The organism is Dankookia sp. P2, assembly GCF_050632255.1.
Classification (GTDB): domain Bacteria; phylum Pseudomonadota; class Alphaproteobacteria; order Acetobacterales; family Acetobacteraceae; genus Paracraurococcus.
Genome location: NZ_CP192581.1, coordinates 1,141,475 through 1,193,516, shown reverse-complemented (window position 1 = coordinate 1,193,516; position 52,042 = coordinate 1,141,475). Strand labels below are relative to the sequence as shown.

General features: G+C 70.0%; 60 protein-coding genes and 19 pseudogenes (2 of these 79 cut by a window edge). 54 read left to right on the top strand and 25 right to left on the bottom strand.

Going from position 1 to position 52,042, the window contains the following annotated elements; genetic code table 11:
- The 3 genes in view from ACQ86J_RS07205 to ACQ86J_RS07195 are tightly spaced (at most 58 nt apart) and all read left to right on the top strand, a layout consistent with a single transcriptional unit that may run on beyond the window.
- On the top strand, positions 1-60 hold the final stretch of the coding sequence (locus ACQ86J_RS07205; RefSeq protein WP_431270584.1) for a hypothetical protein. 396 nt of this gene lie to the left of the window's left edge; only the last 60 of its 456 coding nucleotides appear in the window; the start codon falls outside the window, past its left edge; it ends in the stop codon at positions 58-60.
- A 58-nt stretch (positions 61-118) separates the two neighbouring features.
- On the top strand, positions 119-751 hold the full coding sequence (locus ACQ86J_RS07200) for a CoA transferase (RefSeq protein ID WP_431270583.1): 633 nt from the start codon (positions 119-121) through the stop codon (positions 749-751).
- Entirely contained in the window at positions 717-1,322 is a 606-nt protein-coding gene (locus ACQ86J_RS07195) for a CoA transferase (protein ID WP_431270582.1), read from the top strand. Before ACQ86J_RS07200 ends, ACQ86J_RS07195 begins: the two co-directional genes overlap by 35 nt.
- Positions 1,323-1,688: 366 nt before the next feature.
- On the opposite strand, the gene ACQ86J_RS07190 is transcribed toward ACQ86J_RS07195, so the two are convergent.
- Entirely contained in the window at positions 1,689-2,999 is a 1,311-nt protein-coding gene (locus ACQ86J_RS07190) for an NAD(P)/FAD-dependent oxidoreductase (protein ID WP_431270581.1), read from the bottom strand.
- Positions 3,000-3,121: 122 nt separating this feature from the next.
- On the opposite strand from ACQ86J_RS07190, the gene ACQ86J_RS07185 reads away from it, so the two are divergent.
- From ACQ86J_RS07185 to ACQ86J_RS07175, 3 genes and pseudogenes are all read left to right on the top strand, one after another.
- Positions 3,122-3,970: an FAS1-like dehydratase domain-containing protein gene (locus tag ACQ86J_RS07185; protein WP_431270580.1), complete on the top strand. Its 849-nt coding sequence runs from the start codon at positions 3,122-3,124 to the stop codon at positions 3,968-3,970.
- Positions 3,946-4,731, top strand: a pseudogene (locus tag ACQ86J_RS07180) (CaiB/BaiF CoA transferase family protein); the annotation flags it as partial. The gene ACQ86J_RS07185 and the pseudogene ACQ86J_RS07180, both read left to right, overlap by 25 nt.
- A 61-nt stretch (positions 4,732-4,792) precedes the next feature.
- Positions 4,793-5,185, top strand: coding sequence for a CoA transferase (locus tag ACQ86J_RS07175; RefSeq protein WP_431270579.1), 393 nt, complete (start codon positions 4,793-4,795; stop codon positions 5,183-5,185).
- Here ACQ86J_RS07175 and ACQ86J_RS07170 read toward each other — a convergent pair.
- Positions 5,172-6,122 (bottom strand): Bug family tripartite tricarboxylate transporter substrate binding protein, encoded by a 951-nt coding sequence (locus tag ACQ86J_RS07170; RefSeq protein WP_431270578.1) that lies wholly within the window; start codon positions 6,120-6,122, stop codon positions 5,172-5,174. The two genes, ACQ86J_RS07175 and ACQ86J_RS07170, sit on opposite strands and share 14 nt — an antisense overlap.
- Positions 6,123-6,194: 72 nt before the next feature.
- Here ACQ86J_RS07170 and tsaA point away from each other — a divergent pair, with 72 nt between their 5' ends.
- Together tsaA and ACQ86J_RS07160 are read left to right on the top strand one after the other, a co-directional pair.
- The gene (gene tsaA / locus ACQ86J_RS07165) at positions 6,195-6,659 is read left to right on the top strand and encodes a tRNA (N6-threonylcarbamoyladenosine(37)-N6)-methyltransferase TrmO (RefSeq protein ID WP_431270577.1); all 465 of its coding nucleotides are present in this window, start codon (positions 6,195-6,197) and stop codon (positions 6,657-6,659) included.
- Positions 6,660-6,700: 41 nt separating this feature from the next.
- Complete coding sequence (locus ACQ86J_RS07160; protein WP_431270576.1) at positions 6,701-7,009, top strand: hypothetical protein; 309 nt, start codon at positions 6,701-6,703, stop codon at positions 7,007-7,009.
- Positions 7,010-7,130: 121 nt separating this feature from the next.
- Here the strand turns inward: ACQ86J_RS07160 and ACQ86J_RS07155 are convergent, their stop codons facing one another.
- Positions 7,131-7,304, bottom strand: a complete 174-nt coding sequence (locus tag ACQ86J_RS07155; protein WP_431272324.1) for a hypothetical protein — start codon at positions 7,302-7,304, stop codon at positions 7,131-7,133.
- Positions 7,246-7,425, bottom strand: coding sequence for a hypothetical protein (locus tag ACQ86J_RS07150; protein ID WP_431272807.1), 180 nt, complete (start codon positions 7,423-7,425; stop codon positions 7,246-7,248). Before ACQ86J_RS07150 ends, ACQ86J_RS07155 begins: the two co-directional genes overlap by 59 nt.
- A 29-nt stretch (positions 7,426-7,454) precedes the next feature.
- Here ACQ86J_RS07150 and ACQ86J_RS07145 point away from each other — a divergent pair, with 29 nt between their 5' ends.
- The 3 genes from ACQ86J_RS07145 to ACQ86J_RS07135 all read left to right on the top strand — a co-directional run bounded on the left by ACQ86J_RS07145 (position 7,455) and on the right by ACQ86J_RS07135 (position 9,349).
- Positions 7,455-8,012: a GNAT family N-acetyltransferase gene (locus ACQ86J_RS07145; RefSeq protein ID WP_431270575.1), complete on the top strand. Its 558-nt coding sequence runs from the start codon at positions 7,455-7,457 to the stop codon at positions 8,010-8,012.
- 99 nt (positions 8,013-8,111) lie between these two features.
- Positions 8,112-8,393, top strand: a complete 282-nt coding sequence (locus ACQ86J_RS07140; RefSeq protein WP_431270574.1) for an MmcQ/YjbR family DNA-binding protein — start codon at positions 8,112-8,114, stop codon at positions 8,391-8,393.
- Positions 8,390-9,349: a Bug family tripartite tricarboxylate transporter substrate binding protein gene (locus ACQ86J_RS07135; protein ID WP_431270573.1), complete on the top strand. Its 960-nt coding sequence runs from the start codon at positions 8,390-8,392 to the stop codon at positions 9,347-9,349. The genes ACQ86J_RS07140 and ACQ86J_RS07135 overlap by 4 nt, the downstream gene beginning before the upstream one ends.
- Here the strand turns inward: ACQ86J_RS07135 and ACQ86J_RS07130 are convergent.
- Positions 9,283-10,479 carry an ATP-grasp domain-containing protein gene (locus tag ACQ86J_RS07130; RefSeq protein ID WP_431270572.1) on the bottom strand — a complete coding sequence of 399 codons (1,197 nt, stop codon included), beginning with the start codon at positions 10,477-10,479 and terminating at the stop codon, positions 9,283-9,285. The genes ACQ86J_RS07135 and ACQ86J_RS07130 overlap by 67 nt on opposite strands.
- Here ACQ86J_RS07130 and ACQ86J_RS07125 point away from each other — a divergent pair.
- The 5 genes and pseudogenes from ACQ86J_RS07125 (at position 10,462) to ACQ86J_RS07105 (ending at position 13,808) form a co-directional block, all read left to right on the top strand.
- Complete coding sequence (locus ACQ86J_RS07125; RefSeq protein ID WP_431270571.1) at positions 10,462-11,352, top strand: succinate--CoA ligase subunit alpha; 891 nt, start codon at positions 10,462-10,464, stop codon at positions 11,350-11,352. The genes ACQ86J_RS07130 and ACQ86J_RS07125 overlap by 18 nt on opposite strands.
- The gene (locus tag ACQ86J_RS07120; RefSeq protein ID WP_431270570.1) at positions 11,349-11,537 is read left to right on the top strand and encodes a hypothetical protein; all 189 of its coding nucleotides are present in this window, start codon (positions 11,349-11,351) and stop codon (positions 11,535-11,537) included. The genes ACQ86J_RS07125 and ACQ86J_RS07120 overlap by 4 nt, the downstream gene beginning before the upstream one ends.
- 56 nt (positions 11,538-11,593) lie before the next feature.
- Positions 11,594-12,232: a hypothetical protein gene (locus tag ACQ86J_RS07115; RefSeq protein ID WP_431270569.1), complete on the top strand. Its 639-nt coding sequence runs from the start codon at positions 11,594-11,596 to the stop codon at positions 12,230-12,232.
- A gap of 179 nt (positions 12,233-12,411) precedes the next feature.
- Positions 12,412-13,221: pseudogene (locus tag ACQ86J_RS07110) on the top strand (enoyl-CoA hydratase-related protein); the annotation flags it as partial.
- A 128-nt stretch (positions 13,222-13,349) separates the two neighbouring features.
- Positions 13,350-13,808, top strand: a complete 459-nt coding sequence (locus ACQ86J_RS07105) for an enoyl-CoA hydratase/isomerase family protein (protein ID WP_431270568.1) — start codon at positions 13,350-13,352, stop codon at positions 13,806-13,808.
- On the opposite strand, the gene ACQ86J_RS07100 is transcribed toward ACQ86J_RS07105, so the two are convergent.
- From ACQ86J_RS07100 to ACQ86J_RS07085, 4 genes and pseudogenes are all read right to left on the bottom strand, one after another.
- A complete protein-coding gene (locus ACQ86J_RS07100) occupies positions 13,805-14,218 on the bottom strand; it encodes a GMC oxidoreductase (protein ID WP_431270567.1) in 414 nt (137 codons plus the stop codon). The genes ACQ86J_RS07105 and ACQ86J_RS07100 overlap by 4 nt on opposite strands.
- On the bottom strand, positions 14,203-14,589 hold the full coding sequence (locus ACQ86J_RS07095) for a hypothetical protein (protein WP_431270566.1): 387 nt from the start codon (positions 14,587-14,589) through the stop codon (positions 14,203-14,205). Before ACQ86J_RS07095 ends, ACQ86J_RS07100 begins: the two co-directional genes overlap by 16 nt.
- A complete protein-coding gene (locus ACQ86J_RS07090; RefSeq protein WP_431270565.1) occupies positions 14,580-15,137 on the bottom strand; it encodes a GMC family oxidoreductase N-terminal domain-containing protein in 558 nt (185 codons plus the stop codon). The genes ACQ86J_RS07095 and ACQ86J_RS07090 overlap by 10 nt, the downstream gene beginning before the upstream one ends.
- Before the next feature lie 124 nt (positions 15,138-15,261).
- A pseudogene (locus ACQ86J_RS07085) lies at positions 15,262-15,408 on the bottom strand (hypothetical protein); the annotation flags it as partial.
- Positions 15,409-15,559: 151 nt separating this feature from the next.
- On the opposite strand from ACQ86J_RS07085, the pseudogene ACQ86J_RS07080 reads away from it, so the two are divergent.
- The 4 genes and pseudogenes from ACQ86J_RS07080 to ACQ86J_RS07065 all read left to right on the top strand — a co-directional run.
- Positions 15,560-16,032: pseudogene (locus ACQ86J_RS07080) on the top strand (FAD-binding oxidoreductase); the annotation flags it as partial.
- Positions 16,001-16,546, top strand: a complete 546-nt coding sequence (locus ACQ86J_RS07075; protein WP_431272323.1) for an FAD-linked oxidase C-terminal domain-containing protein — start codon at positions 16,001-16,003, stop codon at positions 16,544-16,546. The pseudogene ACQ86J_RS07080 and the gene ACQ86J_RS07075, both read left to right, overlap by 32 nt.
- Positions 16,500-16,598 (top strand): annotated as a pseudogene (locus tag ACQ86J_RS07070) (hypothetical protein); the annotation flags it as partial. The gene ACQ86J_RS07075 and the pseudogene ACQ86J_RS07070, both read left to right, overlap by 47 nt.
- 95 nt (positions 16,599-16,693) lie before the next feature.
- A complete protein-coding gene (locus tag ACQ86J_RS07065; RefSeq protein WP_431270564.1) occupies positions 16,694-16,909 on the top strand; it encodes an FAD-linked oxidase C-terminal domain-containing protein in 216 nt (71 codons plus the stop codon).
- Between the two features lie 188 nt (positions 16,910-17,097).
- Here the strand turns inward: ACQ86J_RS07065 and ACQ86J_RS07060 are convergent.
- Together ACQ86J_RS07060 and ACQ86J_RS07055 are read right to left on the bottom strand one after the other, a co-directional pair.
- Positions 17,098-17,469: pseudogene (locus ACQ86J_RS07060) on the bottom strand (peptidase dimerization domain-containing protein); the annotation flags it as partial.
- 113 nt (positions 17,470-17,582) lie between these two features.
- Positions 17,583-18,383: a M20/M25/M40 family metallo-hydrolase gene (locus tag ACQ86J_RS07055; RefSeq protein WP_431270563.1), complete on the bottom strand. Its 801-nt coding sequence runs from the start codon at positions 18,381-18,383 to the stop codon at positions 17,583-17,585.
- Between the two features lie 44 nt (positions 18,384-18,427).
- On the opposite strand from ACQ86J_RS07055, the pseudogene ACQ86J_RS07050 reads away from it, so the two are divergent.
- Both ACQ86J_RS07050 and ACQ86J_RS07045 read left to right on the top strand, forming a co-directional pair.
- Positions 18,428-18,946 (top strand): annotated as a pseudogene (locus tag ACQ86J_RS07050) (hypothetical protein); the annotation flags it as partial.
- A complete protein-coding gene (locus ACQ86J_RS07045; protein WP_431270562.1) occupies positions 18,909-19,475 on the top strand; it encodes an NAD(P)-dependent oxidoreductase in 567 nt (188 codons plus the stop codon). The pseudogene ACQ86J_RS07050 and the gene ACQ86J_RS07045, both read left to right, overlap by 38 nt.
- A gap of 124 nt (positions 19,476-19,599) precedes the next feature.
- Here the strand turns inward: ACQ86J_RS07045 and ACQ86J_RS07040 are convergent, their stop codons facing one another.
- From ACQ86J_RS07040 to ACQ86J_RS07030, 3 genes are read right to left on the bottom strand one after another with little or no spacing between them, the layout of a single operon-like run.
- Entirely contained in the window at positions 19,600-20,019 is a 420-nt protein-coding gene (locus ACQ86J_RS07040; protein WP_431270561.1) for a YciI family protein, read from the bottom strand.
- Positions 20,020-20,038: 19 nt separating this feature from the next.
- Positions 20,039-20,620, bottom strand: coding sequence for a VOC family protein (locus ACQ86J_RS07035; RefSeq protein WP_431270560.1), 582 nt, complete (start codon positions 20,618-20,620; stop codon positions 20,039-20,041).
- Positions 20,572-20,946, bottom strand: a complete 375-nt coding sequence (locus ACQ86J_RS07030; RefSeq protein ID WP_431270559.1) for a VOC family protein — start codon at positions 20,944-20,946, stop codon at positions 20,572-20,574. Before ACQ86J_RS07030 ends, ACQ86J_RS07035 begins: the two co-directional genes overlap by 49 nt.
- An 84-nt stretch (positions 20,947-21,030) precedes the next feature.
- Here ACQ86J_RS07030 and ACQ86J_RS07025 point away from each other — a divergent pair, with 84 nt between their 5' ends.
- The 5 genes and pseudogenes from ACQ86J_RS07025 to ACQ86J_RS07005 all read left to right on the top strand — a co-directional run.
- The gene (locus ACQ86J_RS07025; protein ID WP_431270558.1) at positions 21,031-21,771 is read left to right on the top strand and encodes a winged helix-turn-helix transcriptional regulator; all 741 of its coding nucleotides are present in this window, start codon (positions 21,031-21,033) and stop codon (positions 21,769-21,771) included.
- A 47-nt stretch (positions 21,772-21,818) separates the two neighbouring features.
- Positions 21,819-22,883: an amidohydrolase family protein gene (locus ACQ86J_RS07020; RefSeq protein WP_431270557.1), complete on the top strand. Its 1,065-nt coding sequence runs from the start codon at positions 21,819-21,821 to the stop codon at positions 22,881-22,883.
- A gap of 206 nt (positions 22,884-23,089) precedes the next feature.
- Positions 23,090-23,515, top strand: a complete 426-nt coding sequence (locus ACQ86J_RS07015) for an amidohydrolase family protein (RefSeq protein WP_431270556.1) — start codon at positions 23,090-23,092, stop codon at positions 23,513-23,515.
- Positions 23,409-23,990 carry an amidohydrolase family protein gene (locus ACQ86J_RS07010; RefSeq protein WP_431270555.1) on the top strand — a complete coding sequence of 194 codons (582 nt, stop codon included), beginning with the start codon at positions 23,409-23,411 and terminating at the stop codon, positions 23,988-23,990. The genes ACQ86J_RS07015 and ACQ86J_RS07010 overlap by 107 nt, the downstream gene beginning before the upstream one ends.
- A gap of 65 nt (positions 23,991-24,055) precedes the next feature.
- Positions 24,056-24,295: pseudogene (locus ACQ86J_RS07005) on the top strand (Rieske (2Fe-2S) protein); the annotation flags it as partial.
- A gap of 239 nt (positions 24,296-24,534) precedes the next feature.
- Here ACQ86J_RS07005 and ACQ86J_RS07000 read toward each other — a convergent pair.
- Complete coding sequence (locus ACQ86J_RS07000; protein ID WP_431270554.1) at positions 24,535-24,819, bottom strand: OmpA family protein; 285 nt, start codon at positions 24,817-24,819, stop codon at positions 24,535-24,537.
- A complete protein-coding gene (locus ACQ86J_RS06995; RefSeq protein WP_431270553.1) occupies positions 24,816-25,094 on the bottom strand; it encodes a hypothetical protein in 279 nt (92 codons plus the stop codon). Before ACQ86J_RS06995 ends, ACQ86J_RS07000 begins: the two co-directional genes overlap by 4 nt.
- A gap of 370 nt (positions 25,095-25,464) precedes the next feature.
- Here ACQ86J_RS06995 and secG point away from each other — a divergent pair.
- The 6 genes and pseudogenes from secG (at position 25,465) to ACQ86J_RS06965 (ending at position 30,871) form a co-directional block, all read left to right on the top strand.
- Positions 25,465-25,786: pseudogene (gene secG / locus ACQ86J_RS06990) on the top strand (preprotein translocase subunit SecG).
- Positions 25,787-25,924: 138 nt separating this feature from the next.
- Positions 25,925-27,559, top strand: a complete 1,635-nt coding sequence (locus tag ACQ86J_RS06985; RefSeq protein WP_431270552.1) for a CTP synthase — start codon at positions 25,925-25,927, stop codon at positions 27,557-27,559.
- Between the two features lie 227 nt (positions 27,560-27,786).
- On the top strand, positions 27,787-28,716 hold the full coding sequence (locus ACQ86J_RS06980) for a hypothetical protein (protein WP_431270551.1): 930 nt from the start codon (positions 27,787-27,789) through the stop codon (positions 28,714-28,716).
- Positions 28,716-28,988, top strand: coding sequence for a hypothetical protein (locus ACQ86J_RS06975; protein ID WP_431270550.1), 273 nt, complete (start codon positions 28,716-28,718; stop codon positions 28,986-28,988). The genes ACQ86J_RS06980 and ACQ86J_RS06975 overlap by 1 nt, the downstream gene beginning before the upstream one ends.
- A gap of 146 nt (positions 28,989-29,134) precedes the next feature.
- On the top strand, positions 29,135-30,412 hold the full coding sequence (gene eno / locus ACQ86J_RS06970; protein ID WP_431270549.1) for a phosphopyruvate hydratase: 1,278 nt from the start codon (positions 29,135-29,137) through the stop codon (positions 30,410-30,412).
- 156 nt (positions 30,413-30,568) lie between these two features.
- Positions 30,569-30,871, top strand: coding sequence for an FtsB family cell division protein (locus ACQ86J_RS06965; RefSeq protein WP_431270548.1), 303 nt, complete (start codon positions 30,569-30,571; stop codon positions 30,869-30,871).
- Here the strand turns inward: ACQ86J_RS06965 and ACQ86J_RS06960 are convergent.
- On the bottom strand, positions 30,834-31,472 hold the full coding sequence (locus ACQ86J_RS06960) for a hypothetical protein (protein WP_431270547.1): 639 nt from the start codon (positions 31,470-31,472) through the stop codon (positions 30,834-30,836). The two genes, ACQ86J_RS06965 and ACQ86J_RS06960, sit on opposite strands and share 38 nt — an antisense overlap.
- Positions 31,409-31,954 (bottom strand): hypothetical protein, encoded by a 546-nt coding sequence (locus tag ACQ86J_RS06955; protein WP_431270546.1) that lies wholly within the window; start codon positions 31,952-31,954, stop codon positions 31,409-31,411. The genes ACQ86J_RS06960 and ACQ86J_RS06955 overlap by 64 nt, the downstream gene beginning before the upstream one ends.
- 349 nt (positions 31,955-32,303) lie before the next feature.
- On the opposite strand from ACQ86J_RS06955, the gene pdhA reads away from it, so the two are divergent.
- The 9 genes and pseudogenes from pdhA (at position 32,304) to ACQ86J_RS06910 (ending at position 40,574) form a co-directional block, all read left to right on the top strand.
- Positions 32,304-33,269, top strand: coding sequence for a pyruvate dehydrogenase (acetyl-transferring) E1 component subunit alpha (gene pdhA, locus ACQ86J_RS06950; protein ID WP_431272322.1), 966 nt, complete (start codon positions 32,304-32,306; stop codon positions 33,267-33,269).
- Between the two features lies 1 nt (position 33,270).
- The gene (locus ACQ86J_RS06945) at positions 33,271-34,701 is read left to right on the top strand and encodes a pyruvate dehydrogenase complex E1 component subunit beta (RefSeq protein WP_431270545.1); all 1,431 of its coding nucleotides are present in this window, start codon (positions 33,271-33,273) and stop codon (positions 34,699-34,701) included.
- Positions 34,702-34,715: 14 nt separating this feature from the next.
- Positions 34,716-36,103: pseudogene (locus ACQ86J_RS06940) on the top strand (pyruvate dehydrogenase complex dihydrolipoamide acetyltransferase).
- A gap of 35 nt (positions 36,104-36,138) precedes the next feature.
- The gene (locus ACQ86J_RS06935) at positions 36,139-36,636 is read left to right on the top strand and encodes a GNAT family N-acetyltransferase (protein ID WP_431270544.1); all 498 of its coding nucleotides are present in this window, start codon (positions 36,139-36,141) and stop codon (positions 36,634-36,636) included.
- A gap of 1 nt (position 36,637) precedes the next feature.
- Complete coding sequence (lpdA, locus tag ACQ86J_RS06930; protein ID WP_431270543.1) at positions 36,638-38,035, top strand: dihydrolipoyl dehydrogenase; 1,398 nt, start codon at positions 36,638-36,640, stop codon at positions 38,033-38,035.
- A gap of 26 nt (positions 38,036-38,061) precedes the next feature.
- Positions 38,062-39,036, top strand: a pseudogene (gene lipA / locus ACQ86J_RS06925) (lipoyl synthase).
- Positions 39,036-39,510, top strand: a pseudogene (locus ACQ86J_RS06920) (type II toxin-antitoxin system RatA family toxin). The pseudogenes lipA and ACQ86J_RS06920 overlap by 1 nt, the downstream one beginning before the upstream one ends.
- A 186-nt stretch (positions 39,511-39,696) precedes the next feature.
- Positions 39,697-39,870 (top strand): hypothetical protein, encoded by a 174-nt coding sequence (locus ACQ86J_RS06915; RefSeq protein ID WP_431270542.1) that lies wholly within the window; start codon positions 39,697-39,699, stop codon positions 39,868-39,870.
- A 170-nt stretch (positions 39,871-40,040) separates the two neighbouring features.
- Entirely contained in the window at positions 40,041-40,574 is a 534-nt protein-coding gene (locus ACQ86J_RS06910) for a glutathione S-transferase family protein (RefSeq protein ID WP_431270541.1), read from the top strand.
- 92 nt (positions 40,575-40,666) lie between these two features.
- Here ACQ86J_RS06910 and ACQ86J_RS06905 read toward each other — a convergent pair.
- Positions 40,667-40,804: pseudogene (locus ACQ86J_RS06905) on the bottom strand (hypothetical protein); the annotation flags it as partial.
- On the opposite strand from ACQ86J_RS06905, the gene ACQ86J_RS06900 reads away from it, so the two are divergent.
- The 9 genes and pseudogenes from ACQ86J_RS06900 to ACQ86J_RS06860 form a co-directional block, all read left to right on the top strand.
- The gene (locus ACQ86J_RS06900) at positions 40,788-41,096 is read left to right on the top strand and encodes a hypothetical protein (RefSeq protein ID WP_431270540.1); all 309 of its coding nucleotides are present in this window, start codon (positions 40,788-40,790) and stop codon (positions 41,094-41,096) included. The pseudogene ACQ86J_RS06905 and the gene ACQ86J_RS06900 sit on opposite strands and share 17 nt — an antisense overlap.
- An 81-nt stretch (positions 41,097-41,177) precedes the next feature.
- Positions 41,178-42,349: pseudogene (locus ACQ86J_RS06895) on the top strand (threonine aldolase family protein).
- An 88-nt stretch (positions 42,350-42,437) separates the two neighbouring features.
- On the top strand, positions 42,438-42,830 hold the full coding sequence (locus ACQ86J_RS06890; protein WP_431270539.1) for a YraN family protein: 393 nt from the start codon (positions 42,438-42,440) through the stop codon (positions 42,828-42,830).
- A gap of 17 nt (positions 42,831-42,847) precedes the next feature.
- Positions 42,848-43,132, top strand: coding sequence for a hypothetical protein (locus ACQ86J_RS06885; RefSeq protein WP_431270538.1), 285 nt, complete (start codon positions 42,848-42,850; stop codon positions 43,130-43,132).
- On the top strand, positions 43,132-43,707 hold the full coding sequence (locus tag ACQ86J_RS06880) for a hypothetical protein (protein ID WP_431270537.1): 576 nt from the start codon (positions 43,132-43,134) through the stop codon (positions 43,705-43,707). Before ACQ86J_RS06885 ends, ACQ86J_RS06880 begins: the two co-directional genes overlap by 1 nt.
- Positions 43,708-43,782: 75 nt before the next feature.
- A pseudogene (locus ACQ86J_RS06875) lies at positions 43,783-44,747 on the top strand (tripartite tricarboxylate transporter substrate-binding protein).
- Positions 44,744-45,625 carry an alpha/beta hydrolase domain-containing protein gene (locus tag ACQ86J_RS06870; protein ID WP_431270536.1) on the top strand — a complete coding sequence of 294 codons (882 nt, stop codon included), beginning with the start codon at positions 44,744-44,746 and terminating at the stop codon, positions 45,623-45,625. The pseudogene ACQ86J_RS06875 and the gene ACQ86J_RS06870 overlap by 4 nt, the downstream one beginning before the upstream one ends.
- 53 nt (positions 45,626-45,678) lie before the next feature.
- Positions 45,679-46,017, top strand: a pseudogene (locus ACQ86J_RS06865) (alpha/beta hydrolase domain-containing protein); the annotation flags it as partial.
- A gap of 25 nt (positions 46,018-46,042) precedes the next feature.
- A pseudogene (locus tag ACQ86J_RS06860) lies at positions 46,043-46,177 on the top strand (hypothetical protein); the annotation flags it as partial.
- Between the two features lie 174 nt (positions 46,178-46,351).
- Here the strand turns inward: ACQ86J_RS06860 and ACQ86J_RS06855 are convergent.
- The 6 genes from ACQ86J_RS06855 to ACQ86J_RS06830 form a co-directional block, all read right to left on the bottom strand.
- Positions 46,352-46,894 carry a CinA family protein gene (locus ACQ86J_RS06855; protein ID WP_431270535.1) on the bottom strand — a complete coding sequence of 181 codons (543 nt, stop codon included), beginning with the start codon at positions 46,892-46,894 and terminating at the stop codon, positions 46,352-46,354.
- The gene (locus ACQ86J_RS06850) at positions 46,894-47,382 is read right to left on the bottom strand and encodes a phosphatidylglycerophosphatase A family protein (protein WP_431270534.1); all 489 of its coding nucleotides are present in this window, start codon (positions 47,380-47,382) and stop codon (positions 46,894-46,896) included. The genes ACQ86J_RS06855 and ACQ86J_RS06850 overlap by 1 nt, the downstream gene beginning before the upstream one ends.
- Positions 47,366-47,959 carry an alpha/beta fold hydrolase gene (locus ACQ86J_RS06845; RefSeq protein WP_431270533.1) on the bottom strand — a complete coding sequence of 198 codons (594 nt, stop codon included), beginning with the start codon at positions 47,957-47,959 and terminating at the stop codon, positions 47,366-47,368. Before ACQ86J_RS06845 ends, ACQ86J_RS06850 begins: the two co-directional genes overlap by 17 nt.
- 252 nt (positions 47,960-48,211) lie before the next feature.
- The gene (locus ACQ86J_RS06840; RefSeq protein WP_431270532.1) at positions 48,212-48,934 is read right to left on the bottom strand and encodes a lytic transglycosylase domain-containing protein; all 723 of its coding nucleotides are present in this window, start codon (positions 48,932-48,934) and stop codon (positions 48,212-48,214) included.
- A 450-nt stretch (positions 48,935-49,384) separates the two neighbouring features.
- Complete coding sequence (locus ACQ86J_RS06835; protein ID WP_431270531.1) at positions 49,385-49,864, bottom strand: hypothetical protein; 480 nt, start codon at positions 49,862-49,864, stop codon at positions 49,385-49,387.
- Entirely contained in the window at positions 49,800-50,216 is a 417-nt protein-coding gene (locus tag ACQ86J_RS06830; protein WP_431270530.1) for a hypothetical protein, read from the bottom strand. Before ACQ86J_RS06830 ends, ACQ86J_RS06835 begins: the two co-directional genes overlap by 65 nt.
- A 203-nt stretch (positions 50,217-50,419) precedes the next feature.
- Between ACQ86J_RS06830 and dapA the strand changes: the two are divergent.
- The 3 genes and pseudogenes from dapA to ACQ86J_RS06815 all read left to right on the top strand — a co-directional run.
- Positions 50,420-51,298 (top strand): annotated as a pseudogene (gene dapA / locus ACQ86J_RS06825) (4-hydroxy-tetrahydrodipicolinate synthase).
- A gap of 4 nt (positions 51,299-51,302) precedes the next feature.
- On the top strand, positions 51,303-51,788 hold the full coding sequence (smpB, locus tag ACQ86J_RS06820) for an SsrA-binding protein SmpB (protein ID WP_431270529.1): 486 nt from the start codon (positions 51,303-51,305) through the stop codon (positions 51,786-51,788).
- Between the two features lie 61 nt (positions 51,789-51,849).
- A pseudogene (locus ACQ86J_RS06815) lies at positions 51,850-52,042 on the top strand (sulfite oxidase-like oxidoreductase); it runs 496 nt beyond the window's last position.

Genomic DNA, 52,042 nt, shown 5'->3' with positions numbered 1-52,042 from the left:
CAGGGCCTCGGCAGCTATGTGCACCGGTTCGATCACCTGGCGGAAGCCCGGCACAAGTAGCGGCCTGGCGGGAGGCGTGTATCCTCCCGCCCAACGCTGCTTTCGGGGAAACGTGCCCATGCCAGGACCGCTCGCGGGGATCCGCGTGCTCGACCTTACCACCGTGCTGGTGGGACCCTATTGCACCCAGGTCCTGGCGGAGATGGGCGCCGCGGTGACCAAGGTGGAAGCACCGGAGGGCGATGTCGTCCGCCTCATCGGCCCCGGCCGCAGCCCGGGCATGGGCTGCATGTTCATCACCATCAACCGCGGCAAGCGCAGCGTCGCGCTCGACCTCAAGCAGCTCAAGGCGCGGGCGGTGCTGCTGCGTCTCGCGCAATCCGCCGACGTCCTAGTGACCAATATCCGCCCCGCCGCCATGGCACGTCTGGGCCTGGACTATGCCGCGGTGCGGACGGCCAATCCGCGCATCGTCTATGCCAGCGTGCTGGGCTATGCGCAGGACGGGCCCTACGGCCCGCGTCCGGCCTATGACGACCTTATGCAGGGTGCCGCGCTGATTGCAGGGCTGAACGCCCAGGTCAGCGGCGGCGAGCCGCGCTACGTGCCGCTGGCCATGGCCGACCGCATCACCGGGCTGATGGCAGCCAGCGCGATCAACGCCGCCCTGGTCCACCAGCTTGCGCAGCGAGGAAGGGCAGCTGGTCGAGGTGCCGATGTTCGAGACGATGCTGAACTTCGTCCTCGGTGACCATCTCGGCGGCAAGGTCTTCGACCCGCCGCTCGATGCCGGCGGCTATGGAAGGCTGCTCTCGCGCGACCGCAAGCCTTACCGGACCAAGGACGGCTTCGTCTGCACCATGATCTACAACGACCGGCAGTGGCGGAACTTCTGCACTGCGGTCGGCTGGCCCGACTTGGTCTCGACCGATCCGCGCTTCGCCAGCCATGCGACGCGCACGATCCATATCGATGCGGTGCTGGGGATGCTGGCGCAGGAATTCCTGACCCGGACCAGCGCCGAGTGGATGGCGCTGCTTGAGGCCGCCGACTTGCCGGTGACGCCGGTGCACACGCTGGAGACGATCCTCGACGACCCGCATCTGGTCGCCACGGGCTTCTTCGAGGCGGAGGAGCATCCGACCGAGGGGCGCATCACCCGCATGGCGGTGCCGGTGAAGTTCTCCGCAACGCCCACGGGGAAACGCGCGCCTTCGCCGCGGCTCGGTGCCGACAGCGCGGCGATCCTGGCCGAGGCGGGCTTCGCCGAGGTCGAGATCGCCGCGCTTATCGCCAGCGGCGCGGTGCGCGCCGCGTCCTGAAGCCGGCGGCACCGGCGCGTCGGCGAACCACCGCCCGCCCGTCGGCGTTGCCGCTCGGAAGCGGAGGCGAGGCATGCGACGACACTGGCGATGGATGGCGGCCCTGGTCCTGCTGCCCAGCCCTGTATTGGCGCAGCCGGTCCCTCCACGCGAGCCGCCCCGGCCCGCGGTACCGGCGCCGCCGGCGACCCCGCCCGCCGCTGCTCCTCCGGCCGGCGTGGTGCGGCCACCGACCGGCGTCGATCCCGGCATCCAGGCCCCAGTGCCGGTCCCGGCCCCCGGGACGACGCCGGTCATCCCACCCCCGGGGTCCCCTGGTGGCAACCCGCAGGTGCAGCCGCGCTGACCCGGCGGGTCAGTGCAGCTTCACTCCCGGCTCCATGCGGGAGGTGAGTGACCCGCCAGCGTCCGCCAGGCCACCGGCGCATGCCCATGCAGCGCCGACTGGTGCATCTTGTAGAGCGAGCGGTACATCAGCCGGGCGAAATACCCCTCGATGAACATGCTGCGGCCGACCAGGAAGCCCATCAGGCTGCCGACCGTGCTGTAGCGGCCGAGCGAGACCAGCGAGCCGAAGTCGCGGTAGACGAAGGGCGTCAGCGGCTGGCCCGCCAGCCGCCGCCCGATCTGCCCGACCATGTGCGAGGCCTGCTGGTGCGCCGCCTGGGCGCGCGGCGGTAGGAAGCCCTTGCCGTCCGGCCGCGGGCAGGCGGCGCAGTCGCCCATGGCGAAGATGTTGGGATCGCGCGTGGTCTGCAGCGTCGGCTCGACCAGCAGCTGGTTGGTCCGTGTGGTCTCGAGGCCGGCGATGTCCTTCAGCACCTCCGGCCCCTTCACCCCGGCGGCCCAGACCACCAGCTCGCCCGGCAGGAACGCGCCATCGGCGAGGCAGACGCCGTCCGCCCGTACCTCGCTGACCCGCCGCCCGGCCAGCACCTCGACGCCTAGTCCTTGCAGCAGCTCGGTCGTGGCGATCGAGATGCGCTCGGGCAAGGCCGGCAGGATGCGCGGCGCCGCCTCCACCAGGCGGATGCGGATGTCGCGTTCGGGGTCGATCCGGGTCAGGCCATAGGCGACCACGGCACGGACGGTGCGGTGCAGCTCGGCCGCCAGCTCGGTGCCGGTGGCGCCGGCGCCGATGATGGCGACGTGCAGCTGGCCCGGCCGCACCGGCTCCGCCTGGCTGTTGGCGCGGAGGCAGGCATTGACCAGCCGGCGGTGGAAGCGGCTGGCCTGTTCCGGGGTTTCGAGCGGCACCGCGAGGTGCGCCGCGCCCGGCGTGCCGAAGTCGTTGGTGACGCTGCCGATCGAGACCACCAGCGTGTCGTAGGGCACCGCCGAGGGCGGGGTGATCTGCCGGCCCTCGTCGTCCTGCGTCGCGCCCAGCAGGACTTCCCGCTTCTCGCGATCGAGGCCGATCATCTCGCCGAAGCGGTAGGTGAAATGGTGCCAGTGCGCCTGGGCCAGGTAGTGCAACTCGTGCTGCGCACGGTCGAGGCTGCCGGCGGCGACGGCGTGCAGCAGCGGCTTCCAGAGATGGGTGCGTGCCCGCTCGACCAGCGTGACCTGTGCGCGGCCGGACTTGCCGAGCGTGTTGCCGAGCCGGGTCACCAATTCCAGCCCCGCGGCGCCGCCGCCCACCACGACGATCCGGTGCGCGGTCGCGGCCCGATCCATTCCCGCCATCGATCCCGCTCCGACGTTCCGTTGCCACCCTAGCGGTGGCGATGCGAAAAAGCGAGCCCGGTTTGACAGCCCGGGCACGGGCCGGAAGACTCCGCGCAAACGGGAGGGCGGGCATGGACGAGGCTGCGTTGCAGGGCTGGATCGGCCGCGAGGAGGTGGCGGAGGACGAGGCGAGCCTGGTGCTGCTGCGCCGCCTCGCCGCGCTGCTCGACCAGGACCCGGCCGTCATTCGCCGCGGCGCGCCGATCCCGGAAGGCTGGCATGTCGCGCTGTTCGGCCCGCTGGCGCGGCAATCCGGGCTGGGACCCGACGGCCATGCCGCACTCGGCGAGTTCCTGCCGCCGGTGCCGCTGCCGCGCCGGATGTTCGCCGGGCGGCGGACCTGGTTCCAGGCGCCGGTCGCGATCGGCGCGGAGGTCCGCCGCATCTCCCGCATCACCGCCATCACGCCCAAATCGGGCCGAAGCGGGCGGATGATCTTCGTCACCATCCGCCATGGAATCGAGAGCGCGGGCCGAGAATGCGTGGTGGAGGAGCAGGACCTGGTCTACCGCGAGGCCACGACGCCGGGAGCGCCCGCGGCCGAGCCCGCGTCGCCGGCGTTGCCGGATGGCGCGACGCGCGAGACCTTCGTCCCCGACACCACGCTGCTCTTCCGCTACTCGGCAGTGACCTATAACGGGCACCGCATCCACTACGACGCCGACTACGCGCGCGGGACGGAGGGCTATCCGGCGCTAGTCGTCAACGGCGGCATCACCACGACGAAGCTGACCGAACTGGCGAAGCGGCACCTCCCGGGGCCGCTGCGGAAGGTGACGACGCGGGCGGGGCGGCCGTTGTTCGTCGGGCGGGAGGTGACGCTCGCCTGCCACCTGGAAGCGCCTGGCCGCGCGCGGCTCTGGGCCCTGGACGATGCGGGGCGACTGGCCTTCGAATGCGTGGCGGAGTACGCGGCATGACCAAGGGCCCGCTTTCCGGCGTGAAGGTGCTCGACCTCACCGCCGTCGTCGTCGGCCCCTCCTGCACCCTGACGCTCGCCGAACAGGGTGCCGAGGTCATCAAGCTGGAAAGCCCCGAGGGCGACCTGCTGCGCAAGCTGGGCGGCCCGGCGCCGTCGCCCGACATGTCGCCGAAATTCATTCACTTCAACCGTGGCAAGCGCAGCATCGCCGTGGACCTGAAGACCGCGGAAGGCATGGCCGTGCTGGCGCGCCTGGCCGAGCAGGCCGACGTGCTGGTGACCAACATGCGCAGCGGCGCGCTGAAGCGCCTCGGCATCACCTGGGAGGCGCTGCGGCCGCGCAACCCGCGCCTCGTTTTCTGCGTCATCGCCGGCTTCGGCAGCCGCGGCCGGCACCATGACAGCCCGGCCTACGACACCATCATCCAGGGCATGTCGGGCTTCGCCGCCGCGCTCGGCCGCGTTACCGGGGAGCCGCGCTACGCCCCCTTCGTGCTCTGCGACCACATCACCGGCATCGTCGCCAGCCAGGCGATCACCGCCGCGCTCTTCGCCCGCGAGCGCAGCGGCGAGGGGCAGGCGATCGAGGTGCCGATGTACGAGAGCATGGCGCATTTCGTGCTGACCGAGCACATGTTCAGACGCACCTTCGACCCGGAAGGTGCCACCGGCGACCCGCGGGTGATGAACCCGGACGCCAAGCCGATCCCGACGCAGGACGGCTACATCGCCGTCTCCGCCAACACGGACGCCCAGGCCTTCGCCTTCTTCGACGCGATCGGCCGGCCCGAGCTGCCGCGACGACCCGCGCTTCAACTCGGTGATCGCCCGCTTCCGGAATGTCGACGCTTATTTCACCCTGCGCGCCGAGGCACTGCGGCAGCGCCCGACCGCCGAATGGGCCGCCGAGTTCCGCCGACGGGAAATCCCCGCCATGCCCTATGCAACGATCGAGGGGCTGCTGGAGGACCCGCATCTCTGGGAAACCGGCCTGCTGCGGCGGGAGGTCCATCCGACCGAGGGCGCCATGACCGGCCTCGGCCGACCCGTCACCTTCTCCGCCGCCGGGCCGGACGAGATCCGGCTGGCGCCGCGGCTCTCCGCCGATGCGCGCGGCGTGCTGGCGGAGGCGGGCTATACCGAGGCGGAAATCGCGGCCCTGCTCGGTGGCGGCGCGGTGGTGGCGCCGCCGGTCCCCGTCATTCCGGAGTGATGCCGGCGGCCGCCGCGACTTGCTTCCACTGCGGGATTTCCTGCCGTAGCCGTGCGGTCAAGGCCTCCGGCCCGGTCAGCAGGACCGTGGCGCCCTGCGCCGTCATCCGGCGCACCAGCGCGCTGTCGGGTATGCGCAATGCCGCCATCTCCCGCATGAGGATCGCCACCGCCTCCGGCGGCGTCGTCCGGCTGCCGAGCATGGCGAACCAGAAGGGCACGGCGAAACCGGGGACGAATTCGCCGATCGCCGGGACGCCGGGTAGCGCCAGGCTGCGCGTCGCCGTGGTCACCGCCAGCGGGCGCACCTTGCCCTCCTGCAATTGGCTCGCGGGGATCGATGGATCGCCAATCCAGAGGTCGATGTCGCCCGACAGCAGCGCGGTCAAGGATTGGGTCACGCCCCGATAAGGCACGTGCAGCAACTCGATCCGCGCCAAGTTCTGCAGCAGCGCCATCGACAGGTGGGTGGAGGACCCGATGCCGGCCGAGCCGACGCTGATCCGCCCCGGGCGGGCGTGGGCCGCTGCCAGCAGCCCGGCGAAATCGGCGAAAGGTGCATCGGCCCGTGCTGCTAGCAGCAGCGAGCTTTCCGAGACCAGCGTCACCGGCACTAGGTCGGTGAAGGGTTCAAACCCCGGATCCTTCATAATTGCGGGCAAGGTCGCAAAGGAGGTGGTGGTGAACAGGAAGGTGTGGCCATCCGTCTCCCGCGCCACGAACTGCGTGCCGACCGCGCTTCCAGCGCCTGGCTTCGATTCGATCACCACCGGTTGGCCGAGCCGCTGGGACAGGTGCTCGGCGATCATCCGCGCTGGCACTTCCTGCGGCCCGCCCGGGGCGAAGGGGCTGACGAAGCGGATGGGACGATTGGGCCAGGCTTCCTGCGCCAGGGCCGGTACCGCCAGCATCGACCCCAGCAGGATCCGTCTTGTCATCCCCGACATGCGCTTTCCTCCGCGTCCCGGAAGGAATACAGCGGGACCGCCACCGCCCCAAGAGACCGCCCCATGGCCAACTTCGCCGTGACGCCGATCGGCCATCTCGAGACCCCTTGGGCGACCCCGGCGGATTGCCCGCGCAACGGTCGCCAGCCCGACCCGCTGCCGGAATGCCGCGCCGTGGTGGCGCCGGAGTACCAACCCGGGCTGCTGGGACTGGAGGGGTTCAGCCACCTCATCCTACTTTACTGGATGGACCGCGCCGCGCCGGTGCCGCTGGTGCTCTCCCCGCGCTTCGATGGCGACCAGCGCGGGATCTTTGCCACCCGCGCCCCGGTCCGGCCGAACCCGATCGCGCTCTCGGTCGTGCGGTTCGACGGCTTCGCGGCCCCCGGCGTGCTGCGGGTGCGCAACCTCGATTGCGCGAATGGCACGCCGCTGCTCGACATCAAGCCCTATCTGCCCACCACGGATGCGGAGCCGGATGCGGCCATGGGCTGGCTGGCGCCGCACGCGACACCGCGCGCCGGGTGAAGACCGAATGAACCTGGGCCCGGCTGCGGCGCTGATGCCGCATGCCGGTCCTTCGCTTCTTCGCGCTGCAAATAGCCATCGGCTTCGGCATCGCCGCGCTCTTCCTCGCGACGCTGCTGCTGGCCGATCCGGGCGGCATCGGCACCCTGCTGCGTGCCTCCGCCGCCGGTATCTGGCCGGCGTTGCTGTTCTGGCTTTTCACCGGGCTTACCTTTGGCGCCGTGCAATCTGCCGCGGCCCTGGGGCTGGCGGCCGAAGAGAAGCCGGACGACGACCACGGCAGCCTGCGGGCGGCCCCTGCCTATGCCATGACGCGTGCGGTCAGGCGCCCTCGCAGCCCTTTGCCCTAAGCGACCCGATCAGCCAACCGCGTTCCTCTGTCCCGGCAGCGATCGCCGCTTCCGCATCGGCCAGCGGCGGCACCACCACCCCGTCCTCATCAGCCATGATCAAGTCGCCCGGCGTCACCACTTAGCCGCCGCAGGCAACCGGGCAGCAGATCTCGCCCGGCCCGTCCTTGTAGGGAGCCGGAAGGGGCGCACCGTGCGCCCAGACACCGAGATCCATCTCGCCGGGCTGCGCAGCGTCACGGATGGCGCCGTCGATGACCACGGCGGTTATGCCGCGCTTGGCCACCCAGCCCATCATGAGCTCCCCGGTCGTTGGCGATGCCGAGCTCTCCGTCGGCATCGACCACGATGATGCCGACGGAGAGCGCGGCATCGACGCGGGTGGTGACGGCGCGGATGCGGAAGCCGAGGGTCATAGTGGTTCCTTGCGGCTGCAGGGCCGCGCATGATGCCGACCGCCAGCGCGCTGTCGAGGCTCCGCATGTCCGTCATGATCCGTGCCGTCACCATGGCCGATGCCGCGGCCTTCCGCGCGATCCGACTGGAGGCGCTGCGGCTGCACCCTGGCTCCTTCGGCGCGGCTTTCGAGGAGGAGTCGTCGCACGACGTCGCCTCCTTCGCCGCCGGCCTGCCACGCGACCCGCCGGATGCGGTCTTCGGCGCTTGGTTGCCGGACGACCCGGAGCCGCTCGGCATGGCTGGCCTTTACGCCGAGCGGCGGCGGAAGCTGGCGCATAAGGGGCATGTCTGGGGTGTCTATGTGCGGGAAGCGGCGCGCGGCCAGGGTATCGGACGGGCCATGTTGGAGGGCGCGATCGCGGCGGCACGGGGCGCCGGGTTGGAGACGCTGCTGCTGACCGTCAGCGTCGAGGCGCCGGCCGCGCAGGCGCTCTATCGCGGCCTCGGCTTCCGCGCCTATGGCACGGAGCCGCGCGGCCTCCGGCTTGGCCCTGGCCACTATGTGGACGAGGTACTGATGGCGCTCGACCTGTGCGGGGCCTGAGGCGCGAAGACGGCAAGCTCCCTCGCCCGCCTGCGCGCGCTCTGCCTTGCGCTGCCCGAGGCGGAGGAACGCGAGACCTGGGATCTGCCGACCTTCCGGGTGCGCGGCAGGATTTTCGCCATGGCACCGGGACAGGGGCGGGACCTGGCGGCCTGGTGCAAGGCGCCGTCCGGGGCGCAGCAAGTGCTGGTCGGCGCCGACCCGGACCGCTTCTTCGCGCCGCCCTATCTCGGTCCCAAAGGCTGGATCGGCGTGTGGCTGCACCCGCCGCCGGATTGGACGGAGGTAGCGGGTCTGGTCCGCCGCAGTTCGCGGCTGGTGGCGCTGAAGCGGCTGGCGATGCAAGCTGGTGGAGAAGAAGACCTGGAGGAAACGAGATGATCGGACGGCGCGGGATCCTGGCGCTTGGCGGCGCCGCGGCGTTTGCCGGGCAGGCGAGGGCGGCGGCTTGGCCGCTGCGGCCGGTGCGCATCGTCGTGCCCTTCGCGGCCGGCGGGTCCAGCGATATCTGCGCCCGGCTGGTCGGCCGGCAGATGCAGTCCGCCACCGGGCAGGGCTTCGTCGTCGAGAATATCGCCGGTGGCAATGGCGTGGTCGGCACGCTCGCGGTGCTGCAGGCGCCGGCCGATGGCCACACGCTGCTGCTGGGTGCGACCACGACCTTTTCGGTCAACCCGCATCTGATGCGCAACCCCGGCTACGATGCCGAGCGCGACTTCGCCCTGGTCGGCGTCTTCGGCCTGACCTCGAGCTACCTGATGGTGGCGGCCGACAGCCCGTGGCGGACGGCGCAGAAGCTGTTCGCCGCGATCCGGGCGCAACCGGGCAAGCTGAACTCGGCCTGGTTCAACGGCTCCTCCCGCATCCCGGCGGCGCTGCTGAAGCGCGTGGCGAAGCTGGAATTCGAGGAGGTCTCCTACAAGATCGTCGGCAATGCCATCACCGACCTGATGTCGGGGCAGGTGCAGTTCTGCTACATAGACATGGTGGCGGCCGATGCGCACCTGAACTCCGGCAAGTTCCGCGCCCTGGCGGTCACCGGCCCGCAGCGCTCCGCCCGCTTCCCCGACTTGCCGGCGATGCGCGAGCTGTACGAGGGTTTCGAGACCAGCGGGTATCTCGGCATGGGAATCCGCAGCGCGGTGGCGCCGGACATCCAGCGCGAGGTCAACCGGCAGATCACCGCCGCGGTGCAGGAGCCGGAGATCAGCCGGCGGTTGCGCGAGATGAGCATGGACCCGGTGTCGATGGACCTCGAATCCAGCATCGCCTATGGCCACAGCGAACGGGAGAAATACGGCCGCATCATGCGGATGGCGGGGATCGAGCCGGAATAGCTCAGCCACGCACCGCCGCCGCCACCGCCCGCACCAGCTCGTGCGGATCGTCGTGCAGCGCGGCGACGCCGACCGCGGCGAGGTCGGCGCGCGCCTGCTCCAGCGGGTAGCCGCGCAGCGCCGCACTGGCCGGCGGCGATGCCGGCCAGGAAGGGCTTCGTAGGTGGCCTGGCGCGCAGCGCCGCGGCTAGCGCATCGACCCGCGCCTTCAGCCCGCGCGAGGCCAGCGTGGTGAAGAACATGATCGCCTTCACCTCCGGCCTAGCAGCGATCTCGAACGCCGCGGCCAGCCGGTCCGGCATGGTCTCGGCCGGGCCGCCATTGGCATTGTCCATGAAGCAGGCGGCGGGGCAGCCGGCATCGGCCAGCAGGTCCAGCATCAACATGCCGAGCCCAGCGCCGGCGGTGATCATCGCCACCGTGCCGCCCTGCAGTTCCACGAGCTGGAAGCCCTGCTCGCGGGCGCGGCGCTCGAGTGGCGTCAGCGCCGCATCCTCAAGCGCGGCAGAGAGGGCCGGCGCCGCATGGCGGAATGTCGCGGCATCGTCGCGCACCAGCTTGGCGTCGCATGCGACCAGCCGCCCATCGGCCAGCACGCCAAGCGGGTTGATCTCCAGCAGCTCCAGATCCTCGTCGCGCAGGATGCGGGCGAGGCGCAGCGCCAGCCGCGCGAGGCGCGCGGCAAGATCGGGCGGGAAGCCGACGCGCAGCGCGGCATAGGTAGTCTCTAGCGCGCCGGGCGCCTCCGGTTCGATTCCGCAGCGCAGCAGCGATGCCGCATGCTCGACCTCGACGCCGCCCTCCGGTGCGCAGAGCAGCTCGATCGATTGCGCGGTGCCGTCGATGCGCAGCGCAAGGTAGATCTCGCGTGCCATCGGCACCGCTTCCTCCAGCAACAAAGGTGCGGCCTCGTCGCCGAGCGCGGCACGGATCGCGGCCGCGACCGCCGGCGCCTCGCCCGCCAGGCTGCGGCGCACGAGGCCGCGCTTGCCGCGGCCGCCCTCCAGCACCTGAGCCTTCAGGATCCCCTCTGCGTCCTTCGCAGGTGCAGCATGCAGCAGCATGCCATGCGGAATCGCCACGCCATGTTGGTGCAGCAGTCTCTTGCCATCATGCTCCGCGAGCCGCACCGTTCCCTCCGTGATGACCGCACCCTTCCTCAGCAGCTTCCCCGTCGCGTCGTGGTGTTCAACCCGACCGGCCGCTATGCCGCCGCCCAGGTCGCCTCGATGCGGGAAGCCGGAACCAACCTGGTTGCCGGCATCGCGCTGGGCCGCGGCGGCGAGGTGGTGGACGGCCTGCCGCTGTACGACGATGTCCGTGAACTGCCGGAGCCGGCCGACGCCGCGGTGGTCTATACCCCGCCCGAGGGCGTACTGGACGCGGTGCGCGCGGCGGCCGGCATACCGAGCATCGTCGTCGCGGCGGAGTATGTCCCGGTACACGACGGGCTGCGCGCGGCGCAGGCGGCGCGGGCGGCTGGGTCCTGGATGGTCGGGCCGAACACCCTCGGCCTCTGCGTGCCCGGAGTGGGGCTGCTGGGCTCGATCGCACCGTCCTTCTGCAGCCCCGGCTCTGTCGCGGTGCTGTGTCGCAGCGGGACCCTGACCCTGACCATGGCACGGCTGCTGACCGCGGCGGGGATCGGCCAGCGCGTCGTCGCGCATATCGGCGGCGACACGGTTTGCGGCCGCAACCCGCATGAATGGCTGGCGGCGCTGGCCGCAGACCCTGGCGTCTCCGCCATAGTCTATTGCGGCGAGATCGGCGGTGACAAGGAATATGCGCTGGCTGAGGCCATCCCATCCTGCCCGAAGCCGGTTGTCGCCATGCTGGTCGGGCGGCACGCGCCGCCCGGCAAGCGCATGGGTCATGCCGGCGCCTTAGCCGGGGCCGAGCGGGAGACCGCCGCGGCGAAGCTGGCCGCGCTGGCCGAAGGCGGCGCCCGTGTCGCCCGTGACCCGGACGCCGCCATCGCCATCCTCAAGGACCTGCATCGATGAGCGACCTGCCGACTGCTGCCGAGATGGAGGAGATTACCGCGCGCGCGGCGCCGGAAGGGCCGGGCATCGTGCTGTGCGAATGCTTCGCCCGGGACGGGCTGCAGCATGAAGCCGGCCATCCTGCCGCCCGAGGCGAAGGTCGCGATGATCGACCGGATCGCCGATTGCGGCTTCCACCGGATTGAGATCACCAGCTTCGCGCATCCGCAGCAGGTGCCGCTAGTTCGCCGACGCCGAGGCGGTGCTGCGCAGGGTGCGGCGCCGGCCCGGCGTGCTGTTCAAGGCGACCTGCCCGAACCCGCAGGCGGTACGACGGGCGCTGGCGGCGCGGGAGGCGGGCTGGGGACCGGAGGAGATCTCTCTCCTTGTTTCGGCCAGCGAGGGGCATTCCCGGCGCAACCTGAAGCGCTCGCGTGAGGAGCAATGGGCGAATGCCGCCGAGATGGCGGCGCTGGGGCGCGACGCCTTCACCATGGTTGGCACCATCAGCGTCGCCTTTGACTGTCCCTTCGATGGCCGGACGCCGCAGGAGCGGGTGCTGGAGGATGCGGAGCGCTTCGCCACGCTGGGCGTGACGCGGATCGCGATCGGCGACACGATTGGCAGCGCCACGCCGCCGCGGGTACGCGACCTGATCGGCTGGCTGCACGGCGCGCTGCCGACGGCGACCTTCATTGCGCATTTCCACGATAGCCGCGGGACTGGCATCGCCAATACGCTCGCGGCAATCGAGGCCGGAGCTGACCCATGCCGACTGCGCCCTCGGCGGCACAGGCGGCCATCCGACAAGGATCGCCTATGGCGAGGGGTATACGGGCAATACCTGTACCGAGGACCTGGCGACCGCGCTGGACGCCATGGGCTACGCGACGGGCCTTGATCTCGCCGCACTCCGTGCCGCCGGCCTAGCCGCGGAGCAGCTTCTCGCCCGTCGCCTGGACTCCAAGGTGATCCGCGCGGACTCAGAGAAGTAGAAAGGGGCCCGGGGAATGCCTTCCCCCGGCGCTTTCCTTCCCTGCCGCGTTGACAGGCCGGGTCCTGCCGGTAGCGTCCCCCCGCATGATACTGCTGAGCGAGATGCGCGGCTCCGTCCGCCTGTTGCGGCTGAACCGGCCGGAGAAGCGCAACGCGCTCAGCATGGCGCTCTGCGCCGCCTTGGTGGAAGCGTTGCTGGTGGCGGAGGCAGACGCGGCCGTCGCTGCCGTGGTGCTGGCCGGAGAGGGAGCCGGTTTCTGCGCCGGCGGCGATCTTGACGAGCGGCGCGCCCTGGCCGACGACCCGGTGGCCTGGGAGGCGCGGGCGGCACTGGCGGATACGGTGCTGGCCGCGCCGGGTGCCATGGCCAAGCCGGTGGTCGCGGCGGTGCATGGGCGCGTAGTCGGCATGGGCGCTTCGCTGATGCTGGGCTGCGACATGGTCGTGGCAGCGGAGGACGCGCTGTGCATCTGGCCGGAGGCGCGACACGGCATCTGGCCGCACCTCGTCGCGCCGCAACTGCTGCGGCATCTCGGGCCAAAGGATGCCTTCGAGGTGCTGGCGACCGGCCGGACGCTGGATGCGGCGGAGGCGCGGGGGCTGCGGCTGGTCAATCGCGTGGTGACGCGCGACGCCTTGCTGGACGAAGCCTGCGCACTGGCTGTCGCCGCGGCCGCCTATGGTCCGGAGAGCCTGCGCGGCATCAAGGCGATGATGAGACGCGGCGGGGAACCGGCGATGAACGACACGGTAGTCTATGCGGCGGATGCGCGCGGCGTGGTGACGCTGCGGCTGAACCGGCCGGCGGCGCGCAATGCCTTCAACTTGGCGATGGCGACGGCACTGGGCGATGCCTGCCGGCGCGCCCTGGCGGAGGCGGCGCGGCTGGTGCTGATCCGCGCCGAGGGACCGGTCTTCTGCGCCGGTGCCGACCTGAAGGAGCGCCAGGGGATGACCGACGACCAGGTGCGGGCGCGGCGGGTGAAGGGTTCGCTGCCTATGCGGCGATCGAGGCGTTGCCGATGCCGGTGGTCGCGGTGGTGGAGGGACCGGCGGTCGGCTCCGGCTGCGAGATCGCCGCGGCCTGTGACTTCGTCGTGGCGACGCCGGCCGCCAGCTTTCGCACGCCGGAGGCGCTATGGGGCACTGTGGGGGCGACGCAGCGCCTGCCGCGGGTGCTGGGCACGCGGCTGGCGAAGGACATGATGCTGACCGGGCGGGCGCTCTCGGCCGCCGACGCTCTCGCCCATGGGCTCGTGACGCGGCTGGTGCCGCCCGAGGCGCTGGAGGCGGCGCTGGAGGATATCGCCGCCACCATCGCCAAGGCGCCGCCCGCCGCACTGCGCCTCGCCAAGCGCTGCATCGGCGAGGGCGTGGAGCGCGATCCCCGTGGCGCCCTGGCGACGGGATTGCTGGCGATCGAGGAAAGCCTCGCCGGCGACGAGTGGCGGGCGCGGATGGCGGCGTTCGGCGGCAGCTAGGCCGCCAGCCTGACCTTCGCTGTGGACTTGACCAGGTCGGCGCATTTCTCGCCGATCATGATGCTCGGTGCGTTGGTATTGCCGGAGACGACGGTCGGCATGACCGAGGCATCGGCGACACGCAGCCCCTCGATCCCGCGCACCCGCAGTTCCGGGTCTACCACGCTGGCCGGGTCGCCGCCCATGCGGCAGGTGCCGCTCGGGTGATAGATCGTGTTGCCGGTGCGACGGATGAAGCCGAGGATTTCCTCGTCGCTCGCCGCCGCAGCGCCGGGGACGACCTCCTCCTCGACGATCCCGGCGAAGGCGCGGGCTTGGGCCAGCCGGCGGCCGAGCTTGATGCCCTCCACCATGCATCGCCGGTCGGTCTCGGTCGCCAGGTAGTTGGCGTGAATCAGCGCCTTCTGCATCGGATCGCGGCTGGCCAGGGTGATGGTGCCGCGGCTTTCCGGGCGGAGCACTGGCAGGCGCTGATGGTCATGCCGGGGAAGTCGTGCAGCTCGAGCATGGTCTTCGAGGTGCTGAAGGGCAGGAAGTGGTACTGCACGTCCGGCGTCCCGCTGCCCGGCAGGACGCGGGCGAAGAGGCCCGCGGTGCCGGCGCTGACGGTCCAGCGGGCCGGTGCGGCGGAGCGCAAATCGGCACCCATCATCGCCTTGCCGAACAGGCTGGCGACGCGCTTGTTGAGGCTGCCCGGACCCTTCACGCGATACGCCAGCCGTGCCTGGAAATGGTCCTGCAGGTTGCGCCCGACCTGGGCCAGGTCGTGCACTACCGGCACGCCAACTTCCTGCAGGTGCCCGGCCGGACCGATGCCGGACAGCAGCAGCAGATGCCGGGGACGCGATGGCGCCGGCCGAGAGGATCACCTCTCGCTCCGCCTTGATGGTCAGCTTCGCGCCGTGCCGGGTGAAGGACCACGCCGGCGGCGCGGCGACCCTCCATAACCAGGCCGTTGCTGTGCGCGTCGGTGACGACGATCAGGTTTGGCCGGCCGCGCGCCGGCTTCCAGGTAGGCCGTCGCGCTGCTGCAGCGCCAGCCGTTCCGCGCCGTGACCTGGAAGAAGCCGGCGCCTTCCTGCTCGGCGCCGTTGAAGTCGCAATTCGCGGGAAGCCGAGCTCCGCCGCGGCCTCGATGAAGGCGAGCGCCAGCGGGTTGCGGTCGCGCAGGTCGGAGACGGCGAGCGGCCCACCCCTGCCATGCAGGTCGGACGCGCCGCGCTCCTGGTCCTCGGACCGTTTGAAATAGGGCAGCACGTCCTCGAACGACCAGCCGGTGCAGGCCGAAGCGGCGCCAATGGTCGTAATCGGCGTGCTGCCCGCGGACATAGAGCAGGCCGTTGATGGCGGAGGAACCGCCGAGGGTGCGGCCGCGCGGCCAGGGGATGCGGCGGCCTTCCAATTCCGGCTCCGGCTCCGTCACCAGATTCCAGGACAGGGTCGGGTGGTACATGGTCTTGGCATAGCCGATCGGCACGTGCAGCCAGGGGCTGCGGTCGCGCGAGCTCGGCCTCCAGCAGCACGACGCGGACGGCTGGGATCCTCCGAGAGCCGCGCAGCGTCTGGCGCAACCGGCGGAGCCGGCACCCCACCACGATATAGTCCGCGCTCAGCGGCACGCCGTCGCTCATCGGCCGGTTCCCTTGTGCATTGCAGCATGCCCTCACAGAATCGGGCACAGTGAAGCGCGGCGCGGCCCAACAGGCCAGGGGGTTGAAGCGGCGACCGGTGCGGCGGAGGATGCCGCCACAATGAGCTCTCTCGACATGCTGGCCGACGCCGTCGGACCACGGAACTTCCTCCCGCGATGCCAACGACATCGCCCCCTATGCCGTCGACTGGCGCGGCGCCTATCGCGGCCAGCCGGTGGCAGTCGCCCGCCCCGGCTCCACGGCCGAGGTGGCGGAGGTGGTGAGGCGCTGCGGCGCCATGGACCTGTCCATCGTCCCAGCGGGCGGCCGCACCGGGCTTGCTGGCGGCGCGGTCCCGGCGGCGAACGGCCCGCCACGGTGGTGCTGTCGCTTGAACGCCTCAACCGCATCCGGAATGTCGATGCGCGCGACTTCTCCCTGGTGGCGGAGGCCGGCTGTGTCGTGCAGACCGTACAGGCGGCGGCGGCCGAGGCTGGGCGGCTTTTCCCGATCAATGGGGCGCGCAGGGCACGGCGCAGATCGGCGGCATGCTGTCCACCAATGCCGGTGGCATCCGCACCCTGCGCTGGGGTAATGCGCGTGAGCTGGTGCTGGGGCTGGAAGTGGTGCTGCCGGATGGCCGCATCCTCGATGACCTCGGGCGCGTCCGGAAGGACAATAGCGGCTACGCGCTGCGGCACCTGTTCATCGGCGGGGAAGGGACGCTCGGCGTCATCACCGCCGCGGCGCTGCAGCATGGTCCCCGCGCTGAAGCGGGTCGAGAGCGCCTTCGTCGCGGTGCCGAGCCCGGATGCGGCGCTCTCGCTGTTGTCCCGGGTCATGGGCAGCGGGGCGGAACTGATCGGCTTCGAGCTCTGCGCCCGCTTCTGCATGGAGATGGCGGCGAAGCACGGCGTCGGCCTGCGCATGCCGTTGCCGCTGGAGGCGCCCTGGTACGTCATGGTGGAGATCGCCGCGGCGCATGAGCGTGCCGTTGCGCGACATGCTGGAGGAGGCGCTGGGCGCCGCGCTCGAGAGCGGCGAGGCGATGGACGCCGTCATCGCCGAGAGCGAGGCGCAGCGCGCCATGATTTGGAAGATCCGTGAGGACTACCCAGACTGCTCCCGCCGCGACAGCCCCTCGGTCGGCACCGACACCTCCGTGCCGGTCTCGGCGGTGCCGGACTTCGTCAACAGCGCGGAGCGCGAGTTGAAGGCGCGCTGGCCAGAGGGCCGAATGGCCGCCTATCGGCCATGCCGGCGACGGGCAACATCCACCTGTCGCTGCATGCGCCGGCGGACTGGGCGGGTGACCGCGCCGCCTGGGTCGAGCGGGCAGGGGAAATGGAGCCGCTGGTCAATGCCATCGCGGTCTCGCTCGGCGGCAGCTTCTCCGCCGAGCACGGCATCGGGCAATCCAGGCGCCAGCCGCCATGGCCACGCACAAGGACCCGATCGCGCTGGAACTGATGCGCAGGCTGAAGGCGGCGCTCGACCCGGCAGGGCGGATGAACCCGGGGAAGGTGCTGCCCTGGGCAGCACCGCCCGCGATCTGCGCCAGCAGCCTTGCATGGCTGCAGGCGCCCTTGTGCAGAGCACCGGAACTCGAACTTCTCGTTCGGGCTATGCACCTGGTCGTCGTTCAGGCCGAAGCCGACCAGCAGGCTGTCGAGGCCGAGCAGCCGCTGCATGCTCTCGACGACCGGGATCGAGCCGCCGCAGCCCATCAGCACCGCCGGCTTGCCGTATTCCTCCGTCAACGCGGTGCGGGCAGCACGGACCCAAGGGCTGTCGGCGGCGACTTCGATTCCCGGGGTGGTGCTGAAGACCTGGACCTCGGCGGTGCAATCGGCCGGCAAGCGGTCGGCGACGAAGCGGCGGATGCTGTCGGCGACCTGCTGCGGATCCTGGCCGGGCACCAGACGGCAGGACAGCTTGGCATGCGCCTCGGAGGCGATGACGGTCTTGCTGCCGTCACCCATGTAGCCGCCCCAGATGCCGTTCAGGTCGGCGGTCGGCCGGGCCCACATCCGCTCCAGCGCGCCGCGGCCGCGCTCCCCGGCCGGAACGGACAGGCCGATCTCGCCGAGGAAGGCGGCCTCGTCGAAGCGCAGCGCATCCCATTCGACGCGCTGGGCATTGGTCAGCTCCCGCACGCCGTCATAGAAGCCGGGCAGCTGCACCGGCCGTCGGCGTCGTGCAGCCCGCCCATGATCTGGCTCAGCAGGTTGATCGGGTTGCGGGCGGCGCCGCCATAGATGCCGCTGTGCAGGTCGCGCGAAGCCGCCTTCAGGTCGACTTGCGCATAGACCATGCCGCGCAGGCTGGTGGTGATGGCCGGGGTGTCGATGTCCCACATGCCGGTGTCGCTGATGACGGCGACATCGGCCCTCAGCTCGCCGCGGTTGGCGGCGAGGAACGGGTCGAGGCTCGGGCTGCCCACCTCCTCCTCGCCCTCGATCAGCACGGTAATGGCGCAAGGCGGGCCGCCGGCGACCGCGTGCCAGGCGCGCAGCGCCTCCAGCCACATGGCGCACTGGCCCTTGTCGTCCACCGCGCCGCGGGCGACCACGCGCGGGCCGTGCGGGCCCTCAACCACCACGGGGTCGAAGGGCGGCGAGGTCCAGAGCGCCAGCGGGTCGGCCGGCTGCACGTCGTAATGGCCGTAGAAGAGCAGGTGAGGGACCTTGCCGCCCGGGCCGGGATGGTGGCCGACGACCACGGGATGGCCGGCGGTCGGGCGGACCTCGGCGGTGAAGCCCATGCCCTGCAATTCGTCCCGCACCCAGCCGGCGGCGCGCAGGCAATCGCCGGCATGGGCAGGCTGGGCGCTGATGCTCGGGATGCGGAGCCAGTCGATGAGCCGGGCCTCGGCGGCCGGGGCGTTTGCGTCGAGATGCGCCAGGATGGCGGGGAGGGGAGGGACATGGAGGCAATCCACCACGCCGCGCCGCCGCGGCCAAGCCGCGTTGCGCCCCTGGCGGGGGCATGGGAGGGAATGCGGCGATAAGAGGGGAATGCGCCATGAAGGTCTACCTGACCCATACCGCCGATGCGCTGGCCAACTACTACGGGGAGCGCGCCTTGGCGGCGCTGCGCGCGGTGGCGGAGGTCCGGCTGAACGAGACCGGCCGGCACCTAGCGGGGCGGGAACTGGCCGAGGCCGCCGCGGGCTGCGACGCCATCGTCAGCTATCGGCAATCGCCGGGGGAGGCAGAGACCTTCCGCCACGCCTCGGACCTGGTCGCCTTCCTGCGCTGCGCCGTCGACATCCGCAACGTCGACGTCGCCGCCGCCAGCGCCGCCGGCGTGCTGGTGACCCGGGCGACGCCGGGATTCATCCCCTCGGTCGCGGAATTGGTGCTGGGGCAGATGGTCGACCTCGCGCGCGGCGTCAGCGAGGCGGCGTCCAGCTATCACTGCGGGGAGGTGCCGGCGGCGCGGATGGGGCGGCAAGCTCAACGGCTCGGTGCTCGGCATCATCGGCTATGGCGCGATCGGCCGGTACCTGGCGCCGCTCGGCCTGGCGCTGGGGATGCGGGTGCTGGTGGCGGACCCGCATGCGGCGCCGGCGGAGGCGCGGCTGGAGCATGTGCCGCTGGAACGGCTGCTCGCCGAGAGCGACGTCGTCGTCTGCCTGGCCGTCGCCAACGAGCAGACGGAGAACCTGATGGACGCCGCTGCCTTCGGCCGGATGAAGCGAGGCGCGCTCTTCCTCAATCCCTCGCGCGGCAACCTGGTGGACGAGGCGGCGCTGCTGGCGGCGCTCGACGCGGGGCAGTTGGGCGGCGTCGCCATGGATGTCGGCCGCGCGCCGGACCAGATGCCGACGCCGGCGCTGGCGGCGCATCCGAAGGTCGTCGCCACGCCGCATATCGGTGGCCTCACCCCGGCGGCGATCGAGCACCAGGCCTTCGACACGGTGCGGCAGGTGACGGCGCTGGCGCGCGGCGAGGTGCCGGACCATGCCGTGAACGCCGCGGCGGCGAAGCGGCTGTCCCGCCTCGGAATCACCCCGCCGGGGGCATCGTCATAGGAAGGCAAGGTTGGGGAGGGAAAGGTATTCCCTCCCCAAGCCCCACCCTTCCTTTTTGTGAGTCGAGAGCCGACTGCCAGAAATAGAGGAAGGCCGGGGAGAATACCTTCTCCCCGGCCTTCTTCTATCCAGCCACCTGGTCCCGCAGCCGGGCCTCCGCCGCGGCGATCTCCGGCGTCAGCGCCGCGCCGAAATCCGCCATCTCGAAGAGCGGGCGGATCTCGATCTCGCTCGGCCCCGGCATCGGGTTGGGGCAGCGCTTCGCCCAGGCCAGCGCCTCCTCCATGTCCTTCACCTGCCAGAGCCAGAAGCCGGCGACGAGTTCGCCGGTGGCGCCGAAGGGGCCGTCGATGACGGTGCGGGACGCGCCATCGAAGGCCACGCGCTTGCCCTTCGAGGAAGGATGCAGGCCCTCGCCCGCCAGCAGGATGCCGGCCTCGGCCAGTTCCTGGTTGAACCGGCCCATCGCCGCCAGGAGTTCGGTCGAGGGCATCAGGCCAGCCTCGCTGTCCTCGGTCGCCTTCACCAGCACCATCACGCGCATTGCCGTGTCTCCCCTTGGGTCATCCCTCGAAGGCCCGCTGCAGCGTCGGCAGATCGATCTTCACCATGCCCTGGATCGCCTTGTTCAGCCGCGCGGCCTGGGCCGGGTCGGCCTTGGCCAGCAGGTCGCCGACCGGGCCGGGCACGACCTGCCAGGAGATGCCGTAGCGGTCGGTGAGCCAGCCGCATTGCACCGGCTTGCCGCCCTCCAGCAGCGCGTCCCAGAGCGCATCCACCTCCGCCTGGGTCGCGCAGGTGAGGAAGAGCGCGAAGCCAGGGCTGTGCGCCACCTCGTGCGGCGGGTTGAACAGCATCACCTCCTGCCCCGCGAGCACTACAGTGACGGCGACCGGGCCGCCCTCGGCGCCCATGCGCATGCGTCCACGGATTTCGGCCGTCTGGCCGGCGCGCTGGAAGGCGGCGAGGTAGAAGGCAGCCGCTTCCTCGGCCCGGCCGGGAATCCAGACGCAGGGTGCGAGCGCCGCCATCGGCTCAGCTTCTCCCCCTTGGCCTGCGCCATGGCGGCCCTGGGCTGCCGCCAGGTCCATCCACATCACCTCCCAAATATGGCCGTCCGGGTCCTCGAAGCTGCGGCCATGCATGAATCCATGGTCCTGCTTCGGGCCGGGATCCGCGGCGCCGCCGGCAGACCCGCGCGCTCGACCATCCCATCCACCTCGGCGCGGTTGTCGGCCGAGACGCAGAGCAGCACCTGGCAGGTTGCCTTCGCGTCGGGGATCGCCTTGGTGGTGAACTGGCGGAGTTTGGGATGGGTCAGCAGCATGGCGTGGATGGTCTCGGAGAGGACCATGCAGGCGGCGGTATCGTCCGAGGACTGCGGGTTCTTCTTCGCGCCGATGGCTTCGTAGAAGCTGACCGCGCGCGGCAGGTCGGCAACAGGCAGGTTCACGAAGATCAGTCTGGCCATGCGGCTGTCCCCCCGAGTGCTGTTCGACAAGCCTGCGCCATTCAGTTATGAATTGCTACCATGAAGTCAGGAAAACATAGTGAGTTGCATCCGAGGCCGCGTCGCTACGCGGATGCCTGCGCCGCCGCCCATGCGCTTGAGCTGGTTGGAGACCGCTGGGCGCTGCTGGTGATGCGGGAGCTACTGCTGGGCCCGCGCCGCTTCGGCGACCTGCGCGCCAGCCTGCCCGGCATCAGCGCCACCGTCCTGATCCAGCGGCTGGAGGAGCTGGAAGCCGTGGGCATCGTAGTCCGCCGCAAGCTGGCCCCGCCCGCCGCAGTGCAGGTCTACGCCCTGACCGAATGGGGGCTGGAAAGCGAGCCGATCTTCCAGGCGCTCGGCCGCTGGGCGGCGCGGTCGCCGCTGCACGACCCGACCCTGCCGATCAGCGCGGTGTCCTTCCTGCTGTCGCTGCGGACCATGCTCGATCCAGGCCGAGCGGCGGGGCTGCGGGCGCGGATCGGCTTCCGGCTGGGGGAGGAGGCGTTCCTCGGCCAGCTCGCCGAGGACCGGATCGAGATTGCCGCCGGGCCGCGGCGCCTGCCGAGCTGGTGCTGTCCGGCCCGCCGGCGGTGCTGGCCGCGGCGATCTATGGCGGCGTGCCGCTCTCGGCACTGGAGGCCGAGGGCGCTATCCAAGTCGAGGGCGACCGGGCCCTGGCCGCGCGCTTCGTCACGCTTTTCCCCTTCCGGCCAAGGCCTTACCGCCCCGCGCGCCTTGAAGGCGGATCGGTCTGGTGGTCACTTGACCAACCCGCCGCTTGCCGCAGGGCCCCGTTCGGGCTGATATACCAGTCGGGCCCCGCAGAGGGGGCCGCGGGGACGGGAAACGGCATGTTCAGCGGGTATCGCCCGATCGATTGCGACCTGCATCCGATGGTATCGGGAATGCAGGCGCTGACCCCCTACATGGACGCCTTCTGGGCCGACCAGGTGCGGGAGCGCGGGATCACCACCCTCGACAGCCAGTCCTGGCCGGTGAACTCGCCGAAGACCATCCGGGCCGATTGGCGCGGGCCGAAGGGCCGTGGCGCCGAGAGCGTGGACCAGCTTCGCGCCCAGGTGCTCGACCGCTTCGGGGTCGAGACCGGTATCCTCAACCCGCTCTATGGCGTGCAACTCGTCCTCAACCAGGACATGGCGGTCGCCTTCACCCGGGCGCTGAACGACTGGATCCGGGCCGAGTGGCTGGACCGGGACGACCGCCTGCGTGCTTCGATCGTCCTGCCCATGCAGAACGTGGCCGCAGCGGTCGAGGAGATCGAGCGGCTCGGCCCGGATCGCCGATTCGTCCAGGTGCTGGCCCTGGCGCTGGGCGAGAACCCGCTCGGCAAGCGGCAATACTGGCCGATCTATGAGGCCTGCGTGCGGCACGGCCTGGCGCTGGGCATCCATGCGGGCAGCGCCTACCGCCACCCGCAGACATCGGTCGGCTGGACCTCGTGGTACCTCGAGGAATACGCCGCAAACCAGCAGGGTTTTCAAAGTACCTTGGCCAGCCTGCTGACGGAGGGCGCGCTGGTGAAGCACCCCGAGCTGAAGGTGGTGCTGCTGGAATCCGGCGTGACCTGGCTGCCCGCCTTCCTCTGGCGGCTGTCGAAGACCTGGAAGGGCGTCCGCTTCGAGATCCCCTGGGTGGACCGCCTGCCGGCCGAGATCATCCGCGACCAGGTCCGCCTGACCGTGCAGCCGCTGGACGCGCCGCAGGAGCAGGTGAAGCGAATCCTCGACCACCTGCGTTCGGACCGGATGCTGCTATGGGCCTCCGACTGGCCGCATTGGCAGTTCGACGGCGACGCGGCGGTGCCGCCCGGCATCCCGTCCGCGCTGATGCCTGAATTGATGCGCGAGAATGCGCTCGCGACCTATGACCGCCTCCGGGAAGGAGCCTTGGCATGAATGTCATCCAGCCCATCCAGGTGCCCGGCAAGCCCGCCGCGGCGACCCTCGGCCTGATCGACGTGGACATCCATCCGCGGCCGAAGGCGATCACCGATTCAGGCCCTTCATGACGGAGCGCTGGTGGCAGCACCTGCAGACCTGGGGCATGCGCCAGCGGCACGGCTTCACCGGCGGGCAGCCGCCTTGCTCCGAAGGCGCAGCCCTTGGCGTCGCGCCGCGACGCCTGGCCGCCCAATGGCGGCACCCCGGCTTCCGACCTCGACTTCCTGCGCTTCCAGCTGCTGGACAACTACGGCACCGATATCGGCGTGCTGAACCCGCTGCAGCCGAGCGGGCAGGGCGACCGAAACAACGCCTTCTCCGCCGCCATGGCCCACGCCGTGAACGAGTGGCAGCTCGAGCACTGGCTGCGCAAGGAACCGCGCCTGCGTGGCAGCATCGTGGTGCCCTATGAAGACCCCGCCGCCTCCGCCGCCGAGATCCGCAAGCGCGCCGGCGACCCGAGATTCCTGCCAGGTCCTGATGATGAGCCGGACCGCCGAGCCCTGCGGCAACCCGCGCTACTGGCCGATCTACGAGGCTGCGGCCGAGGCCGGGCTGCCCGTCGCCTTCCATGCCTTCGGCTATAGCGGCTGGGCCATGACCAATGGCGGCTGGCCGAGCTTCTACATCGAGGAGGTGAGCGAGCACGCCACCTCCTGCCAGAATCAGGTCATCTCCCTGGTAGTGGAAGGGGTCTTCGAGCGCTTCCCGGCGCTGAAGGTCATCCTGATCGAATGCGGCTTCGCCTGGCTGCCCTCGGTCGGCTGGCGGCTGGACCAGGCCTGGAAGAGCCTGAAATCCGAGGTGCCGCACCTGACCCGCCTACCCTCCGAGCAGATCCGCCAGCACATCTGGGTCTCGACGCAGCCGATGGAGGAGCCTGAGCGCGGCGCCCACCTGCTCGACATCATGGAATGGGTCGGCTGGGACCGGATCCTCTTCGCCTCCGACTACCCGCACTGGGACTTCGACGACGCGCGCTCGGCGATGCCGGGCATGGTGCCGGCGGAGAAGCGGGCGGCGATCTATGGTGGGAATGCGCGGGCGCTTTACGGACTCTGAAGGAAGATCGGGGCGGAGGAGAACCTCCTCCCCGAACCCCACCACCCCTATTCTGCGAGTCTGCCGTGCCCAAGCATGTCGTCTGCGCCGTCGCTGATATTCCGCCCGGCGGGCGGAAGCTGGTGGAGGCGGAGGGGAAGCGGATCGTCGTCTTCAATCTCGGCGGCGAGTTCTTCGCGCTGAGCGACCGCTGCCCGCACCAGGGCGGCAGCCTCTGCGCCGGGCTGGTCAGCGGGCATGTCGAGAGCCCGGAGCCGGGCGTCTACCACTATGCCCGGCAAGGCGAGATGATCCGCTGCCCCTGGCACTACTGGGAATTCGACATCCGCACGGGGAAGAGCTGGTTCGATCCGAAGCGGGTGCAGGTGCGAGCAATACGCGGCGCATGTGGAGAGCGGCGCGGCGCTGGTGGAAGGGCCCTACTTGGCGGAGACCTTCCTGGTACGGATCGAGGACCAGTACGTGGTGGTCGAGGCCTGAAACCACCCCAGCCTCGGTCCGGCGCGACGCCCTGCGCCACGCCGGACCATGGTCGCCCAGGCCTTCAGGCATTCGCCAGCGACAGCACCACCCGCCGATTCTGCGCCCGCCCCTTCGCGGTATCGTTCGAGGCGACCGGATCCGACTCGCCCATGCCCCGCGCCGAGACCATGTCGGCCTTGACCCCCTGCGAGATCAGGAACTGCATCACCGCCTCGGCCCGCTTCTGCGAGAGGTCCTGGTTCGAGGCGATGCCCCGCCTCTGCAGCGACGGGCCGATCGGGGCATTGTCGGTGAACCCGGTCACGACGAGCTTGTTCTGCTGGGTCGGCGCCAGCTTGCGGCTCATGTCGGCAATGATTTGCTTGCCCTTTCGCGCATCTCCCAGCTGCCTGGCGCAAAGAGCAGGTCGCTGTTCACGGTGTAGGCGATGGCGCCCTGCAGGCGGCCGACCTGCTGGCGCTCGGCCGCAAGCGCGGCCGATTGTGCGGCAAGCTGCTGCTTCAACTGGCTATTTTGCGCCTGCAGCGCATCGTAATCGCTTTGGGACACGCATCCCGCGACCATGAGGGGCGCGAGCAGCACGCCGACCATGAGACGCATCCGCGGCATAGTCTTCACCATCTAGTCTGTTCCCTTCATCGACAGTTTCCGATCTATGCGGACCTTCGAAGGTCATTTTTCCCGCAATAAGATCGGCCATCCGAACCCGAAATGGCTGCCAGACGTTAGTCAGGGATGCGACGGGTGGGCGCGGAATCACTATCGGAATTCAGCCGAATGGCGCATCCGGCGTTGCCGATGATTGCGGCGTCTTGCCTGTGGGCCATGTCTGGATGCCGCGCTGGGCTGCAGGCGAGGTTCGTGTCTTGCCCCACCGACCCTGCGGGGCGGGGCCGCGGCCAGAACCGGGCCGCTTGCGCGAAGGAGTGGCTTCTGGCGCGCCGAGCCTGTAGAACCCGCCTCTTCGCCGTACCGGACACCTGCGCAGCCCATGGCCACCGTCCTTCTGATCATTCACCTTTTCGTGACACTCGCTCTGATTGGCGTGGTGCTCCTGCAGCGCTCCGAGGGCGGCGAGGCTTGGCGTCGGCTCCTCGCAAGGCATGGGCGGCTTCATGACCGGCCGCGGCACGGCGAACCTGCTGACGCGGACCACGGCCGTCCTTGGCACCGCCTTCTTCGCACTGTCGCTGACCCTGGCCATCCTCGGTCGCGGCACCACCGGCCCGCGCTCGATCCTCGAAGCGCCGCCGGCCGCGCCCGCACCCGCCCTGCCGGCCGCGCCCGCGGCGCCGAGCGTCCCGACCAACTGAAGTCGCCCGAGTCGCGCCGCCCCGGCGCGATTGCCGCGCTGCGCAAGCCCGGCTTTTGCAACATCTTCCGCGAATGCATGGCCGCTCCCTCACACTGCGGGTAGCGGCGGCGGGCGTCACGCGGTATGCAGGGCACCCATGGCGCGGTTCGTATTCATCACCGGCGGCGTGGTTTCCTCCCTTGGCAAGGGCATTGCAGCGGCGTCGCTCGGCGCGCTGTTGCAGGCCCGTGGCTACAAGGTGCGGCTGCGTAAGCTCGATCCCTATCTCAACGTCGATCCCGGGACGATGTCCCCGTATCAGCACGGCGAGGTTTTCGTCACCGACGACGGCGCGGAGACCGATCTCGATCTCGGTCACTACGAGCGCTTCACCGGGGTCCACGCCACCAAGGCGGACAATTGGACGACTGGGAGGATCTACTCCGACGTGATCGCCGCGGAGCGCCGTGGCGACTACCTCGGCGGCACCGTCCAGGTGATCCCGCACATCACCGACAAGATCAAGGAAGTCGTCCAGGCCGAGACCGACGGATACGACTTCGTCTTGGTCGAGGTCGGCGGCACCGTGGGCGACATCAGATCGCTCCCCTTCCTCGAGGCGATGCGGCAGCTCTCGAACGAGATGGGCCCGACCCGCAGCCTCTTCGTCCACCTTACTTTGGTTCCCTACATCCCCTCGGCCGGCGAGCTGAAGACCAAGCCGACCCAGCACTCGGTCAAGGAATTGCTCGGCCTCGGCATCCAGCCGCAGATCCTGCTCTGCCGCTGCGACCGGCCGATCCCGGAGAATGAGCGCCGCAAGATCGCGCTCTTCTGCAACGTGCGGCCGGAAAGCGTGATCCCGGCGCTCGACGCCAGCACCATCTACGGCGTGCCGCTGCAGTACCACGCCGAAGGCCTCGACCAGGAAGTGCTGCGCCACTTCGGCCTGAGCGCTTATGGCGAGCCCGACATGCGTCGCTGGGAAGGCGTCGTCCACTCGCTGCAGCAGCCCGAAGGCGAGGTCACCATCGCCGTCGTCGGCAAGTACACCAACCTGCTCGATGCCTATAAGTCATTGGCTGAGGCGCTGACCCATGGCGGCATTGCCCACAATGTCCGGGTGAAGCTGGACTGGGTCGATGCCGAGGTTTTCGAACGTGACGAGGCAGCCGTCCTGCGGCTCGAGGGGGCCAGCGGCATCCTGGTTCCGGGCGGCTTCGGCGAGCGCGGCAGCGGCGGCAAGCTGGAGGCGGTGCGCTTCGCGCGGGAGCGCAAGATCCCCTTCTTCGGCATCTGCTTCGGCATGCAGATGGCGGTGATCGAGGCAGCCCGGAACCTGCTCGGGCTGAAGGGCGCCTCCTCGACCGAATTCGGCCCCTGCGAGCATGCCGTGGTCGGGCTGATGACCGAATGGCTGCGCGGCAACGCGCTGGAACGCCGCAATGCCGCCGGCGACCTCGGCGGCACCATGCGGCTCGGCTCCTACCTGGCGCGCCTCGGCGAGGGCACGCTGGTGCAGCAGGTCTATGGCGGCGCTTCCGAGATCACCGAGCGGCATCGCCACCGCTACGAGGTGAACGTCAACTACAAGGACCGGCTGGAGGAGGTGGGCCTCCGCTTCTCCGGCATGTCGCCGGACGGCGCGCTGCCCGAGATCGTCGAATACCCGGACCACCCCTGGTTCATCGGTGTGCAGTTCCACCCCGAGCTGCGCAGCAAACCCTTCGAGCCACATCCGCTGTTCCGCGGGTTCATCGGCGCCGCGATCCGCCAGGCGCGGCTGGTCTGAGAGATGGCGAGGCCGGGGAGGACATAGCCTCTCCGGCCTCGCCTCATGTTCGGGAGACTGGCACCCTCCGCGTGGTGGCGGCCAACTCCCAGAAAGGAAGGGGTGGGGTTTGGGGAGGGAATACTTTTCCCTCTCCAACCTTGCCCGCGCTGAACATGACGGCAGCTTAGCTTGACGCCGGCCCCACGGCCGGCGTCACTTCCACCTCCCATCGAGGCACCCTCCGCATGCTCCTGCGTCGCAGCTTGGTCCTTCTCCTGCCCCTGCTGGCGATCGGCTGCGCCGGGGCCGGGGAGAAGGACCCGCCATCGCCGCTCGCCCTCCGCCTCGGCACCGCGCTGGAGGGCGCCGATCCCAGCGCCGATGCCCTGATCCTGAGGATGGATGCCTTCGAGCGGATGGCACAGCGCGAGGATGCCGCGATCGGCTTCGCCGCCGGCGGGCGCTCCGCCGCCGCGGCGCGCCTCGCCCCTGCCGCCTCGGGCGCGGCGGAGGCCGTCGGCCAAGTGCTGATGCCGGGCTTCACCGCGCTCGGCGACTATGCCCATGGCCTGGCCCAGCTGGCGGGCGGTGAGCCGATCGAGCCGCGCTCGGGCCCCGCAGGCGCCCTGCTGGCCCAGGCCGCCGCGGACGGCCTGCAAGCGGTCCGGCGATCGAGCGGCACCGTGCCACCCGAGCCGGTGCGCGCCGCCGGCCTGGCCGGCATCGCCGCCCTGTCCGACCTGCCGGACCGCATGGCCGCCACCCCGGGCGCGACCGTCCCCGCCATGGTGGCGGAGGCCGCTCCGCAGCTCACCGCCGTCACCGCCCTGCTGCGGGCGGTGATCGGGGCTGAGCCGGGCCAGGGTACCCGCGGCGCCATCCGGGCGCGCCGGGAAGCATTGGACGCCGTTCAGGCCCGCTTCCTTGCCGCCGTTGCCGCCGACCGCCGGCTCGGCCCCGGGGAGCGCTACACCATCTTCCGCGGCGTCGCCGAGCAGCGCGAGGACGACCCCGCCCAGGGCAGCTTCAGCGCCCTGGTCGACCTGCTCGGCACGCTGGAGGCGGCGCATGCGGCGCTCGCCGCCGGCGCGCCCGATACGGCACAAAAGATCGCCGCCTTAGAGGCCGCGGTGGCCAGGCTTGGCGCCATGGCCGAGGCCGCCCGGCGCGGCTGATGCGCCGCGCGGCCGGGCGCTTCCTGCTCGCCGGCGGGCTGCTGGCCTTCCTCGGCCTGGCCGGGGCGTCGGGGCTGGGGCTGGCGCCCTTCGCCCCCTTCCTGGCCTTCCTGTCCTGCGCCGCGGCCCTGGCCGGGCTTGCCCTGAGCCAGCCGGATCCGGGGCCGGAGGGGGCCGGGCAGGGGCCGGCGCCCGGCCTGCACGGCGCGCTGTCCGACGGCGGCGGGACCGGCGCCGGCGATGCGGGCGGCGATGGCGGCAGCGCCGCCTAGCCTGCGATCGTCTCGGGTGGACTCACACAGAGCGCCTGCGGTCCAGCTTCGGCACGATCCCAGGCGGGTGACCGGCCGCCCGGACCCCTTGCCCCTGGCGCGGGACCGTCTTATGGCCGGCGCACCAAAGCGACCCGGAGACGCGCATGTCCGCCATCGTCGACATCATCGCCCGCGAGGTTCTCGACTCGCGCGGCAACCCGACCGTGGAAGCCGAGGTCCAGCTGGACACCGGCGCCGTCGGCCGCGCCATCGTCCCCTCCGGCGCCTCAACCGGCGCCCATGAAGCGGTCGAGCTGCGCGACGGCGACAAGTTCCGCTACGGCGGCAAGGGCGTGCTCAAGGCGGTGGCGAACATCGAGGGCGAGATCTTCGACGCGCTTTCCGGCATGGACCCGGAGGAGCAGGTCCGCATCGACGAGACGATGATCGAGCTCGACGGCACGCCGAACAAGGCGCGGCTTGGCGCCAATGCGATCCTCGCGGTCAGCCTGGCGGTGGCCAAGGCGGCGGCCGAGGACCTGGCCCTGCCGCTCTATCGATATGTCGGAGGCGTCTTCGCCCGCACCCTGCCGGTGCCGATGATGAACATCATCAATGGCGGCCAGCACGCGGACAACCCGATCGACATCCAGGAATTCATGATCATGCCGGTTTCGGCCGGCACCGCCGCCGATGCCGTGCGGATCGGCGCGGAATGCTTCGCGGCACTGAAGAAGCAGCTTCACGACGCCCACCACAACACCAATGTGGGCGACGAGGGTGGCTTCGCCCCCAATATCGGCTCGGCGGACGAGGCCCTGTCCTTCATCGCCCGCGCCTGCGAGGCCGCCGGCCACCGGGTGGGCGAGGACATTATGTTCGCCCTCGATTGCGCCTCGACCGAGTTCTACCACGACGGCGTCTACAAGATGGAAGGCGAGGGCAAGAGCCTCGATTCCGCAGGGATGGTCGACTACCTGGCGGCGCTCTGCGCCAAGTGGCCGATCATCAGCATCGAGGACGGCATGTCCGAGGATGACTGGGCCGGCTGGAAGCTGCTGACGGAGAAGCTGGGCGGCAAGGTCCAGTTGGTCGGCGACGACCTCTTCGTCACCAACCCGGAGCGCCTGCGCCAGGGGATCGAGACAGGCACCGGTAATGCGATCCTGGTCAAGGTCAACCAGATCGGCACGCTGACCGAGACGCTGGAGGCGGTCGAGATGGCGCACCGCGCCGGCTACAAGGCGGTGATGAGCCACCGCTCGGGCGAGACCGAGGATGCGACCATCGCCGACCTCGCCGTCGCAACCAACTGCGGGCAGATCAAGACCGGCTCGCTCTCCCGCTCGGACCGGCTGGCCAAGTACAACCAGCTGATCCGGATCGAGCAGCAGCTCGGCAGCGCCGCCCGCTATGCCGGCCGGGGCATTCTGCGTCGCTGAATACCTGCTTCCCCGCGACGCAGTGACCTGGGTGCGCTTCACGATCGGGGCCTGGCATACGATCCCGCTTGCCAAAACGCTCCGGCGCTGATTCTCTGCCGCCGGACAGCTTGAGGTTGTGGGTTCATGTCGTTTGGCCGTGCGCTGAAGCGCCGGATGCGGGACGCGGTGCTTCCGGTCGCCTTCGCGGCGCTTTGCGGGTATTTCGCCTGGGATTCGCAACAGGGCGATTTCGGCCTGGTGGCTCGCGAGCAGAAGCTGGTGGACATCGCCCAGGCCCGGATGGCCCTGACCAAGGCGGAGGCTGATCGGGCGGCTCTGGAACGCCGGGTCGCCGGCCTGCGCGGCGATCGGATCGACCGCGATCAGCTTGATGAGCGGGCGCGGACCCTACTGAACCTGGTCGGTAAGGACGAGATCGTCATCCCCTACGAGCCCGGCAAGCGGCTTTTCCAGTAGCCCGGACAAGGCTTTCGCCTTCCGCTGCCTGATCCAACCATGTCCCGATTTGGGCTGAGGGCGGCATTGCCGGGCTACGTTCGTCAACCCAGCGCCAGCCGCCGTTGCGGCGGGTCAGGTGCCCCAGTAGGTCCTGCGCTGCCCAGAAGGCCCGAACCGCACGGCCGCGGCCCGGCAGTGACGGCAGCAGGCTGCCTGGCCAGGGCTGGAACGGGCTGCCCCGACCATAGGCCCAGATTGCGATGCGGCAGGCCGCCCCCTCCGCCAGGCCGCGCCGATGCAGCCCGCTGGTATCGGCGATAACCAGGGTGTTGGCCGCGACGGCCAGCTTGCGCGGCGTTGGGTAACCGAGTCGCGCCAGGACCGCCTCCTCCACCCGCAGGGATCCCTCTCGCGTCATGGCGTCCGGCGACCGCGCCGCGGTGATCGACATGCGCCTTTCCCAGGCCAAGTGTCGTCGCGTCGGGTGATGCGAGCCCGGAACATAGGTGAAGCCGGCCTCGCCCGCCGTGACATCGTCGAGGAAGAGCCAGGACTTCACGGTGGGAAAGAAGGTGTCGCTGTGCCAGTGGCTCTGCACGTCGGGCGGGGCGTCCCGCACGCCGCTGAAGACGCTTTGGACGAAGACATGCGGCGCCTGGCGGAAGCTGCCGACATAGGCGTGCAACCCCGGTACCGCGGTCCGAGCACCGTTGTGCGGGTGGCCGGCAAGTCGCGCAGCGCGGCCGCATCCAACGGGATCAGCCGCGTCACGGTGGAGCCATCGGTGGATTCCCGCGCCGCAGCCCGCTTGCCGAGGATCTCGGCCCGCAAGGCGGCGAAGTCGGCCGCCGGCAGGAAGTCCGGGATGACCAGGAAGCCGTCGCGGTCGAAGGTTGCCCGCTCCTCGGCGCCCAACTCACCCGCCAGTGCCGCGCGGCGCCGGGTGCCCAGGCGCTGCGCCAGGCATCTGCGGGTCAGGTGTAGGCCGCGCCGGTTCAGTGCCGGGCTGCCGAGCAGCGGATTGGCCTCGAAGGATTTCGCGCGACTGGCAAGTGCCAGGGCATGCAGCGGTGCGAGCAGCCAGCGGGCCCAACCGGCCATCGAAGTCTCCTGTCTTCTGCCGATGTCGCGAGAATGCCTCGCCCTGTCGAGCGGATGTCAAAGCTGCGCGCCAGGAGGCGCTTCCTTCCCGGTTCTTGCGTCTCTATAGGCTTTGCCGCAACGGTTTCCATCTCCGGGCAGAATAGCGCCTCCTGAAGTTAACCCATATCAAGTTAATCATCGTATTGCGTTGCAGCATCGGGCTTTTTTCACTTCGCCCTCGCTTGTCCCGGAGCACGGGGTTGCGTAGATCACGCTGACCGGAGACGAGAGGGGAGCCGTCAGAATGGCCCAGGCAGCGGAAACCGCGGGCGCCAAGCGTCGCACGAGGGCGGCCAAGGAGGCCCCGATGACGCGGGACCAGCTCCTCCAGGCCTACCGCGACATGCTCCAGATCCGCCGCTTTGAGGAAAAGGCCGGCCAACTCTATGGAATGGGACTGATCGGCGGTTTCTGCCATCTGTACATCGGCCAGGAAGCCGTCGTCGTGGGCATGCAGGCCTGCCTTGAGCCGGGTGACCAGGTCATCACCTCCTACCGGGACCACGGCCACATGCTCGCCACCGGGATGGAGGCGCGCGGCGTCATGGCCGAGCTGACCGGGCGCGAAGGCGGCTATTCGCGTGGCAAGGGCGGGTCGATGCACATGTTCAGCCGCGAGAAGGGCTTCTACGGCGGCCATGGTATCGTCGGCGCGCAGGTTTCGATCGGCACCGGCCTGGCCTTCGCAAATTGGTATCGTGAGTCGAAGAACGTCAGCCTGACCTATTTCGGCGAGGGCGCGTCGAACCAGGGCCAGTGCTTCGAGAGCTTCAATCTGGCGGCGCTGATGAAGCTGCCGGTGATCTTCATCATCGAGAACAACAAGTACGGCATGGGCACCAGCGTGGAGCGCGCCAGCGCCTCCCGCGACCTGTCGAAGAACGCCTCGCCCTGGGGCATCCCGGGCGAGCAGGTTAACGGCATGGACGTCACAGCGGTGAAGGAGGCTGGCGAGCGCGCCGTGGCACACTGTCGCGCCGGCAATGGCCCCTACCTGCTGGAGATGAAGACCTACCGCTACCGCGGCCACTCCATGTCCGACCCGGCGAAGTACCGCACGCGGGAGGAAGTGCAGAAGATGCGCGAGCAGTCCGACCCGATCGAGACCGCGCGCAAGATGCTGCTGGAGCAGGGAGTGACCGAGGCCGACCTTAAGAAGATCGATGACGAGGTGAAGGCGATCGTCCAGGAAGCCGCTGATTTCGCGCAGGCCAGCCCGGAGCCGGACGAGAAAGAGCTCTGGACCGATATCCTCATCGAGGAGGGCCGCTGAGATGGGCGTGCAGATCCTGATGCCGGCGTTGTCGCCCACGATGACCGAGGGCAAGCTGGCCAAGTGGCTCAAGCAGGAAGGCGATGCGGTGAAGTCCGGCGACGTGATCGCCGAGATCGAGACCGACAAGGCGACCATGGAAGTGGAAGCCGTGGATGAGGGGACGCTGACCAAGATCCTTGTGCCCGAGGGCACTGAGGGCGTCTCGGTCAACTCGCCGATCGCCGAGCTTGATGGCGGCGGTGGCGCGACCTCGAAGGGCGCGGCGCCGGGCGCCGACACGGCCATGCCGCAGCAACCGGCCCCGCCGGCGGCGGCCAGCCCCGCGGTGGGCGATGTGGCGAAGCAGGCCGAGGATCACGCCGCGGTCGCCCAGCGCGGGACGGATCGCCATGAAGGCGCGGCCAAGATGGGCGAGGCCGCGGCGGCGCCCGAGAAGGACTGGGGCCCGACCAAGCCGATGACGGTGCGCGAGGCGCTGCGCGACGCCATGGCGGTGGAGATGCGGGCCGACGACAAGGTCTTCTTGATGGGTGAGGAGGTCGCCCAATACCAGGGCGCCTACAAGATCAGCCAGGGCCTGCTGGACGAGTTCGGCCCGAAGCGGGTCATCGACACCCCGATCACCGAGCACGGCTTCACTGGCATGGCAGTGGGTGCGGCGATGACCGGCTTGAAGCCGATCGTCGAGTACATGACCTTCAACTTCTCGATGCAGGCGATCGACCACATCATCAACAGCGCCGCCAAGACGCTGTACATGTCGGGCGGCCAGCTCGGCTGCCCCATCGTCTTCCGCGGCGCCAATGGCGCGGCGGCACGCGTCGCGGCGCAGCACTCGCAGTGCTGCACGCGTCGTGGTACGCCCGTGCCCGGGCTGAAGGTGGTGGCGCCCTGGTCCTCGGCCGATGCGAAGGGCTTGCTGCGGGCGGCGATCCGCGATCCGAACCCGGTCATCGTGCTGGAGAACGAGATCCTCTACGGCCACACCTTCGAATGCCCGACCGCCGAAGATTTCATCGTCCCGATCGGCAAGGCTAAGATCGAGCGGCCGGGCAAGGACGTGACGATCGTCGCCTATTCCATCGCCGTGACCTGGGCGCTGGCGGCGGCCGACGAACTGGCGAAGCAGGGGATCGAGGCGGAGGTGATCAACCTGCGCTCGATCAGGCCGCTGGATGCCGAGACCATCGCCGCCTCGGTCAAGCGGACCAACCGGCTGGTGACGGTCGAGGAAGGCTGGCCCTATGCCAATATCGGCACCGAGGTGGCGATGCAGGTCATCGAGGCGGCCTTCGACTGGCTGGACGCGCCGCCGGTCCGGGTCTGCGGCAAGGACGTGCCGATGCCCTATGCGGCAAACCTCGAGAAGCTGGCGCTACCGACGACCGCCGAGATCGTCGATGCCGTCAAGCGCGTGACCTACAAGTAAGAGGGGCGGGAAGAATGGCCACCAACATCCTGATGCCCGCCCTGTCGCCCACCATGACGGAGGGCACGCTGGCGCGCTGGCTGAAGAAGGAAGGAGACCAGGTCAAGGCCGGCGACATCATCGCCGAGATCGAGACCGACAAGGCGACCATGGAAGTGGAAGCCGTCGACGAGGGCGTGCTCGGCAAGATCCTGGTTGGCGACGGCACCCAGGGCGTGAAGGTCAACGACCCGATCGCCGTGCTGGTCGAGGCCGGCGAGGCGGTGCCAAGCAGCGGCGCCCCGCCGGTGGCCAAGGCGCCCGAGCCGGCGCAGTCGCCGAGCCAGGCCGCGGCGCTCGAGGGCGTGCAGGCCTCGGGCGGCAAGGTGGCCGGGGCGGCGGAGCAGCCGGTGGCGATGCCAGCCGCCGGCGGCAATGCCTCGCCAAACCCGCAGCTGCTGTCGCCGAAGGCCAATGGGCATGATGCGGGCGACCGCGTCTTCGCCTCCCCGCTGGCGCGCCGCATGGCGCCAGCAATCGAGGGCTCGACCTCACCGGGGTGAAGGGCAGCGGCCCGGCCGGGCGGATCGTCAAGGCGGATATCGAAGCGGCGCTGGCCAAGGGCCCTACGGCGCAGCCGGCCGCGGCACCGCAGGCGGCCGCACCCGCGCCGGCCGCCGCGGCGCCGGCCCCGAAGCCGGCGGCGCCCGCCCCGGTGGTCACCGCACCGCACACCCCCGTGCCGAACAGCACGATCCGCAAGGTGATCGCGCGGCGGTTGGCGGAATCGAAGCAGACCATCCCGCATTTCTACGTGACGATGGATTTCGAGATCGACGCGTTGCTGAAGCTGCGCGCCGACCTCAACGCGAAATCCGCCAAGGACGGGCCGGGCGCCTTCAAGCTCTCGGTCAACGACTTGGTCATCAAGGCGGTGGCGGCGACGCTCAGGCGCTTCCCTAACGTCAATGCCATGTGGACCGAGGACGCGATCCTGCAGTTCCACGACGTTGACGTCTCGGTCGCCGTCTCGACGCCGACCGGCCTCATCACGCCGATCATCCGGAAGGCGGACCAGAAGGGCCTGTCGACCATCAGCAATGAGATGAAGGACCTGGCGTCCCGCGCCAAAGCGAACAAGCTGAAGCCCGAGGAATCCCAGGGCGGCGGCTTCAGCATCTCCAATATGGGGATGTATGGGGTGCAGTCCTTTTCGGCCATCATCAACCCGCCCCAGGCCGGCATCCTGGCGGTGGCGGCCGGCGAGCAGCGGCCGGTGGTCCGCAAGGGCGAGTTGGCCATCGCCACGGTGATGACCTGCACGCTCTCGGTCGACCACCGCGTCATCGACGGCGCGCTGGCGGCGGAGTTCATGCAGGCGCTGAAGGGCGTGATCGAGGACCCGCTGAGCCTGATGCTGTGATGCCCGCGTCCGATCACCCGAGCGCCAGCGAGGGCATGAATCGGCCGCGCGATCTCACCCTGCGGAATGCCGGGCCGGACGATGCCGAACTGATCCTGCACTTCGTCCGGGCGCTTGCGGACTACGAGAAGCTTCTGCACGAGGTGCAGGCGACGGAGGACAACTTCCGCCGCCTGCTCTTCAGCGAGCCCCGCCGGGCCGAAGCGCTGATCGCAGAGTGGGAGGGTGCGCCGGTCGGCTTCGCCCTCTGGTATTACAGCGTCAGCACCTTCGACGGCCGGCCGAAGCTCTATGTCGAGGATGTCTTCGTGAACCCGGATGCGCGCGGCCGGGGGATCGGCCGGGCGGTCTTCGCCGATCTCGCCCGCCGCGCCCTGGCGCAGGGCTGCAGCCGGATGGAGTGGTCCGTGCTGGACTGGAACGCTCCCTCCATCGCCTTCTACCGCTCCATCGGCGCCCTCCCGCGGGAGGGCTGGACCCTGCAACGCCTCAGCGGCGCGGCGCTTGCCGCTCTCGCCGGGCAGGAGACGTAACATGGCCGAGCAAACCTTCGACCTCATCGTCCTCGGCGGCGGCCCCGGCGGCTATGTCGCTGCCATCCGCGCCGCCCAGCTCGGCATGAAGACCGCCGTGGTGGAGCGCGAGCATCTCGGCGGCATCTGCCTCAACTGGGGCTGCATCCCGACCAAGGCGCTGCTGCGCTCGAGCGAGATCAACCACCTGCTGCACACGCTGGATGCCTATGGCTTCAGTGCCGACAACATCCGCTTCGACATCGGCAAGATCGTCAAGCGCAGCCGCGCCGTGGCCAACCAGCTCTCGGGCGGCGTGAAGCACCTGCTGCGGAAGAACAAGGTCACCGTCTTCGACGGCCAGGGCAAGCTGGCCGGCAAGGGCAAGCTGTCCGTCACCAAGGACGGCAAGCCGGTTGCCGACCTCGCCGCCAAGCATATTATCCTGGCCACCGGCGCCCGCGCCCGCGTCCTGCCGGGCATCGAGCCGGACGGCAAGCTGATCTGGACCTACCGCGAGGCGATGGTACCGGACGCCATGCCCAAGCGACTGATCGTCATCGGCTCGGGCGCCATCGGCGCCGAATTCGCCAGCTTCTACCTGAACCTCGGCGCCGAGGTGACGCTGATCGAGGTGCTGGATCGCATTCTGCCGGTCGAGGATGCCGAGATCGGCAGCTTCGTCCAGAAGGCCTTCGTCAAGCAGGGCATGAAGATCCTGACCGGCGCCAAGATCCAGGGCCTGCGCAAGGGTGCCGATGAGGTCACTGCGGTCGTCGAGGCGAATGGCAAGGTACAGGAAGTCACCGCCGACCGTGTCATCTCGGCTGTCGGCATTGTCGGCAACGTCGAGGATATCGGCCTCGAAGGTACCGGGGTGAAGGTCGACCGCACCCATGTGCTGGTGGACGAGCTATGCCGCACCGGCGAGCCTGGGGTCTATGCCATCGGCGACCTGACCGGCCCGCCCTGGCTGGCCCACAAGGCGAGCCATGAGGGCGTGCTCTGCGTCGAGGCCATCGCCGGGATGCATGTCCATCCCATGGACACCAGGAACATCCCCGGCTGCACCTATTGCCGCCCGCAGGTCGCCAGCGTTGGTCTCACGGAAGCTGCGGCCAAGGTGGCGGGGCACGAGGTCAAGGTCGGCCGCTTCCCCTTCATCGGCAATGGCAAGGCGATCGCCATGGGCGAGCCGGAGGGGATCATCAAGACGGTCTTCGACGCCAAGACCGGCGAGCTGCTCGGCGCCCATATGGCCGGGCCCGAGGTGACGGAGATGATCCAGGGCTACACCATCGCCAAGACCATGGAGACCACCGAGACGGAGCTGATGGAGACGGTCTTCCCGCATCCGACCATCTCGGAAGCCATGCACGAAGCGGTGCTTGATGCCTATGGCCGGGTGATCCACATCTAGGGCCACACGTTCCGGGCTATTCTGGCATGTCCACCCGCATCGATATCGACCACCGCGCTCCTGCGGCGGGGGATAGGCTCCCCGTCACCCGGAGAAGGCGCACCGGCCCGACAACCCGATCCAGCGGAAACCCGCTTGGATCCGGGTGAAGGCGCCGAATAGCCCGGTCTACCACGAAACCCGCAGCCTGATGCGGGACAACAAACTGACTACGGTCTGCGAGGAAGCCGCCTGCCCGAACATCGGCGAATGCTGGTCGCAGCGCCACGCCACCATGATGATCATGGGCGAGACCTGCACCCGCGCCTGCAGCTTCTGCAACGTGGCGACCGGCCTGCCAAAGGCGCTCGACGCCGATGAGCCGCGCCGGGTCGGCGATGCGGTGGCCAAGCTCGGCCTCCGGCATGTCGTCGTCACCAGCGTGGACCGGGACGATCTGGCCGATGGGGGCGGAGCATTTCGCGGCAACCATCCGCGCCATCCGCGCCGCTGCGCCGGACACCACGATTGAAATCCTGACCCCCGACTTCCTCCGCAAGGATGGGGCGCTCGAGGTCGTCGTGGCGGCCCGGCCGGACGTCTTCAACCACAATCTGGAGACGGTGCCGAAGCTCTATCCCACCATCCGCCCCGGCGCCCGCTACTACCACTCGCTACGGCTGCTCGACCGGGTGAAGCAACTCGACCCCACTGTCTTCACCAAGTCCGGCATCATGGTCGGGCTCGGGGAGACGCGGATCGAGGTTCTGCAGGTGATGGACGACCTGCGCTCGGCCGAGGTCGATTTTCTCACCATCGGCCAGTACCTGCAGCCGACGGTGAAGCATGCCGCCGTGGATCGGTTCGTTACTCCCAACGAGTTCGACGACTACGCCCGCATGGCCCGCGGCAAGGGCTTCCTGCTGGTCTCGGCGACGCCCTTGACCCGCAGCAGCTACCACGCCGACCGCGACTTCGCCTCTCTGCGGGATGCCCGCGCGGCGAGGCTGGCTGTCGCCTGATGCCGACACATGCCGAGAAGAAGATCCTCCGCTACACGCCGGAGCAGCTTCTTCGACATGGTGGCGGATGTCCGCCGCTATCCGGAGTTCCTGCCATGGTGCGTCGGCGCTCGGGTGATCTCCCGAAAGGATGACGAGTTGATCGCCGATCTGACGATCGGCTTCAAGATGTTCCGCGAGACCTTCCGCAGCTCCGTTACCCTGGAAAGGCCGCATCATGTCCACGTGCGCTACCTGACCGGCCCCTTTCGCTACCTGAACAACCACTGGCGTTTCCATGCCCATCCGCAGGGCACCGAGGTCGATTTCTTCGTTGATTTTGAATTCAGGTCGCGTCTGCTTCAGGCCGTCATCGGCACCGTGTTCAACGAGGCCGTGCGGCTGATGGTCCGCTCCTTCGAGCGCCGGGCCATGCAGCTCTATGGCCGCCCGGCGGCGCCACCAGCCGGTGCTGCACCCGCGCCGCAGGCCTGAAAACTTTCCATTTACCTCGGCGGTGCAGACTGCCGGCCATGCATGCTTTCCTCCGGCTGCTGGTTACTGCCCTTCTCCTCGGTACCGCCTTGCAGCAGGGCTGGCTTCAGGCGGCGATCGGCGTCGTCATCGAACAGCTTGGGGGTCCTGCCGCGGCCATGAACCCTTTGCCGCGAGATCGAGCCTGTGGCGCTATTCGGCCGGCTGGCCGAAGCCGTCAATGGCTTGCCGGACCCCTGGTACAGCCTGGCGTTGATAGTTGGTGGCATCATCGCCCTGGTATGCGCCGCCGCCGTCATCAACGGTTTGATCCGGACCATCCTGCGGCTGACCAGTTGGTTGCGCGACGCGATCGTCTGATCCTATCAGCGGCGCTTATCGGCCCATCACCGCTTTGCGTTTGCCCACGGCGCTACCGCCGTTCCAGGCTCGGCGCATGAGATACATCCTCTATGGGGACCGTCGCTCCGGCTCCGCGATGGTCGAACTGGCGCTGGCCGAGATCGGCGCCGAGGCCGAAGCTGCGCCCGGTGTCCATCGACGGGGACGCGCAACTGGCGGCGGAGTACCGTCGCATCAACCCGATGGGGCGGCTGCCGACCCTGATCCTGCCGGACGGCACCGTGGTGACCGAAAGCACCGCCATCCTGCTGACCCTGGAGGCGCGGCACCCTGAGGTGGGCCTCCTACCACCGGCTGCCGATCCAGCCCGCGCCAGGGCGCTGCGCTGGATGATGCTGGCCGCGAGCGAGCTCTACCCCTGCGTCACCCGCAGCGATTACCCGGATCGTTTTGGATCGGATCCGGCCTCAATCCGGGCCCGCGCGGTCGATATGGCGCGGGAAATTCGGCAGCTGATCGCTGAAGGCGCGCAGCCCGCACCTTTCGTGCTGGGGGAGCGACTGTCGCTCGCCGACCTCACCCTCGCGGTGCTCTCCCGCTGGATGGGGAACGAGGCCTGGATGCCCGACCACTGCCCGCGCATCCAGTCGCTGGCCCGCGCGGTTGCTACCCGCCCGCGTTTGTCAGCGGCCTGGGCGCGGCATTTCGACCTGCCGCGCTGACCCGGGTCAGAAGTACACAGCTCGGGCGCGAAGAAGCCGATGCCCGTCGGCACCGCCCCGGCCATGCCAAAGCCCATCACCACACCCGCCAAGATGGGCACCGGGGTGATGATGACCGCCGAAGCCAGTACGGTCGCCACCTGGAATGCCGCCGCGCCATATCCGCAGTGGTGATAGGTGGCCATGTTCCGGTCGCGCTTCGCCGCTGCCGCTTTGGCGCGCTCGGTCAGCTTCCGGCGACCCTCACTGGTGGACGGATCGCCTTTCCAGCGCGCCGCAGTGTCCCGTCAGGCCTTCTGCGCCGCGATAGCCGCCTGCACCGCCGCAGCTGTTACCGCCAAGCGGTCCAATTCCGCCTTTTCGGCCGTGGTGCGCTCCGTGGTCTACTGGCGGGTGCGGGCCTGGAAGAAGGTCCGGAGATGCGTGGCCTCAACGTTCCAGGTGATCGCCTCGGTCTGCGCGCTTTTCGCGCCGGTTTCTGCCACTGCCAGCAACGACGCCAGGACGGCGATCAGCAGCTAACTCGCCTGGTGCCACCGTGGTGGACAAGAGCAGGTCCTGTCATGGATGTTCGGTAATCGGGTGTAGTCCTGCGCTCTTGCCATGCCGGCAATGATTTGGCGCGGAGCGAGCCTGTACCGCGCTCGTTTCCCCGGGTGGACAGCCAGCCTGGGCCGTCGCAGCTTGTGGCCCGAAGAAGGGAATCCCGTCATGGTCCATGCTCCGCCCCGCCCACCGGTCGGCGCGCCGCGCACCCGCATCAACCTCTATTCGGATACCCAGACCCGGCCAACCGCGGCGATGAAGGACGCGATGATGCGGGCCGAGGTCGGCGACGAGCAGCATGGCGACGACCCGACCGTCCACGCCCTGTGCGACCGCATGGCCGTGCTGATGGGGAAGGAGGCGGCGATGTTCCTGCCCTCCGGCACGATGTGCAACGTCGTCGCCATCCTAACCCATTGCCAGAAAGGCGATGAGATCGTCGCTCACGAGACCGCACATATCCTCACCTCTGAAGGCGGCACCCATGCCGCACTGACCGGCGCGCAGATCATGGGGCTGAAGGGGCCACGCGGCATGTTCAGTGCCGACGACCTGCGCGCTGCGATCCGCCCGCGCACGCGCTACACCCACCGCAACGGCTGCTCGAGGTCGAGCAGACCGCGAATATCGGCGGCGGCGCGGTTTGGCCGCTGGCGCAGCTCAACGCGGTCGCCGGGATCGCGCATGCGCAGGGGTGGGCGACGCATATGGACGGCGCTCGGCTGATGAATGCCTGCGTCGCTGCCGGCATCGCCCCGAAGGACATGGTCGCCAACTATGACAGCGTCTGGCTCGATTTCACCAAGGGTCTCGGCGCGCCGCTAGGCGCGGTGCTCTGCGGGTCGACCGAGTTCATCGGCGCCGCCTGGCGCTGGAAGCAGCGGCTCGGCGGCTCGATGCGCCAAGCCGGGCTTTGCGCTGCCGGCTGCCTCTACGCACTCGATCACCATATCGACCGGCTCGCCGAGGACCATGCCAATGCCAAGGCGCTCGCCCGCGGCCTGGCGCAGATCCCCGGCGTGGTGGTGGAGGAGCCAGACACCAACCTGGTGTTCTTCGACATCAAGGGCGCCGGCGTCGACGTGGCGACGCTGCAGGAGCGGCTGATCATGCAGGGCGTCGCGGTCAGCGGCCTCGGGGGGCGGGTGCGGGCCTGCACGCATCTCGACGTCACCGCGCCGATGATCGAGGAGGCGGTCGGGCTCATCCGCGAGGCGCTCGCGGCGTGACCGACCAGGGGAGGGAGGGATTCTCTCCCCCGGTACCCATTCTCACTTTTCTCGGAGTCCGCTGCGCATTGTGGCGGACTCCGACGCGATGACGATGTCAGCCAACCCGATTCGCCGCTTGCGCGGCGCGCGTGCCGATGCCGCCGGGCGCGGCGCGGAAGACTCCGCCGCGGCGGCGCTCACCTCGCAAGGCTGGACCATCCTGGCACGCCGCGCGCGCACCCCGGCGGGCGAGCTTGACCTCGTCGCCGAGCAGGAAGGGCTGCTCGCCTTCATCGAGGTAAAGGCGCGGCCGAGCCTGACCGAGGCGGCGCATGCGCTCGGTGCGCGGCAACGCGCCCGCCTCGCCGCCGCGGCCGAATGCTGGCTGGCGGAGAATCCGGGCCATGGCGAAGCGGGTATGCGCTTCGACCTCCTGCTCGTCGCTGCCGATGGCACGGTGCGCCGCATCGCCGACGCCTTCCGCCTCGGCGATGTTTGACCCACCGGGACGTGGGCGTGAAGCTTCCTGACAACAACCAAGCCCAGGGAAAACGCCGCTTCATGCTGCGTCGACGTGCCGCCTTCGCAACTGCGGGGGCCGCCTCGCTCATCCGCCCTGCCGCTGCGGCAATCGATCCCGGCCCGCTCGCCTGCGCCGTACAACCGGAAGATGCCGGCCAGGATCCCTGGCGCCGTCGTCGCCATCGGTTGCGGCGGCAATCGGCCTACATCGCCGCGAAGGTCGCCGACCGCAGCCTGACCTCGGCCGAGTTCATCATCCGGCTGGCCTCCAGCCGCTGATGTTCCAGCTCGGCACTACATCGGAATTCAGCCACGCCACCGACGCGGTCGGCCGCATCGTCGAGGTGGTCTCCGGCCAGGACCTCGGCGCCTTCATACGCGCCCCGCATCTTTGCCCCACTCGGCCTGACGGATACCGGCTTCGGGGCGCCGCCCGCCTCCAGGCCGATCCGGTCACGAATGCCCGCCAAGCGATTCCAGACGCTTTGGAGAAGCCGCGCATGTGCTCCGGCGGCAGCGACATGGTCTCGACCGCCATGGGCTATGCCCGCCTCTGCCAGATGCTGCTGAACGGCGGCCGGCTGGGGGAGGCGGAGCTGGCGTCGCGCGGCACCACCGAGCTCATGACCGGCAACCACCTGCCGGAGGGAACGCAATACGGCCCCGGACTCCTGGTGCGCTTCGGCGGCCTCGCCCCGGCGCCTGTCACGGGCTACGGCTTCGGGTTCGGCTTCGCGGTGCGGATGGCGCAGGGCCGCAGCCCGGCGCCGGGCAGTGTCGGAAACTATCTTTGCGGCGGCGTCCATGGCACCTATTTTGGAGCGACCCGAAGGAGGACTTCTACGCCGTGCTGATGCTGCAGGCGCCTTCCGGCTGCATCCAATACCGCTACGCCATGCGGCAGCTGGCCTACCGGGCGCTGGTTTAAGATGGTGCTGACGCGACGGCTGCTGCTGGCGGCGTTGGCCGCACCCGCCGTCGCGCGGGCTCAAGGCTGGGCGCCGGACCGTAGCATTACCCTGCTGCATGGCTTCGGTCCGGGCGGCGCTGCGGACACCATCTGCCGTATCCTGGCGCCACCAATGTCCGAGGTGCTGGGCCGGCCGGTGATAGTCGAGCCCCGCCCCGGCGCTGGCGGCAACATCGCCTCCGCCGCCCTGGCCCGCGCCCCGGCCGATGGCCACACGCTCGGCCTGCTGACCGGCAGCCATGGCGTGGCGGCGGCCTTCGGCAAGGCAGTGGGCTTCGACCCGGTGGACGGTTTCGTCTGGATCAGCGTCGCACTGCGGTATGCCTTCGTCCTGGTCGCCCGGGCGGAGGGATCCTGGCGCGACCTCGCCGGCCTCATCGCCGCGGCGAAGGCGAGGCCGGGCGCGGTGCAATATGGCACACTCGGCCCGGGCTCCTCGCACCACCTGACCGGGGAGTTGTTCAGCGCCGCCGCAGGCATCGAAATGGGCCAGGTGCCCTATCGCAGCGATGTCGCCGGGATCACCGCGGTGCTGGGTGGCGAGCTACCGCTGATGGTCAGCACCTCGGTGGGCGCCATGGGGATGCTGCAGGATCCGCGGCTGCGCGGCCTAGCGGTGACGGCTGACCGGCGCAGCGGCCGTTTCCCGGCGATCCCGACGGTCGCCAGGTCGGCTTCCCCGGCTTCCGCTCCTATACCTGGGCCGGCCTCGCCGCTCCTGCGGCGACGCCCGCACCGGTCGTCGCCATCATCCATGCGGCGCTGCTGCGCGCCCTGGCCCAGCCCGCGGTGCGGACCAAGCTCGAGGAACTGACTGATGGCGAGGTCGACCCCAGCGCTCCGGCCGCTTCGCGCACCCTGGTGGTCGAGGAGATCGAGGCGTGGCGCGGCCTGATCCGTGCGCGCGGACTGAGCGGCGAGTGAGGGGCCGGCGGGCTGGCGATGCGGCCGCATCCCGCCTAGGCTGCCGGAAAATCCGGCAGGAAACCCCTATTAAGATCTTTGCCAGCCTTGCCGCCGCGCTGCTCCTCGCCGGCCTCGCCCGGCCCGCCGAAGCCAAGGTCACCCGGCTGGAGATCACCGCGAAGCAACCTTATGGCAGCTTCCGTGCTGGCGATTACCAGCGCTGGGACGGCATGATCCACGGCGAGTTGGCCCCGACCGAGAGCGTGATCCCCGACCTGGAGAAGGCCGGCCGCAACATCCGCGGCATGGTCGAGTACAGCGCCAAGGTCATCCTCTTTCTGCCGATGGACCCGGTCCGCGGCAATGGCGCCCTGCTGCTAGATGTGCCGAACCGCGGCAAGCCCTACGCCAACGCGCTCTACAACAGCCCGCGTGGCCTACCGTTGCAATCCGGGAATCTCGAGCCGGGGACGGGCTTCCTTGAGGACCAGGGCTTCGCCATCGCCGAGGTGCACTGGGAACTTGGCCAGGGAGCCGACCTGCCGCGCTTCACCGACCCGGATGGCAAGACCCGCTTCGTGGAGGGCGCCGGCTTTGCCATCGTACGCGACGCGGGCGACTTCCTCGCGCATGCCGCCGCGCCGAACCCACTTGCCGGCCGCATCAGCCGCGCGATCGCCACCGGCAAGTCGCAGGACGGGCGCTTCCTGAAGACCTTTCTGCTGCACGGTTTCAACCAGGCTGAAGGCCGCCGGGTCTTCGACGGCATGCATGTTTTCGTCTCCGGCGCCGGGCTGCTGCCGATCCTGCGCTCGGGCACCGGGCCGGGTTCCTCGGCCGATGGCGCGCCGAGCTTTGCCCAGCCGGATTCCCCGGCGTGCACGACGGCAAGCTGACCATCGGCGAGATCGTCGTGGCGGCCGAGGCACGCGGCGAGGTGCCGCCGCGCATGGTGCTGATCAACTCGCAGGTCGACTACGCCTCGATCCGCGCCTCGCTCGGCCGCACCGGCGGGCAGGGGACCGCCGACCTGCCGCTACCCGACAATGTCCGGATGTACGACGTGGCGGGCTCGTCGCATGCGACGGTGGTGGAGGCCAAGGGCTGCACCCTGCCGCCCGGCCGCCTCGACTGGGCGCCGGTGGCGCGTTCGACCCTGCTGCACCTGGATGGCTGGGTCGTCGCCAATCTCCCGCCGCCGCCGACCACGCTGATGCCGCTGGAGCCGGCGCCGGAGGGTGCCGGCGTGCTGCAGGCGCCGAAGGCCCTACCGCAGGCGGTGGTGCAGGTCCCCCGCCGCGACGCGGACGGCAATGCGCTGGGCGGCATCCGGCTACCTCGACATCGCCGCGCCGCTTGGGGTGCACGGCCTGCAGAATGCGCCACTGGGGAATTTCAGCTGCTCGCTGGTCGGTGCCTACCGCGCCTTCCCGCCGGAGCGCCTTGCCGTGCTCTACAGGGACAACGCCGACTACGTGAACCATGTCCGCGCCGCGGCGCAAGCGGCGGGAACAGGCCGGCTTCCTGCTGCCGGAGGACGCGGCGGTGATTGTCAACGCCGCGGCAGCCTCGCCGATCTTCGCCCCGGCGGCGCCGGCCGGGCCGCCGCGCTGATCAGCCGGCTACAGCGGTTTCAGAGGAGATTCAGACGTCCGGGCGTTCACGCCCTCCCGGCAAATCGCTCTAGCACCGCTCGCTGCAAGCGCGAAGACCTCGGCGACGGTGGCCGCACGCACCGCAGTCCGGTCACCGGGGAACACCCGGCGGATCGCCCGCGTCTCGCCCCGCATTGCCACTCCCATATGCACCAGCCCGACCGGCTTGCCCGGCGTGGCGCCGCCCGGCCCGGCGATGCCGGTGCAGCTGACCGCGACATCGGCACCGCTGCGGGCCAGCGCACCTTCGGCCATCCGCCGCGCCACCGGTTCGCTGACAGCGCCATACCCCTCGATCACACCCCACGGGATGCCGAGCACGTCGCGTTTGGCCTCGTTTGAATAGGTGACGAAGCCATGCGTGACGACGGCCGAACTGCCGGCGATGGCGGTCAGCGCCGCGGCGATCAGCCCGCCGGTGCAGCTTTCGGCGGTGGCCAATGTCATGCCCCGGGATTGCAGCAGCGCCAGCAGGTCGCGCGACTCGTGCAATGTGGCTTGCGGCAGCATCAGAGCAGTCCTTCCGGCAGGATGGCACGGGCGAGCAGGACCAGCGCTGCGGCGAGCGCGCCGGCAATGAGGTCGTCCAGCATCACGCCGCGCGCGCCATGCTGCCGGTCGGCCCAGCCAACCGGGCCGGGCTTGGTGATATCGAAGGCCCGGAACAGCAGGAAGGCCAGCAGCACGCCATAGAAGCCGCTGCCCGCGGGCAGCGCGGCCAGCGCCAACAACTGCCCGGCGCCTTCGTCGACCACCACCCAGGATGGGTCGGCCGTGGTGTCGTCGCCCAGCATCCGCCGCGTTGCCCAGAAGCCGGCGGCCGTCACCAGCCCCGCGAGGCCGAGGCATGCGTGCGGCCCCAGCAGCACCGCCGGCAGGACGACGGCGGAGCCCCAACTGCCTGGGGCCGGCCGCAGCCGGCCGATGCCGCCAAGCGTGGCGACCGCATAGGCCAAGCCTTGGCCCGGGGTCACCTCGGCCTCATGGAATCTGGTCAAGCCAGTGCGCGATCGCTGCCAGCACAGCCGGCTCGCCGAGGCCCGGCGCATGGCCGATGCCAGGTAGCGAGCACAGCAGCATCCCCGGCCGCGCCGCGCGCATGTCCTGCACCGTCCTGGCCGCGAGCACCGTGCTCTCCTGGCCCCAGACCAGCAGGCTGGGGATGGCCGGGATGGCGTGGAAGAAGGGCCAGAGGTCGGGCGCGGCGCTGCCGCCCTTCGGCAGGATGCTGGCGATGCGGATATCCCAGCGCGGGTGCCAGCGCCCGTCCTCGCCGCGCGCATAGGTGCGCTCCGCGACAGCGGGCCAGCCGGCCTCGGTAATGCCGAGCGGCGGCAGCCGGGCTTTCAAGAAGGCCACCGCGTCCTTGAGCGAGCCGAAGCCCGGGTCGCGGCCGATGATCTCACCGATGGCATCGAGCCCGTCCTTCTGCAGCACCGGACCGGTGTCGTTCAGCGCCAGTCCGGCCAGCACGCCCGGTCGCACGGTGCCCAGCGCCATGCCGAGGATGCCGCCGAAGCTGGTGCCGAGCAGCGCCACACGGTGCAGGCCCAGCGCCGCCATGGCGTCCAGCACGTCCCCGACCGCCAGCTGTGGCGCGTAACGGCCGGGACTTGCGGCGCGCCCGCTCCTCGCCATGGCCGGCATAGTCCAGCGCGACGATGCGCCGGGTCCCAGCGAAATGCTCCGCGACATGGATGAAGTCGAGCGCGGAGCGGGAGATGCCGGAGAGGCAAAGCAGCGGCGTGGCATGCGCCGGGCCGGCCCATTCCAGCGCGGCCAGGCGCAGCCCGTCCCGGGCGCTGACGAAGCGGCGGCGAGCCTGCATCAGGCCGGCGCCCGTAGCCATTGCGTCATCGGGTGTTCCAGCGCCGCGGACCGCGCATCGAGCGCGCGGTAGATCACCATGTTCTCGATCACCCGCTGGACGTAGTTGCGAGTTTCGCTGAAAGGGATCTGCTCCATCCAATCGAGCATGGCGACGCCGCCGCCGCGCGGGTCGCCATAGGTGCCAAGCCATTCGTCGACCCGGCCCGGCCCGGCATTGTAGCCGGCGATGGCGAAGGGGAGTGTGCCGCCGAAGCGCACCAGCAGCTGGTCCAGATAGGCGGCGCCGAGGCGCATATTGTGCGGCGGGTCAGTGGTCAGCATCCCCACCTGATGCCGCAGCCCGAGCCGCTTAGCCACACCGGTCGCGGTCGCGGGCAGCAGCTGCATCAGTCCGCGGGCATTGGCCGAGGAGACCGCCTCGGGGTCGAAATTGCTCTCCTGCCGCGTGATCCCGAAGACCAGGGCCGGCTCTGGCCCCTCGGGCGGGGCGGGGTAGGGGGCGGGCCAGCCCTCGGCCAGGGCCATCAATCCGGCGGCACCGGCGCGGCGCACCACCCAGACGGCATGGTCGGGCCGGCCGATCTGCTGGGCCAGGCGGGCGGCGAGCACCTTCTCCGCCCGGTCGGTGGACAATTCCTCGAGCCGCAGCAGGAAAGGGCGGGTGCGGCGGCTCTCGCCGAGCTCGGCCAGGGCGAGCACCACCCGGGCCGGCTCCCGCATCCCGAAGGCCTGGGCCTGGGCGACGGAAGGTTGCGGCGCCGGGGTGCGGGCGATGCGGGCGGACAGCGCCGCGCCGTCCTCCCCCAGCGTGACCGCGGCAAGCTGGCCATAGAAGGCGAGCGGGTATTCGGCCGCGGCCCGGTAGCGGTCGCGGGCCCGGGCGCCGGCCCCTGCGCTTCCGCCGCCCGGCCTTGCCAGTACTGGCTGCGGGCGCGGGTGATGACGCTGCGGCTGTCCTCGCCGAGCCGGGCGAAATGCCGCTCGGCAGCGGGCGCGTCGCGCAGGAAGCGCAGCGCGATGAAGCCGGCGAGGAACTCGGCGTCCTGCCGCGGCTCCCCGGCGGCGGTGATGCCATGTCCGGCGGCGACGACATAGGCGGCACGTGGGTCGCCCAGACGGAGCAGCTTGCGCGAGAGCAGCTGCCGTTCCGCCCAGGCGGCGCGCGCGGTATCAGGGGCGGGCAGGGGGATCAACCGCGCACCGGCGGTGAAGGCGGCGGCGGCGTCCTGGTCCAGATCGCGGCGGCGGAGCCAGCGCGCGCGCTCCAGGGTCAATCCGGCGTCGTTGGGCGCGATCGCGGCGAGGTCCGGGGGCATCGGCATCCGGCCGATCGGCGGCGTAGGCCAGGCGCGCGGCGGCATTGCCCTGCCGGGCCGGGTCCAGGTAGGGCATCACCCGGGCCGCGGCAGCGCCCTCGCGAGCCAAGGCCAGGCGGTCGAAGCGGCGGCCATGCTCGGCAGGGGTCAGCAGGGCTGCGTTGCGGGTGAGAAAGGCGGTCTCGGCAACCGGATCGGCTGGCGCTTCGGCCCAGCCGGTGCGGATGACCTGGGTCGCTTCAGCGTCGCGGCCGGCACGGGCGAGTGTGTCAGCCAGTCGCTGGTAGCCGTCCAGGCTGCGCGGGGCACGGGCGGCGAACCATTCGGCCGCCAAGCGGTCGTCCGGGTCGAAGGTCAGCGCTTCCTCGACCCTGCGGCCGAGCAGGTCCTGGCTGGAGCCATTCGGGGTTGCTGAGGGCGAAGCCGATCAGCTCCGCTGCGCTGGCGGCTTGGCCGCGTTGCTGCAGGCGCAGCCAAGTGACGTATTTGCGGATCAGTGGGTCGGCGATTTGCGCCGCCGTCTCGGCCTCGGGCCAGCGCTGTGCCTGGGCCAGGGCAATTGCCTGGCGGCCAGCCAGGCGCGACGCCTCGGTGCCCGCCACGGCGGTGGGTTCGGCGAGGCCCGGTGCCGGCCCGAAAGGCGAGGCGGCGAGAAGCGGCAGGACGAGCAGGGAGCGGCGGCGCATGGCCGTCTATTTAGGGCAAAACCGGTGCGGATGTGTGACCGATCTGCGTCGGTATCCGGTGACGCTTGCTGCCGCCCTTGCTCCGGGGTGCCCCGATGATTGGGTTCTCGGCCCGGCTGCGCCTGCCGCACCGGGATGCATGTGCCCCCATGTGTCGCAATCGGCCGCAACGGGCGGAGCTAGCCCTTCCGGAGGAAAGCCAGATGTTCAAGGGATCGATGGTCGCGCTGATCACGCCGATGCGTGACGACGGGTCCCTGGACGAGAAGGCTTTCGCCGAATTCGTGGAATGGCAGATTGCCGAGGGGACGGAAGGCCTGATCCCCGTAGGCACCACCGGCGAGAGCCCGACGCTGAGCCACGAGGAACACAAGCGCGTCGTCGAGATCTGCGTCGAGGTGACCCGCGGTCGCGTGCCCGTCATCGCCGGAGCCGGCAGCAATAGCACGGCCGAGGCGATCGACTTCGCCCGCCACGCCAAGAAGGCTGGCGCGGACGCGACCCTGGTGGTGACGCCCTACTACAACAAGCCGACCCAGGAAGGCCTGTTCCTGCACTTCACCGCCATCGCCGATGCGGTGGACCTGCCGCTGTTCATCTACAGCATCCCCGGCCGCAGCGTGATCGACATGTCGGTCGAGACCATGGCGCGGCTGGCGAAGCACAAGAACATCGTCGGCGTGAAGGACGCGACCGCCAACCTGACCCGGCCGCTGCACGCCACGCGTGCCTGCGGCAAGGACTTCATCCAGCTTTCGGGCGAGGACCACACGGCGCTGTCCTTCAACGCCGCCGGCGGCCAGTGGCTGCATCAGCGTCACCGCCAATGTCGCGCCAAGGCTCTGCGCCGAGATGCACCAGGCTTGGCGCGCCGGCCGCTTCGCCGAGGCGATGGCGATCCAGGACCGGCTGGTGCCGCTGCACGACGCGATGTTCTGCGAGACCTCCCCGGCCCTGTGAAGTATGCTGCAAGCCTGCTGGCCAAGACCGCCGACCATTGCCGCCTGCCCATGGCGCCGATCGCCGCCACCTCGAAGGCGCGGGTCCGCGAGGCCATGGTCTCCGTAGGCCTTTTGAACTGAGCTCATGGCCGAACCCAAGAAGAAGACCCTGATCTCGCACGGCATCGCCTCGCAGAACCGGAAGGCGCGCTACGACTACACGATCGGCGAGACGATCGAGGCCGGCCTGGTGCTGGTGGGGCCGGAGGTGAAGTCGCTTCGGGCCGGCCGCGCCACCCTGTCCGAGGCCTGGGCCGGCGAGCGTGACGGCGCCATGTACCTCTTCGGCTGCACCATCCCGGAATGGCAGGCCGGCAGCACGGTGGCGAAATTCGAGCCGGGCCGGCCGCGCAAGCTGCTGCTGCACAAGAAGCAGGTGAACGAGCTGATCGGCGCCATCGCCCGCGACGGCGCCACCATCGTGCCGTTGCAGGTCCACTTCAACGACAAGGGTGTCGCCAAGGTAGTCCTGGGCGTCGCCGAGGGCCGCAAGAAGCACGACAAGCGCAATGCGATCGCTGAGCGCGACTGGGCGCGTGACAAGGCGCGGTTGATGCGGAACCGGGGTTAGCCGCTTCGGCGAGGCCGCGCCGGCCCCCTTGCATCCGCCGCCGCGCACGGCACGTAAAGAGATGCAGGAGAGCGTGATGGCAGACGACGACGACAGTGTGTCGGTGACCGGGAGGATCCGCGAGAAGCTGGTCAAGACAAAGCAGGCCTGGGCGCGTGATGGCCGCCTGCTGACCGGGACGCAATTGGACCCCAGCCGCGACCGCCTGCCGCCCGGCCAGACGCTGGTCAAGGACTGGCCGGTGCTTGACCTCG

Coding starts and splice junctions, on each gene's coding strand:
- ACQ86J_RS07145 (WP_431270575.1), top strand. CDS start 7,455: ATGATGCCGACCGCCAGCGCGCTGTCGAGGCTCCGCATGTCCGTCATG.
- pdhA (WP_431272322.1), top strand. CDS start 32,304: ATGACGCGGGACCAGCTCCTCCAGGCCTACCGCGACATGCTCCAGATC.
- ACQ86J_RS06980 (WP_431270551.1), top strand. CDS start 27,787: ATGCTCCTGCGTCGCAGCTTGGTCCTTCTCCTGCCCCTGCTGGCGATC.
- eno (WP_431270549.1), top strand. CDS start 29,135: ATGTCCGCCATCGTCGACATCATCGCCCGCGAGGTTCTCGACTCGCGC.
- ACQ86J_RS06985 (WP_431270552.1), top strand. CDS start 25,925: ATGGCGCGGTTCGTATTCATCACCGGCGGCGTGGTTTCCTCCCTTGGC.
- smpB (WP_431270529.1), top strand. CDS start 51,303: ATGGCCGAACCCAAGAAGAAGACCCTGATCTCGCACGGCATCGCCTCG.
- ACQ86J_RS06855 (WP_431270535.1), bottom strand. CDS start 46,894: ATGCTGCCGCAAGCCACATTGCACGAGTCGCGCGACCTGCTGGCGCTG.
- ACQ86J_RS07030 (WP_431270559.1), bottom strand. CDS start 20,946: ATGGCCAGACTGATCTTCGTGAACCTGCCTGTTGCCGACCTGCCGCGC.
- ACQ86J_RS06830 (WP_431270530.1), bottom strand. CDS start 50,216: ATGCGCCGCCGCTCCCTGCTCGTCCTGCCGCTTCTCGCCGCCTCGCCT.
- tsaA (WP_431270577.1), top strand. CDS start 6,195: ATGGCCAACTTCGCCGTGACGCCGATCGGCCATCTCGAGACCCCTTGG.
- ACQ86J_RS07075 (WP_431272323.1), top strand. CDS start 16,001: ATGCCGGTGGCATCCGCACCCTGCGCTGGGGTAATGCGCGTGAGCTGG.
- ACQ86J_RS06945 (WP_431270545.1), top strand. CDS start 33,271: ATGGGCGTGCAGATCCTGATGCCGGCGTTGTCGCCCACGATGACCGAG.
- ACQ86J_RS07200 (WP_431270583.1), top strand. CDS start 119: ATGCCAGGACCGCTCGCGGGGATCCGCGTGCTCGACCTTACCACCGTG.
- ACQ86J_RS07120 (WP_431270570.1), top strand. CDS start 11,349: ATGAGCGACCTGCCGACTGCTGCCGAGATGGAGGAGATTACCGCGCGC.
- ACQ86J_RS06840 (WP_431270532.1), bottom strand. CDS start 48,934: ATGCGGGAGCCGGCCCGGGTGGTGCTCGCCCTGGCCGAGCTCGGCGAG.
- ACQ86J_RS07105 (WP_431270568.1), top strand. CDS start 13,350: ATGCCGGTGGTCGCGGTGGTGGAGGGACCGGCGGTCGGCTCCGGCTGC.
- ACQ86J_RS06965 (WP_431270548.1), top strand. CDS start 30,569: ATGCGGGACGCGGTGCTTCCGGTCGCCTTCGCGGCGCTTTGCGGGTAT.
- ACQ86J_RS07195 (WP_431270582.1), top strand. CDS start 717: ATGTTCGAGACGATGCTGAACTTCGTCCTCGGTGACCATCTCGGCGGC.
- ACQ86J_RS07065 (WP_431270564.1), top strand. CDS start 16,694: ATGCCGGCGACGGGCAACATCCACCTGTCGCTGCATGCGCCGGCGGAC.
- ACQ86J_RS06995 (WP_431270553.1), bottom strand. CDS start 25,094: ATGGTGAAGACTATGCCGCGGATGCGTCTCATGGTCGGCGTGCTGCTC.
- ACQ86J_RS07155 (WP_431272324.1), bottom strand. CDS start 7,304: ATGGGCTGGGTGGCCAAGCGCGGCATAACCGCCGTGGTCATCGACGGC.
- ACQ86J_RS07170 (WP_431270578.1), bottom strand. CDS start 6,122: ATGACAAGACGGATCCTGCTGGGGTCGATGCTGGCGGTACCGGCCCTG.
- ACQ86J_RS06880 (WP_431270537.1), top strand. CDS start 43,132: ATGTTCCAGCTCGGCACTACATCGGAATTCAGCCACGCCACCGACGCG.
- ACQ86J_RS07100 (WP_431270567.1), bottom strand. CDS start 14,218: ATGCAGAAGGCGCTGATTCACGCCAACTACCTGGCGACCGAGACCGAC.
- ACQ86J_RS07190 (WP_431270581.1), bottom strand. CDS start 2,999: ATGGATCGGGCCGCGACCGCGCACCGGATCGTCGTGGTGGGCGGCGGC.
- ACQ86J_RS07020 (WP_431270557.1), top strand. CDS start 21,819: ATGTTCAGCGGGTATCGCCCGATCGATTGCGACCTGCATCCGATGGTA.
- ACQ86J_RS06890 (WP_431270539.1), top strand. CDS start 42,438: ATGACGATGTCAGCCAACCCGATTCGCCGCTTGCGCGGCGCGCGTGCC.
- ACQ86J_RS06935 (WP_431270544.1), top strand. CDS start 36,139: ATGAATCGGCCGCGCGATCTCACCCTGCGGAATGCCGGGCCGGACGAT.
- ACQ86J_RS07185 (WP_431270580.1), top strand. CDS start 3,122: ATGGACGAGGCTGCGTTGCAGGGCTGGATCGGCCGCGAGGAGGTGGCG.
- ACQ86J_RS07040 (WP_431270561.1), bottom strand. CDS start 20,019: ATGCGCGTGATGGTGCTGGTGAAGGCGACCGAGGACAGCGAGGCTGGC.
- ACQ86J_RS07090 (WP_431270565.1), bottom strand. CDS start 15,137: ATGTCCGCGGGCAGCACGCCGATTACGACCATTGGCGCCGCTTCGGCC.
- ACQ86J_RS07150 (WP_431272807.1), bottom strand. CDS start 7,425: ATGACCCTCGGCTTCCGCATCCGCGCCGTCACCACCCGCGTCGATGCC.
- lpdA (WP_431270543.1), top strand. CDS start 36,638: ATGGCCGAGCAAACCTTCGACCTCATCGTCCTCGGCGGCGGCCCCGGC.
- ACQ86J_RS07160 (WP_431270576.1), top strand. CDS start 6,701: ATGCCGGTCCTTCGCTTCTTCGCGCTGCAAATAGCCATCGGCTTCGGC.
- ACQ86J_RS07000 (WP_431270554.1), bottom strand. CDS start 24,819: ATGAGCCGCAAGCTGGCGCCGACCCAGCAGAACAAGCTCGTCGTGACC.
- ACQ86J_RS07035 (WP_431270560.1), bottom strand. CDS start 20,620: ATGCATGGCCGCAGCTTCGAGGACCCGGACGGCCATATTTGGGAGGTG.
- ACQ86J_RS07135 (WP_431270573.1), top strand. CDS start 8,390: ATGATCGGACGGCGCGGGATCCTGGCGCTTGGCGGCGCCGCGGCGTTT.
- ACQ86J_RS06955 (WP_431270546.1), bottom strand. CDS start 31,954: ATGGCCGGTTGGGCCCGCTGGCTGCTCGCACCGCTGCATGCCCTGGCA.
- ACQ86J_RS07125 (WP_431270571.1), top strand. CDS start 10,462: ATGCTCCGCGAGCCGCACCGTTCCCTCCGTGATGACCGCACCCTTCCT.
- ACQ86J_RS06975 (WP_431270550.1), top strand. CDS start 28,716: ATGCGCCGCGCGGCCGGGCGCTTCCTGCTCGCCGGCGGGCTGCTGGCC.
- ACQ86J_RS07010 (WP_431270555.1), top strand. CDS start 23,409: ATGATGAGCCGGACCGCCGAGCCCTGCGGCAACCCGCGCTACTGGCCG.